The organism is Flavobacteriales bacterium (assembly GCA_025210295.1).
Taxonomy (GTDB): domain Bacteria; phylum Bacteroidota; class Bacteroidia; order Flavobacteriales_D; family Parvicellaceae; genus S010-51.
This window is the reverse complement of record JAOASC010000002.1, coordinates 1-57671: the sequence shown is the minus strand read 5'-3', so window position 1 is coordinate 57671 and position 57671 is coordinate 1. Positions and strand designations below refer to the sequence as shown.

38 protein-coding genes (1 of these 38 running past the window's edge) are annotated in these 57671 nt (G+C 34.7%); 16 read left to right on the top strand and 22 right to left on the bottom strand.

All coding sequences use genetic code 11. The features are described 5' to 3' along the window. Positions 1-2085 carry the 5' portion of a histidine kinase gene (locus N4A35_00630; GenBank protein ID MCT4579894.1) on the bottom strand. 711 nt of this gene lie to the left of the window's left edge, so the window shows 2085 of its 2796 coding nt (coding positions 1-2085); its start codon is at positions 2083-2085; its stop codon lies off the left edge, out of view. 130 nt (positions 2086-2215) lie between these two features. On the opposite strand from N4A35_00630, the gene N4A35_00625 reads away from it, so the two are divergent. From N4A35_00625 to N4A35_00615, 3 genes are all read left to right on the top strand, one after another. Beyond that, on the top strand, positions 2216-3313 hold the full coding sequence (locus tag N4A35_00625) for a hypothetical protein (GenBank protein MCT4579893.1): 1098 nt from the start codon (positions 2216-2218) through the stop codon (positions 3311-3313). Between the two features lie 21 nt (positions 3314-3334). Further along, a complete protein-coding gene (locus tag N4A35_00620; GenBank protein MCT4579892.1) occupies positions 3335-4900 on the top strand; it encodes a T9SS type A sorting domain-containing protein in 1566 nt (521 codons plus the stop codon). A gap of 90 nt (positions 4901-4990) precedes the next feature. Beyond that, positions 4991-6367, top strand: a complete 1377-nt coding sequence (locus N4A35_00615; protein MCT4579891.1) for a S41 family peptidase — start codon at positions 4991-4993, stop codon at positions 6365-6367. A 205-nt stretch (positions 6368-6572) separates the two neighbouring features. Here N4A35_00615 and queG read toward each other — a convergent pair whose 3' ends face one another. Beyond that, positions 6573-7472, bottom strand: a complete 900-nt coding sequence (gene queG, locus N4A35_00610; protein ID MCT4579890.1) for a tRNA epoxyqueuosine(34) reductase QueG — start codon at positions 7470-7472, stop codon at positions 6573-6575. Positions 7473-7723: 251 nt separating this feature from the next. Between queG and N4A35_00605 the strand changes: the two genes are divergently transcribed. Both N4A35_00605 and N4A35_00600 read left to right on the top strand, forming a co-directional pair. Further along, the gene (locus tag N4A35_00605) at positions 7724-9403 is read left to right on the top strand and encodes a 1-acyl-sn-glycerol-3-phosphate acyltransferase (protein ID MCT4579889.1); all 1680 of its coding nucleotides are present in this window, start codon (positions 7724-7726) and stop codon (positions 9401-9403) included. Positions 9404-9406: 3 nt separating this feature from the next. Then, a complete protein-coding gene (locus N4A35_00600; protein MCT4579888.1) occupies positions 9407-10435 on the top strand; it encodes an NAD(P)-dependent glycerol-3-phosphate dehydrogenase in 1029 nt (342 codons plus the stop codon). A gap of 29 nt (positions 10436-10464) precedes the next feature. On the opposite strand, the gene N4A35_00595 is transcribed toward N4A35_00600, so the two are convergent. Beyond that, positions 10465-11094, bottom strand: coding sequence for a phosphatase PAP2 family protein (locus tag N4A35_00595; GenBank protein ID MCT4579887.1), 630 nt, complete (start codon positions 11092-11094; stop codon positions 10465-10467). A gap of 165 nt (positions 11095-11259) precedes the next feature. Between N4A35_00595 and N4A35_00590 the strand changes: the two genes are divergently transcribed. From N4A35_00590 to N4A35_00560, 7 genes are all read left to right on the top strand, one after another. Further along, entirely contained in the window at positions 11260-11955 is a 696-nt protein-coding gene (locus tag N4A35_00590; protein MCT4579886.1) for a hypothetical protein, read from the top strand. A gap of 75 nt (positions 11956-12030) precedes the next feature. Next, the gene (locus tag N4A35_00585) at positions 12031-13341 is read left to right on the top strand and encodes a sterol desaturase family protein (protein ID MCT4579885.1); all 1311 of its coding nucleotides are present in this window, start codon (positions 12031-12033) and stop codon (positions 13339-13341) included. Between the two features lie 34 nt (positions 13342-13375). Next, entirely contained in the window at positions 13376-13780 is a 405-nt protein-coding gene (locus N4A35_00580) for a hypothetical protein (protein MCT4579884.1), read from the top strand. A gap of 69 nt (positions 13781-13849) precedes the next feature. Next, on the top strand, positions 13850-14194 hold the full coding sequence (locus N4A35_00575; GenBank protein MCT4579883.1) for a cation transporter: 345 nt from the start codon (positions 13850-13852) through the stop codon (positions 14192-14194). Next, positions 14194-16437, top strand: coding sequence for a TonB-dependent receptor (locus N4A35_00570; GenBank protein MCT4579882.1), 2244 nt, complete (start codon positions 14194-14196; stop codon positions 16435-16437). The genes N4A35_00575 and N4A35_00570 overlap by 1 nt, the downstream gene beginning before the upstream one ends. Before the next feature lie 72 nt (positions 16438-16509). Then, a complete protein-coding gene (locus N4A35_00565) occupies positions 16510-17223 on the top strand; it encodes a class I SAM-dependent methyltransferase (protein ID MCT4579881.1) in 714 nt (237 codons plus the stop codon). Between the two features lie 62 nt (positions 17224-17285). Next, positions 17286-19187: an ABC transporter ATP-binding protein gene (locus N4A35_00560; GenBank protein ID MCT4579880.1), complete on the top strand. Its 1902-nt coding sequence runs from the start codon at positions 17286-17288 to the stop codon at positions 19185-19187. On the opposite strand, the gene N4A35_00555 is transcribed toward N4A35_00560, so the two are convergent. Further along, positions 19180-20628 (bottom strand): hypothetical protein, encoded by a 1449-nt coding sequence (locus N4A35_00555; protein ID MCT4579879.1) that lies wholly within the window; start codon positions 20626-20628, stop codon positions 19180-19182. The two genes, N4A35_00560 and N4A35_00555, sit on opposite strands and share 8 nt — an antisense overlap. Before the next feature lie 66 nt (positions 20629-20694). Continuing rightward, positions 20695-25932 carry a gliding motility-associated C-terminal domain-containing protein gene (locus N4A35_00550; protein MCT4579878.1) on the bottom strand — a complete coding sequence of 1746 codons (5238 nt, stop codon included), beginning with the start codon at positions 25930-25932 and terminating at the stop codon, positions 20695-20697. Positions 25933-26210: 278 nt separating this feature from the next. On the opposite strand from N4A35_00550, the gene N4A35_00545 reads away from it, so the two are divergent. Then, a complete protein-coding gene (locus tag N4A35_00545; GenBank protein ID MCT4579877.1) occupies positions 26211-26738 on the top strand; it encodes a hypothetical protein in 528 nt (175 codons plus the stop codon). Positions 26739-26799: 61 nt separating this feature from the next. On the opposite strand, the gene N4A35_00540 is transcribed toward N4A35_00545, so the two are convergent. Continuing rightward, positions 26800-28302 carry a hypothetical protein gene (locus tag N4A35_00540; protein ID MCT4579876.1) on the bottom strand — a complete coding sequence of 501 codons (1503 nt, stop codon included), beginning with the start codon at positions 28300-28302 and terminating at the stop codon, positions 26800-26802. A gap of 200 nt (positions 28303-28502) precedes the next feature. Here N4A35_00540 and yiaA point away from each other — a divergent pair, with 200 nt between their 5' ends. After that, entirely contained in the window at positions 28503-28925 is a 423-nt protein-coding gene (gene yiaA, locus N4A35_00535; protein MCT4579875.1) for an inner membrane protein YiaA, read from the top strand. A gap of 33 nt (positions 28926-28958) precedes the next feature. Here yiaA and N4A35_00530 read toward each other — a convergent pair whose 3' ends face one another. From N4A35_00530 to N4A35_00520, 3 genes are all read right to left on the bottom strand, one after another. Then, positions 28959-29987: a PorP/SprF family type IX secretion system membrane protein gene (locus N4A35_00530; protein MCT4579874.1), complete on the bottom strand. Its 1029-nt coding sequence runs from the start codon at positions 29985-29987 to the stop codon at positions 28959-28961. 25 nt (positions 29988-30012) lie between these two features. Next, the gene (locus N4A35_00525) at positions 30013-36357 is read right to left on the bottom strand and encodes a PKD domain-containing protein (protein MCT4579873.1); all 6345 of its coding nucleotides are present in this window, start codon (positions 36355-36357) and stop codon (positions 30013-30015) included. A gap of 118 nt (positions 36358-36475) precedes the next feature. Then, positions 36476-37660 carry a DUF4105 domain-containing protein gene (locus tag N4A35_00520; GenBank protein ID MCT4579872.1) on the bottom strand — a complete coding sequence of 395 codons (1185 nt, stop codon included), beginning with the start codon at positions 37658-37660 and terminating at the stop codon, positions 36476-36478. 146 nt (positions 37661-37806) lie between these two features. Here N4A35_00520 and N4A35_00515 point away from each other — a divergent pair, with 146 nt between their 5' ends. After that, on the top strand, positions 37807-38964 hold the full coding sequence (locus N4A35_00515; GenBank protein MCT4579871.1) for an ArsA family ATPase: 1158 nt from the start codon (positions 37807-37809) through the stop codon (positions 38962-38964). Between the two features lie 3 nt (positions 38965-38967). Next, complete coding sequence (locus N4A35_00510) at positions 38968-39852, top strand: LytTR family transcriptional regulator (GenBank protein MCT4579870.1); 885 nt, start codon at positions 38968-38970, stop codon at positions 39850-39852. Between the two features lie 57 nt (positions 39853-39909). Here N4A35_00510 and atpG read toward each other — a convergent pair whose 3' ends face one another. The 13 genes from atpG to N4A35_00445 all read right to left on the bottom strand — a co-directional run. Further along, positions 39910-40788 carry an ATP synthase F1 subunit gamma gene (gene atpG, locus N4A35_00505; protein ID MCT4579869.1) on the bottom strand — a complete coding sequence of 293 codons (879 nt, stop codon included), beginning with the start codon at positions 40786-40788 and terminating at the stop codon, positions 39910-39912. A 90-nt stretch (positions 40789-40878) separates the two neighbouring features. Then, entirely contained in the window at positions 40879-42453 is a 1575-nt protein-coding gene (atpA, locus tag N4A35_00500; GenBank protein ID MCT4579868.1) for a F0F1 ATP synthase subunit alpha, read from the bottom strand. 11 nt (positions 42454-42464) lie between these two features. Continuing rightward, the gene (locus N4A35_00495; GenBank protein MCT4579867.1) at positions 42465-43049 is read right to left on the bottom strand and encodes a hypothetical protein; all 585 of its coding nucleotides are present in this window, start codon (positions 43047-43049) and stop codon (positions 42465-42467) included. Positions 43050-43057: 8 nt separating this feature from the next. After that, entirely contained in the window at positions 43058-43585 is a 528-nt protein-coding gene (gene atpH / locus N4A35_00490; protein MCT4579866.1) for an ATP synthase F1 subunit delta, read from the bottom strand. A 2-nt stretch (positions 43586-43587) separates the two neighbouring features. Next, positions 43588-44085: a F0F1 ATP synthase subunit B gene (gene atpF / locus N4A35_00485; protein ID MCT4579865.1), complete on the bottom strand. Its 498-nt coding sequence runs from the start codon at positions 44083-44085 to the stop codon at positions 43588-43590. Between the two features lie 96 nt (positions 44086-44181). Beyond that, positions 44182-44382, bottom strand: coding sequence for an ATP synthase F0 subunit C (atpE, locus tag N4A35_00480; GenBank protein ID MCT4579864.1), 201 nt, complete (start codon positions 44380-44382; stop codon positions 44182-44184). 33 nt (positions 44383-44415) lie between these two features. Beyond that, positions 44416-45519, bottom strand: a complete 1104-nt coding sequence (gene atpB, locus N4A35_00475) for a F0F1 ATP synthase subunit A (GenBank protein ID MCT4579863.1) — start codon at positions 45517-45519, stop codon at positions 44416-44418. 116 nt (positions 45520-45635) lie between these two features. Continuing rightward, complete coding sequence (locus N4A35_00470; protein MCT4579862.1) at positions 45636-46916, bottom strand: aspartate kinase; 1281 nt, start codon at positions 46914-46916, stop codon at positions 45636-45638. Positions 46917-46949: 33 nt separating this feature from the next. Further along, entirely contained in the window at positions 46950-50465 is a 3516-nt protein-coding gene (locus N4A35_00465; GenBank protein MCT4579861.1) for an N-acetylmuramoyl-L-alanine amidase, read from the bottom strand. A gap of 121 nt (positions 50466-50586) precedes the next feature. Further along, positions 50587-51177: a hypothetical protein gene (locus N4A35_00460; GenBank protein MCT4579860.1), complete on the bottom strand. Its 591-nt coding sequence runs from the start codon at positions 51175-51177 to the stop codon at positions 50587-50589. 39 nt (positions 51178-51216) lie between these two features. Next, entirely contained in the window at positions 51217-53301 is a 2085-nt protein-coding gene (locus N4A35_00455) for a M43 family zinc metalloprotease (GenBank protein MCT4579859.1), read from the bottom strand. Continuing rightward, a complete protein-coding gene (locus N4A35_00450; GenBank protein MCT4579858.1) occupies positions 53298-55445 on the bottom strand; it encodes a M43 family zinc metalloprotease in 2148 nt (715 codons plus the stop codon). The genes N4A35_00455 and N4A35_00450 overlap by 4 nt, the downstream gene beginning before the upstream one ends. A 163-nt stretch (positions 55446-55608) precedes the next feature. Then, a partial coding sequence (locus N4A35_00445) for a hypothetical protein (GenBank protein ID MCT4579857.1) occupies positions 55609-57671 on the bottom strand: 2063 nt, incomplete at its 5' end.

Below are 57671 nucleotides of genomic sequence, written 5' to 3'. Positions count from 1 at the left end.
TACTATTAACAAACTAAACACCAAAAAGATAAACCATATCGACTTCCAAAATGGTGCCTCTACTTCAACATGAACCTTATATTGATCTAAGAGACTATGGTTAAAATCTTCTACTTCAAAGGTTATGGCTGTCTTACCCTCTGGAACAAATTCTAATGTTAAAACATACTCCCCTTCTTGATTAGGCTCAATCCGTGTTCTAGCTCCGCCCTCTACCTGATAATACATTAAATATTCAGAAAAAAAAGATAAATCCACATTAGTACTTAGTTTAAATTGAATCCCTGTATTATCATAACTTAACACAACTTCGTCGTCAAGATTTAACGCACAATCTGTTTCTAGATGCAATTTAAAATTAGCGCTTAAATTCTTCCCTATAAAATGATCAAAATCATTAATCATAAAGATTTTTTGAGCAGTTATTACCAAGAGGTCTTTTCCAAATTTCTCAATAGAAATGATCGATTCCTCTCCAATCATTTGTGAAATAAAATGAAGCTTTATCTCTTGTCCTTTAGCGACATAAATGGCACCTGTCTTATTGTATATAACCTGTCCTCCCTCTTTCCATAAGACAACACCTCTAACACTTGGGATAGAAAGTTGAGCTAACATCTTTAATGTTGTATCATAGACACCTCCTCTTGTTCCATAAAAAAGTAGTTCCTCATTAACCTTAGCGATAGCAACAACTTTCTCCTGATTAGAACTTTTTATATTTTGAAGTACTTCAAAAGTTGCTTTATTAAGAACAACGATTCCTGATTTTGTTCCAACATAAAATCTATTCTTTAAAGTATCAACATAGATACAGGTATGCCAATACCCTTTATTGATTTTTAGTTGTTGAGAAATATTTTGAAAATCACCAGCTGTAGCGCAATAAACTTCTTCATCTACATAAATTGCCTTGGTAGAGTGTATCGCAACTGTTTCTAACACCTGTTCACGTGCAATATCAATTTTATACAGTTGATCACAGTAAACATATAAGAAATTCCCATTCAAAAACATCGCTTGTACCTCTCCATTATTTTGGAGAGGTATCAACTTTACATCATCCGAATTTAAGTCATAAACAATAACATTCCCTAAGTTAGTACCAAGAAACAATTTCCCTTGATTAAAATACGATTTAACAACTCTATCTTTTCCATTTAAAGCTGCATTAACTTTATATTCAAAAAGTGCCAACGAGGGGATTTGGACAAGTCCTTCAAATTTAGTTCCTAACCAAATATTCCCAAAGGAATCATTCAAGACAGCATGCACGGAAATTTGATCAAAATAATGCGTCCAAGTTGCACTTTTTTGATTGTACATCGAAAATCCATTATTATGACCAACCCCTATCCAATACTCTCCTATCTTTTTGACTTCAAAAATCTTCACATGAGCTAACCGCTGCGGCAAAACTGTTATTTCTTCCAGCACCTGTCGATCAGCTATCACTCTATAAACACGATGGCCTGCAATTAAAAAGTTACTACTTTCATTAAAAAAGACTTTCTCTATTTTATAATTAAAGGTAATTGCATGCGTTTCCTTGCGATTAAGGTTATAAAAAATAATTTGTTCAGCTTGCTGGGTTAGCAGAAAGTTGGCCTCTTTCCCTTTAATAAGGCCTAAGTTATACCCCTCTATGAAAACTGGATTTTTTTGAATACCATTTTTAAAGGCTGTCAACAATTTATGAGGTGTACTGGTACATATTTCTTTATTATTGACGAGGAACCCGTTAACAGTTTCTTTGACTTCAAATTTACATACCAACAACAAGCTATCACCGTTTACTTCAAATACCTCATCATTAAAACTCAACGCGTAAATACTTTCTTCGGAAAGAATTAGCTTATGAAAAACCTCTTTTTCTCTTGACTTAATTTGCTTTAAAACTTTACCTGAATAAGTAAAAACTCCTTTTTCAGAAGCAATAACAAGTTCATTTCTTCCTGTGTGCTCAATCAAATCATAGATGACGCCAAATTTTTTACCACTTAGATTCAAATGCATTAACTCTTTCCCAAAAGCTTGCCCAGCTATTGCCAAAAGAAAAACAAAAAAAACAATTCGTTTAAGCATGCTCAAAAATAGCTAAAAAACCTACCTCAGTTCTACTCCTTAGAAAGTTTATTTACCGTTCAGAAAGTATTCACCATTCCATTAAAGGCTTCTCTTTTATTTTGCATCAAAATTATAATACAATTAAAATATGCGGTCTACATTTTTAACATTGATGACATTAGCTTTCGTTAATTTTAGCTATAGCCAACTCAATAAAATTTCCAAAGGATTAAAAGACGATTTATTAAAGAAGAAAAATATTTCAGGTACTCAGAGCAAAGGCATGAAAACCGTTTCTGAGCAAGAACTGAATCAGCACCCTTACAGTGATGAAGATCGATTATTTAAAACCGAAAAAGGTCAAATGATAGTCAAGGGGAATTACAAAAAAGAAGTTGCTGACCCTATTGATTTTTCTGGTTTTTATTATTTAAACACCTACGGTTTTGTATATCCTTCAAGCCATTTTAGCAAAGACACTGCAAAAGCTTATGGAGGTTTTACAGTTGAATATTTTCCTGAAAGCTATAACATGAATATTTATTGGGAAAAGGAAAAAGTAAATAATGCTGTAATTCTTGAACAATACCACAAATCGGCAGATAAAGGAAATTTAATGTTCCAAATGGGAATGCTCGGCGGTCCAGAGGGGTTTTATAATGCCAACTGCTTATTATTAGAGCCAGGAGTATTTTTAATTGGCGCAGATGTTTACCACAAAAACGATGAAGAAGGACATTATTGGATGAACAACATCGAACCTAAAGGTTTTATTATTGCTGCCAAAGACACCACTAAATTCAAAGATTATCAATCCAACATAAAACACACTTCAAAAGTTGTTTTTGAAAAATTTGATGCATTAAGAAGAGTATGGAAACAAGGGGAAATTGAAGACGCTCGACCTTTACCTACTGAGGGAATGAAAAATGCGACATTAAAATCTGAAGCATTAGCTTTAATTAAGAAAACTGCAGCGAGTTATAACTGGAAAGAAAAGGTAGAATATGCCTACATCACTTCTACAGAATGGGACACTAGAATAAGTGCATTAACAGGTAAACTGCTTACCCGTTCTCTAAAGTGTATCGTTGTAATGAAAACACCCAATGGCAACTACAAAAGAGAAGGGTTTTATATTGGTCAAAAACACAATGGAAGTTCATGGGGAAAAACTTACATGCTATACAACGATCAATTAATTTACTATGTAAATCCAAAAGACGCCAACAAATACAAAAATTAATCATCTAAAAAATAATTAACTATGAAAAAAATTACCTTTTTTTTATCAGCAATTGCACTTTCTTTTTTAGGAAAGGAGCTGAATGCACAACAAATACCTACACAAGATTTAGTAGTAGAATATAAATTTGACAACAACAACCTTATTGAGACAAGTGGAAGTTCCTATAATGCAGGAGGCTTAACACCATCAAATACCGTGAGCTATGTTCAAGGGATAGAGGTTGGAAACAGTGCAATATCTCCTGACGGAGCATCACTTAGTAACGTAGGAAATATTACTTTTTCTGGAAATGTAAAAGAATATGTAGTTAGTTTTTGGTTTAAAGCTAATCAAGGTACCAATGATTTTACGTTGTTAGAATTAAAAGACCAGAATAACAGTAACTATGGATTAACAATTGATGTACTTTATAATACCGCTAACAACTCTTCATTAAGGGTTCAACAACCCTCTGTTGGTGTAAGCCCTAGCGGTTTTTATCATTCTTTTGCAAACTATTTAGATAATGATTGGCATCATTTAGTAGTAAAAGCGGTTTATTGGTCTGGAGGAGGAAAGTATTATTTACGTACCTACCTCGATAATTATGAGGTTATGGATAAACAATATCAAGTTAGTCTAAGTAACGTTTTCGTTTTTGGAGGACTAGACATTTATTTGCCTTCACAAACAGTAGGAAATGGATTGTCTCAAGATTTAAAAATAGACAATTTCCGTTTTTATGAAGCTCCAATTACCCAAACGGAAATAACTTCTTTGTTTAACGAAAAAAACAACTCTTCGAACTGTACAAACTTTGTAAACATACCAGATGCTAATTTTAAAGCAGCTTTATTAGCTCATGGTACAGCAATTTATACAGGTCCAGGAATAAGCGTAATTGATACAGACGGAGACGGTGAAATTTGTGAAACAGAAGCACAAGCCTATACAGGAAAGATTTATTTACCTGGTATAAGTATAAGCGACCTTACAGGAATTGAAGCTTTTACTTCTTTAACAGCATTAGATTGCCCGGCAAACCTGATAACTAACTTAGATTTATCTTCTAACACAGCTATAACTAGCTTAAACTGTCGTAATAATCAATTAACAAGTTTAGATGTAAGCACAAATACAGCATTAACAGAGTTATCTTGTCAATCTAACAACTTAACAAGTTTAAATGTAGCTAATGGTAATAATAGTAGTATTGCAGTTATGCAGTCTGAAAGTAACCCTAGTTTAACTTGTATTCAGCACGATAGTGGTTTTGATCCAACAACCAATTCTGGCTGGACTAAAGATGCTACTGCAAATTGGAGCACAAATTGCAATACTTCTGTTGGGATTGAGGCTATTGAATCTACTTTAAATAGTTCTATTTATCCTAACCCTACCAATGGTGATTTCTCAATTGATATGAATAGAAACATCGAACAATTAGAAATTCGTATTTCAGATATTTCTGGTAAAATCGTGTATACTAGAAGTTATAAAAACTGCCAAAAAGTAGACCTTAACTTGAACGAAGCTCCTGGGGTTTATTTTATAACTATTCTAGTGGATGGATTGCAAGAGAAACATAAGTTAATTAAAAAATAAAAGACTGGTGAAATACACTCTAATGTTAGCATCAATAAAAGCCAACTTATAGCTATTCCTATGTCGAAATCATCTATTAGATTTAAATGTATGAAATCACTTTTATTAGCTTGCTTATTTTTGATTGTTCTTCAAAACTCAAGCGCACAATCTTCTTATATCTCAGTAGATAAAGCCACGAATGATATAGAACAACTCATAAAAACATTTGACAGAGTTCACTACAATCCTTATTTCCATGTCACGCCTAAAGAATTAATTCGTAAAAAAATGGAATTATTAGATAATTGGGAAAAAGATTCAATCTCTTTTAAACAGTTTATGGTTACCGGAATGAAATTATCCGCTATGATGAGTGGAGGCCACTCTTATATGTACTGGCAAAATGAAAAAATAATGCCTGAAATAAAATCGCATTATTATCTTCCTTTTTCGGGTAAGTTGATCGACAACAATCAAACTTTTATTGTTACGAGATCTAAAACTTCAGCTTTTAAGGCAGGCATGCAGATAAAGACAATCAATGGAATAAGTATTGTTGAATTATTCAAAGAATGTTTGTCATACATAGGAGGTATAGAAGCATTCAAGCTTGCTTCTATTGAAAAAGCATTCCCTTTATTCCTATTTTTTAATGATACTCTAAAAGCACCCTATTCAATAGAAATAGACAATTCTAGTGAAATTATTTCGACAAAAGGATTAGACATAAGTGAACTTTCTAATTTTTTAAATTCAGCTCAAACACAAGTGGATTATTCATTTGAAGTTCTAGATGATGAGATTGGTTTAATCTCGTACAATAGTTGTAATAACTACAAGAAATTTGATCAGTTTTTAAAAAAATCTTTCAAAACTATAAAACGAGAAAATATTAATAAGCTTATCATTGACGTTCGAGAAAATGGAGGTGGAGATTCAGGCCTGAATGACCTACTTTTGTCTTACATTACAAGAAAGCCTTATCAACAATCAAGTGGGAGGTATTGGAAAGTAAGTAAAGAATCGAAAAAGGCATATTCCGAAAATAAAGTTTATTCCAGAATATTCGGTAAAGATTTTATGCTTCAATATATGAACACTCCTAATCAAGAAGTTATAGAAGATACAGACTCAACAGAACTTACTCACCCAATTAAGCCAAAATACTTTTTTCAAGGTAAATCGTGTATACTCATTGGGCCAAGTACATTTTCTAGTGCTAATTTTTTAGCTGATGCAGTTAAAACCTATAACATTACAAAATTAATAGGAACTCCAACGGGAGAGTACACAAATGACTTTGGAGAACAAATAAGCTTTACTCTACCCAACTCTCACAGTCTAGTTTTTATAAGTTCAACTTATGACATAGGAGCAAATGGGAATGCTTCTATTCTGGAGCCAGTTTATCCAGATATTTATACAGAAACCGATGCGCTCAAGTATGCTATAAATTGGATTAAAAATGATGCTAACAATAAATAATCACCATTAAAACGGGCATTTATTGAAGGCAAACGACAGCTTTCTAAACCAAGATTGAACAGCAATAACGCTAACATCAGCTTATCGAAATTCCCCCAAGGCATCTACCATTAAAAAATGGTTACCTCTGATGGTTTTGCTACAAAAAGACTTGTCAAACTTTAAGTCTATTTTAAAGCCCGCTGAAGCGGGCTTTTTTTTGATGTTATTTTAAAAATTCAATATTACGTTTTAAACCGCTAAACTTTGTCCGTTTTACAGCTGACTTTCTAAATATTTCTTGAAATAAAGGTTGCTCAATTTCCGCCCAATCAGATTTGGTTAGCTTTAATAAATCTGGGTGTGGCTCAAACCACGGTTCATTATGTTGGAGAGAAAAACGGTTCCAAGGACAAACATCTTGGCAAATATCACACCCAAACATCCAATCTTCAAACATTCCTTTTACCTCAACAGGAATAGCATCTTTTAACTCTATCGTAAAATAAGAGATACATTGACTTCCATCGACCACATAAGGTTTTATGATTGCACCTGTAGGACAAGCATCAATACATTTTGTGCAAGTTCCACAAAAATCTTTGATAGGAGTTGTATTATAATCCAACTCTAAATCCAATAACAACTCAGCTATAAAAAAGAAAGAGCCTTGTTGTTTATTAATTAAATTAGCGTTCTTACCTATCCATCCTAATCCCGATTTTTTAGCCCATGCTTTGTCTAAAACCGGAGCGGAATCTACAAAATAACGTCCGCCTACTTCACCAATCTCTTCTTGTATAAAAGCAAAAAGTTCTCTTAGTTTTGTTTTAATTAAGGTATGATAATCTTTTCCATAAGCGTATTTTGAAATCTTAGGAGCAGTAAGATCCTCCTGCGTTTCTTCAGTATAATAATTATACAACAATGAAACTACACTTTTAGTATCTTCTACCAACAAACGAGGATCTAACCGTTTATCAAAGTGATTGGCCATATAGCCCATCTCTCCATGTGCGTTCATTTTCAACCATGCTTCTAGCCTTGGGGCTTCTTCTTCTAAAAATCCAGCTTTAGAAACTCCTACAAAAGAAAAACCCAACTCAAAAGCCTTTTCTTTTATCAACTTAGTATTTTTTATGGATTGCACAATACAAATCTAATCATTCCTCGATTATTGAAGAATTCTAATTTAGATTATTATATTTATGCCTAGAAGTTATTTAAAGATCAATTGATATGCTAAAACTTAACGCTTTTTATTTCTATTGTTGCTTTATGGCCAAAGCATAGCTACTGTTATGTTTTTCAAAAATGCTCGAATAGAATACCAACCTTTATAATTTCACTTTGTAAATTAACTTCAACCAACTTCTAATGAAAGATTCTACCACACACAAAAAAATGCTTCCTTATGTGATTGAAGACATCAAAGAATGGCCAATATACACGATAAGTCAAGATAAAGACAACTATCTTAAAGCAATTATAACTAAGACTAAAAAGGAAACACTCAGTCGATTAAAAAAAGAGAAAGACCTACTCAATGAGATCAATACCATTCGTTATCAAGAAATCATTCGACTAAAACAAAATCCTTGGCAATCTGACAAACCTGAAGAACTAGAATTTTGGAAACAAAAGAAAAAGGATATTATAGAAATTTCAGGAATAGATGACCAAGAAAAGCGTAATGAAGAAATAGGGAAACAATTAGACAGTATATTGGAACTTTACGCTAATGAAATTGTTGCTAACTTTGACCCTGGAAAATACAAAATGGCAAGAAAAATTCTACCTTTTGTTTTTTCAAGGCTATTAAACACATTTCCTGGTAAACTATATAAACTATTTGCTCCAGCTAAATCCATTCACGAAAAATTACAATTGAATGGAGAAATTGAACAAATCAGAAAACTTTCTACACAAGGAACCCTTGTATTTGTGCCCACTCATTTTAGTAACTTAGATTCTCCAACAATCGGAATGGCCATTAACGGGATTGGTCTTCCTGCTGTAACTTACGGCGCTGGAATTAATCTTTTTACCATAAAGCTGCTTTCTAACTTTATGAATAATTTAGGTTCGTACAAAGTAGATAGAAGACGTAGAAATGACGTTTATTTAAACATGCTAAAAAACTACTCTACGATCGGTCTTACAAGGGGTGTTCACAGTTTATTTTTCCCTGGAGGAACACGTTCTCGTTCAGGAGCTATCGAAGACAAACTAAAATTGGGACTCTTGGGTACAGCAATTGAAGCTCAGCAATTGAACTTAATTCATCAAAAAAACACAAAAATATTTGTAGTACCTGTTGTGCTCAATTACCATTTTGTAATGGAAGCCAACAAATTAATTACCGAACACCTAAAAGCTGAAGGAAAAGAGAACTATTTAGATGAAGATGAATTCAAAAACTCATTTAAAACCACAAAATTTCTTTATAAGTTCTTTACAGCTACGCCAAAAATTATCATTTCTTTTGGAAAACCAATGGATGTACTTGGTAACGAAGTTGACTTTGACGGCAATAGCTTTAACAACATTGGTCAAAAAGTAAATATTGAAGATTTTTTTACAACTGAAGACGAGTTAACTGAGAACAAACAACGAAACAGAGTCTATACTGCTAGGCTAGCTGATAAAATAACGCAAGCATTTAAGGAAAATAACATTGTATTCACCAGCCATTTAGTAGCTTTTGTAGCTTTTGAAATCATCAAAAAACGCCACCAACAGTTGAGCATCTATGAAATCTTAAGGCTCCCCAAAGAAGAGCTTACTATTGATTATAATAGCTTTGAGAAAGGGGTTCAAAAAATGAAAGACTTATTGTTGGAATTAAAAACACAAAAAGCATTAAAGCTCTCTGAGGAAATCTATAAAGACACACGTTTTATTATCAACAACGGAATAAAATTCTTGGGGACATATCACCCAAAACCTGTTTTAAAAAAATCAAAACAAAAAACAATTCTAATCAGCGACATGAAACTTTTATATTTTTATCGCAACCGATCTTTAGGGTATGATTTAGAAAACAAACTTTTTTAATTTATGATCAAAAAAACTGTAGGAGTAATAGGTGCTGGTAGTTTTGGTACAGCAATCGCTAACTTATTAGCAGAAAATAATGATGTTATTCTATTTGCTAGAAACGAACAAGTCGTTGATAATATCAATACTAAACGTTCACACAAGAATCAAGAAATTAATCCACGCATCAAAGCGACCAATGTACCTGAAGAAATCACAAACTCCTGTGATTTAATTTTTCCAATTGTACCATCAAGTAGCTTTAAAATGATGTTGCAAACGTTTAAAAAACACTTAACGCCCAAACATATTTTAATTCACGGAACAAAAGGGTTACACATTGAAAAAGAACTGAGTAAAGACTTAGAACTCACCAAAAGTGAAATCTCTACCATGTCAGAATTAATCTTAAAAGAAACTGGCGTTGTAAGAGTTGGTTGTTTAGCAGGGCCTAATTTAGCAACTGAAATTGCTGAAAAACAAATTGCTGCGGCTGTTGTTGCCAGTGAATATGATGAAGTTATTGAATTAGGAAAAAAAGCATTAGCATGTAATCGCTTTATGGTATACGGCAGTAACAAAACCGTTGGTATTGAACTCGCGGGAATTTTAAAAAACTACATAGCTATTGCCTCTGGTCTTGCTGCTGGTTTGGGATATGGAGACAACGCCAAAGCTCTGCTGGTTACACGAGGAATGACTGAAATGATCTATATCGCTCGCTCATTGGGTTACAGCCCAGAAGCTTTTCTAGGCATAGCAGGGATTGGAGATTTAATGGCTACCTGTAGCAGTAAATTGAGTCGTAACTTTAGAGTTGGATATTTCCTAACTCAGGACAAAAATCTAGACGATATTATTGAGGAAATTGGAGAAGTAGCTGAAGGGGTAAAAACACTTCAATTAATCAAAGCTCTAAGTAAATACGGATTTAAAGCACCTATTGCCAATGTATTATACAACATCATTTTTGAGGGGATGGAAATAAAAAAAGGGGTTAACTACTTAATGAACCTTAATGTGGAAGCAGACGTAGATTTCTTAAAATAGCTCTTTGAGGCAAACTGATCGTAGGTATATCAAATATACACCTCAAAATAAGACGCTAAAAAGGGACTAAGGAATCCCAGTAAGGCTCCCATGACCACTTGCATTGGTGTATGTCTTTTTAGAATAATTCGACTTACACCAACTGTTACAGCGATTGCTAAAAACACATAAGCAAAAACAGGAATAGCTTGACCTGTAGCTATTGAAATAGCCACTAAAGAACCTACAACACTAAACACTCCTAGTGCATGAATACTTATTTTCCAAAATGCTGTTACGATATTGGCCACGAGTATTCCAACAATACAACCTACCACAACATGTATAAACTCTGGAAGCATCCCCTCAGAATTTCGAACTAAATAATACAATGTAAAATACAGCAGCAAAGCTAAAAAAGTAGGTACTACTCGCTCCTTACGAACGGTCAAATTCAAATCACTTACCCAGCCCATTTTATAAAACAATAAAAACATCATTGCTGGAAGAATTATAGTAAATAAAAAACTAATCCACATTACATACTTTCTCGTTTCAACAGGCACTTCATTATTAACCGTATCGTTTAACAACAACATCATCAATACCGCAACAAACGGCATAAATAACGGCTGAAAAGTAACAGAAAAGAAAACTGATATTTTGTTGATTAATTTCATTTTAAAAATAGGTTAAAAAACGGCTAACCAAATATAGAACTTATAGCTAATTTTAATATTATTTTAAAGTTAATTTTTATGTCATATTTTTAGTCCTTTTTCTATCGATTCATATTTTTAACCCCTATTCTACTCAGTATCTAAATTTAAAACTAACTTTGCGAAATGTTTTTTGTAGAAAATGAAGATCCAATTTTAAACCCCACATTGTGGATTGGTAACTTTGAATGGAGGGAACCTGTGACCACTTTAACTGATTTTTTAACGGCCTTAGTTTGCTTCTACGCTTTTTATCATTTCAACAACTATAAAGGGGAGCAATCTTCTAGTTTTGTGAATTATAAATTTTACTTTCTATTTTTTGCTATTGGAATGACCAGTGCGGCTTGGTTTGGTCATGGACTACAAGCTTATGTTGGTTTCGAATGGAAAATTATTGGCTGGGTGATGAGTGCTACAGCCTTACTATCTATGGAAATAGGAAGTATTAAAGAATTGAGAAACCTCATTCCCAACAAGATCATTTCATTGCTTCAGGTGCTCTTTGTCATTCAATACATCGTTATGGTCACTTTAATGGTTAGTTCCAAAAACTTTGTCATTCCACAACTGAACTCCACGATTTCGCTGATCCTCTTTGTGATTCCAATTCAGTTAATCGCCTACATCAGGACAAAACAAAAAGGGCATGCCTATATCTTTGGCGCCATCATCTATGGGGCATTACCAGGACTTATCTATAACAATCAAATCAGCATTTCAAAATGGTTTAATTATCACGATATCAGCCACGTACTAATGGCAATTTTTATGTTTATAATTTTTAAAGGTACCAGCAATATTTCTTTTTTAAAACGTTAAAACTTTACAAAAGATGCTATAAATCAGCCTTTAAAATCAAAGTTTAACTAATTTTGCACAAAATTTACACTCAAAATGTTATCAACACTTAAAATAATGTTCACCGCAGGGGTTACAATAGCCTTGCTTATTTTGGTCATCGAATTAATTGTATCGCGTATTAAGAAACAGCGTGTTTACACCTTAGCAGACACCTTAACCAACTTATCCTGTGGGATGATTGAACGTTCCTTTGATGCGTTTTGGGCGGTGATGTTATTCTTTGTTTTTAATTACATCTACCAAATGGTACCTTGGAAAATTCCATCTGGCGCTATTACATGGATTATTGCACTGTTTGTAACTGATTTTCTCGCTTATTGGCATCACCGATTAAGCCACGAAATTAACTTCCTATGGGCTGCACATATCGTACACCACCAAAGTGAAGAACTAAACACTTCTACCGTTTTTAGGGTTTCATTTTTTGCTGTTATTAACCGTTCATTCTTTTTTATTTGGATGCCCTTTTTAGGATTTGATCCATTAACTGTTGCTTCTACAGCAATATTCTTAGGTATTTACCAATTCCTTACACACTCTCGATTTGTAGGAAAACTTGGGTTTTTAGAAATTTTCATGACCACACCTTCTCACCATAGAGTTCATCATGCAAGAAACCCGAAGTACTTAGATAAAAATTACGGACACATCTTTATTATTTGGGATAAAATGTTTGGTACTTTTATGGAAGAAGAAGAGGAACCTGACTATGGAATTACAAGTGGTTTTGAAAGTTCAAACGCTTTTAGAGCACAGTTCTCTTATTGGAAAAACCTCTTCACCAGGGCCTCAAGGACTCAAGGGTTAAAAAACAAAATAGCTGTTTTTGTAAAAGGTCCAGAGTTTACACCAGAAGATGTAGAACACCTACCATCTGAATACAAAACAGATGCAAAAGGGGAACGTGTTCATTATCGCCAATTATTTGGGGTAGAAAAAAGTGCCTACATTTTAATCAATGTCATTAGTACTTTTTCTTTGTTTTTCTTGCTAACCCGATTAGTCGTTCCCAAACCAGAGGGGGAAGTTGAAATGTCTATTGCTCAAGCTTATATGCGTGAAGCCTATGATTTCTTATTCCAAGATTATGTACTTGCTTTAATTGGACTCATTTTATTTTCGATTCTTTCACACGGTTATTTTATGGACCAAAAGAAAGGATCTGGTTTATTAGATAGTATTCGACTGATTGCAACAGCACTAATTGTTCCTTTTGTATTTTCTAATATGGACAATGTTTCGCCATATTTGACAACAGGTATTATTGCAGCAACAGCAATGATGGCCTTGTGGTTGATTCGCTTAAAATGGTACGATAAAAAGTTAAGTTCTGTTAAGGGATAAACTTTTTATCTTTTTTTACGTATATTAGCTGGTAATGAGACAACTAGTCAGCATATTATTAACCTTTACAATTTTGTATACCACTATTGGTGTTCGAATTAACGAACATTATTGTGAGGTTAGTGATACAACGAGTTATTCCTATTTTGAAGTTGAAGACAGTTGTTGTCCTCAACCTGAAAACAGCTGTCCATTTCATCAAAAAAAAGATGATTGTTGTTCTGATAAAATAAGTATCGTTCATTTGGATCATGATGTTCATTTCCAACCAGAAACCATTGATGCTAAACTTTTATTCAACGATCTGGCTCTTTTGTCGACAACCTACAAAAGTACCAACGCACAAACATTCAAAACAAAGATTTTAAAAGGAAGAGCGCCTCCTTGGATTTATCAAAACCATGATAATCAAGCGCTGCTTCAAGTATACAGATTGTGATATTTAATTGTTCTACCATTTAAACTTCTTCCCCAAAGAATTAAAAGAATCAATTAAATATTAACTATTATGAAAACAACTAAAATTATATTCATTACTGTATTAATAAGTCTTCTGTCTACAGTTGGACTAGGACAAGAAAAAAAGAAAAAAACAACCGAGATCAATTTTAATGTCAATGGTATATGTGACATGTGCAAAGAGCGTATTGAAAACGCGCTTGATGTTAAAGGTGTAAAATTTTCCGAATGGGATGTTGACACCCATAACTGTACTGTTATTTATAAACCAGCCATCATTTCTGCTAAAGAAATCCATCAGTTAATTGCTGATGTTGGACATGACACCGACTCTATAAAAGCGACTGACGAAGTTTATCGTAATATTCACGGATGTTGTAAATATAGAGACTAATGCGTTTCTACTTATTTCTATTTATCGTGTTTGCAGCAAGTACGATAAATCAACTTATGGGGCAAGAAACCATAAGAGGCTATGTTTATACGTTAAGTGAGAACAATAAATTAACGGCACTTCCTGGAGTTCACATTAAACTATTGGAAGAAAACACAGGAACTGTATCTTCTACAACAGGTTACTTTTCTGTAGACACTCAACTTCCCAATCCACAAGTTACGTTTAGTTTTATTGGTTTTAAAACAGATACTTTAACCTACAGTTCTACCGACACCTTAAGAATTGTTTTACAAGAAGGCAGCATCTTAGATGATGTGGAAATTATCTTTGAAAAAGGAGACTATTACCTTTCGAAAGTAGACCCTATTAACGCACATACAATGGGACAAGGAGAGCTCAGAAAAGCTGCATGTTGTAGCTTAGCCGAAAGCTTTGAAACCAACCCGTCTATTGATGCTAATTATGCAGATGCAATTACTGGAACTAAACAAATTCGAATGCTAGGACTTTCTGGAAAGTATGTCCAAATTATGCAAGATAACATTCCCTCTGTAAGAGGTTTAACGAGTATTTATGGCCTGGATTATATTCCTGGAGCTTGGATTAACTCCATACAGGTTTCTAAAGGAGCTGGATCTGTGGTAAATGGATTTGAGAGTACAACAGGTCAAATTAATATTGAGATGAAAAAACCAGGAAACTCAGAACGCCTACATCTCAACCTATTTGGAAGTGCTCAAGGAAGATTAGAAGCGAATATTTACCTAGATCACCCCATAAAAAAACACTGGGAATCTACCTTATTATTGCATGGCAAAAATCAGCAATTTGAGTTTGATCAAAACAAGGATAACTTTTTAGACCAACCTCTCGTCAACCATTTGATTGTAAGAAACGAATGGAAGTATAGCAAAAATAACATTCGGATGACCTATGGAGTTGGTGGATTGATTACCGATAGCAGAGCGGGTACTTTATTAAATCAATCTAATATTCCTAGTTATCAGGTTAACTCCAAAGCCCAACAAATCAATTCGTACGCAAAAATTGGTTATTTATTTCCAGATAATGACTATAAAAGTTTAGCGATCCAGCTGGCTGGTAGTTATTACAATTATGAGGGAGATTTCTCTGGTCAAGAATATCTGGGGGCACAAACTTCTGGTTATATCAATACAATTTTCCAGAATAAAATCAATGAAAATCAAACCTTTAAAACTGGAATTAGTGGGAATTATGATCATTATAAGGAGACGATAGACCTAGACACTAATGAACGAGCTAACTTTTTATTAGAAGAACAAGTTCTTGGCGGATATTTTGAACATACACTTAATAAAAATAGGTTTAGTTTAATTTCTGGCTTAAGAGCTGATTACAACTTTGTGTATGGAGCTTTTTTAACCCCTCGTTTGCATGGGAGATATAACCTATCGGAAAAAACAACTGCTAAATTTGCTGTTGGAAATGGAACAAGAACCCCTAATGTTATTATGGAAAACATTGGGTTAATGGCTAGTTCTAGAAAGTGGATCATCAACAATGAAAATAACTCACCTCGTTATGGACTCCAACAAGAAAAAGCTTGGAATTTCGGATTGGGGATCAATCAAGAGTTTAAATTAAATAGAAGAAACGGATCCATTCAACTTGATGTTTACCGAACGGAATTTACCAACCAAGTGGTCATTGACCTGGAACAATCAACACAAACCGTTAATGTTTACAATTTAGATGGCCAATCTTTTGCTAATTCACTACAAGCTGAAGTCAATTATCAATTAAACAAACGTTTAGATATTCGTTTAGCATACCGATACTTAGCTGTAAAAACAACTTATCAAACAGGACTGCAAAGCCTTCCTTTTGTTGCTAAGAATAGGGCATTTACTTCGCTATCCTATTCTTCAAGAAAAAACAAAAAAGGCAGTTTATGGAAAGGCGAATTGACAGCACAATGGATTGGACAACAAAGAATTCCCGCTACCCAAAGTAACCCCATACAATATCAGCTGAGTGACAACGCACCTGATTATTTTTTAATTAACAGTCAAGTTACCAGAATCTTTAACCAACATTTTGAGGTTTATCTTGGTGGTGAAAACCTAACGAACTTCAAACAAGAAAACCCTATAGTCCAAGTAAACAACCCCAATGGAAACTACTTTGATAGCTCATTAATTTGGGGACCAATAATGGGGAGTAATTATTACATAGGATTACGATGGACTGTTCAATAGTGACTTTTATCACTCTAAATAAAAGAAGAATACTGTAACTTTAGCATACATTCAATTGCTAAAAATTTTAAAATGACAAATTCTTGCGATACTGGAGGAAGCTGCGGTTGTAACAATACAACTGCAGCACCTACAAGACCTTTGATAACCAAAACTAAAGTTAACGAAGATCTAAGAGACTATTGGGATACGATATACACTGTGGTTGATTATGAAAAAAACGGGTGGTATGAAAAAGTTCCAGAAAAAACACTGGCGCTAATTGAACAACTAAACCTTGTAAAGGACGCACATATTATGAATATTGGAGCGGGAACCACAACATTAATCGATGAGCTTTTAAACAGTGCTTTTACTAACATATCAGCGACTGACATTAGTGAAACTGCCCTAAACTTACTTAAGGAGCGACTTCAACAACAAGCAAGTGCTATTAATTGGATTGTTGACGATCTTACACGACCAACCCTCTTAAAAAGTATTGAGCCTGTTGACTTATGGATAGATCGTGCTGTATTTCACTTTTTTACCGAACCAAAAGACCAAGAGGAGTATATTCATTTACTAACTGAAAAGGTTCAAAAAGGAGGCTATGTAATCTTAGCTACTTTTAATCTTAATGGGGCTACAAAATGTAGTGGATTACCTGTAAGAAGATATAATGAGTTAATGCTAAAAGAGAAATTAAAAGACAACTTTGACTTAATAGAAAGTTTCAACTACACCTACACTATGCCATCGGGAGATACAAGACCTTACATTTACACTTTATTTAAAAGAAAATAGACTATACATCAGAAAAGTTTGTTATTTTGGAGGTTATATCTAAAAGTTGCCTAAACTTCAAAATGGAAAACACCTTATTGAATATCAAAAATCTTACTACGCAGTTTAAGACTGAAGAAGGCTATTTTACTGCTGTAAATGAGATTAGTTTTGAGTTAAAAAAAGGAGAAACCATTGGGATAGTAGGAGAATCTGGCTCTGGAAAATCTGTAACTTCGTTGAATGCTATGCGTCTTCTTCCTGAGGATGAAAAAGTAAAAAGAACTGGTGAAATTCTTTTTACCAAGGCTGGAGAAACCATAGACTTAGCTAAAATTTCGGAGGTAGAAATGCGCAAGATTCGAGGGAATGATATTGCAATGATTTTCCAAGAACCAATGACAGCTTTAAATCCTGTATACACCTGTGGTAATCAAGTGTCTGAAGCGCTATTATTACATCAACAAGATTTAACCAATATCTCAAGCGGAGCAAAAATCGCTACAAAATTGGGTTATCAATTCTTAAACCTTTTTAGAAAAATAGGCAATATAGCGACTGTAGGAAAAGCTCGTTTTTTTAATAAAAAATGGCTAACACCAAGTGAAAAGAAAGCACGCATAAAAACCATAGAACTCTTTAAAAAAGTTCAACTACCTCGACCAGAGCATCTATTCGACAGTTATCCTCATCAATTATCTGGAGGACAAAAACAACGTGTGATGATTGCAATGGCGTTATCCTGCAACCCCTCATTGCTGATAGCCGACGAGCCAACAACAGCCTTAGACGTTACAGTACAAAAGTCGATTTTAAAATTAATGAAAGACCTCCAAAAAGAGTTTAAAATGGGGATTATATTCATTACACATGACTTAGGAGTTATTGCTGAATTGGCCGATAAAGTTCTAGTGATGTATAAAGGAGCCATTGTAGAACAAGGCTCTGTTCAAGAAATTTTCACCAATGCCCAGCACCCTTACACCAAAGGTTTGTTAGCATGTAGACCACCTTTAGATATACGTCTCCGCCAACTGCCAACCAGAGATTTATTTATGACAGAAGTTGGTGATAAGATGCAAGCAACTTCTCTTTCTGTAGACGCAGTATTAGAAACTTTAAAACTCGATAAAACTGCCCTCCAAGAAAAACACGAAGTCTTATATAACCGTCCTCCATTGGTTTCTGTAAAGCACCTAAAAACCTATTTCCCAAAAGAAAAAAGCTTAATAGGAAAACCCAAAGAATGGGTCAAAGCTGTTGATGATGTCTCTTTTGATGTTTATAAAGGGGAGACCCTAGGGCTAGTTGGTGAATCTGGTTGCGGAAAAACAACATTAGGCAGAACCCTACTAAAATTGATTGAACCTACTTCTGGAGAAGTTATTTATGATGGGAAAGAAATTTCAGGATATACCAATCGACAGATGAGGAAATTACGAAATGAAATTCAAATCATCTTCCAAGACCCTTACTCTTCACTGAACCCTAAAGTAACAGTTGGAGAAGCTATAGCTGAGCCATTAATTGTTCACCAACTCTACAACAACAAAAAGGAAGTCGTTGCTGAAGTTCAATCGCTTTTAACTAAAGTAGGGCTTAAACCCGAACATTACCATCGATACCCTCACGAGTTTTCTGGAGGACAACGTCAACGAATATGTATTGCAAGGTCAATTGCCCTAAAACCGAAATTAGTCATTTGCGACGAATCTGTTTCAGCATTAGATGTTTCTGTTCAAGCTGAAGTCTTAAACCTACTCAACGAAATAAAAGAAGAGTATAAACTAACCTACTTATTCATTTCACATGATTTATCTGTAGTAAAATTTATGAGTGATCGTATTATGGTAATGAACAAAGGAAAGATTGAAGAAATTGGAGAAACTGAAACAGTTTATAGCTCACCATCTTCAGAATACACTAAAAAATTAATTGCTGCAATTCCTAAAGGACTTACTGTAGAATCGAGTATTGCTAATTAGTTTTAGCGACTCCAAACAAGTACTTTGTTTTATCAAGAGGTTCTGCTAATAGATAGATCTTATCCCCAACTTGTTGTGTAATTTTTGCATTAAAAACCAAGTCGAACGGAGCACCTTTAAAACTATCCTTTACAGGGCCAACTTTATAATTACCCTGGTTATCAATGGTTATATTTCTTGCTCCTACCGCTACATTTTCACCAAAATCATTGTCTGCCTTTTTATCAAAATACCCTACCTCATTATAAACAATAGATAAATTATTGTTTGCTGTATCGTTAAAGCAAATAAAAGAATTCCAATATCCTTTTTCTGTCCAATCATTTTGATTCATTTTTAAAGGTACATCCCAAATGAAGTTTCCTTTATGATCAAACGAACAGATAATAATTCCATCTTTTAACTCTTTATTGACACCTGTTTTAGTATTGGCTTTACTTTCGCGATGTTCTAAAATTAGCGCAATATTTTCTTTTTGTATAAGTACCGAATTGGTCTTAAAGTTAGACAACCCTAACCCATTTTTTTTCAATACTTTTTCAGTTGTAAAAGCAAGCATTGTTTCATGTCTAAAACCATATTCTTTTCTATAAACCATATTTGCATTCACATCAAACTTAGCAATATAAATGCCCTCTGCCCTCATACTATTAGGAGAGGTATAGGTTCCTCCAACAATGAGTTGTCCATTAGCATCTAAGACATATTGAGCATCTAAAATTGGTTTATAATTCAATTTAAACTCTTTAAAACTCACATTTCCTCCCGTACTATACCCTATAACATAATATTTACTTTGATTTTGAACGCGATGGCGCTTTAAGAGAAACACCTCTCCTTTGTTATTAATCATAGGAACATTTATTCTTCGTTTTTGAGAATAAATGGTATTCATTAAATAAGGTTGAGATCTCAATAACTTAAATTGCTCATTGTAGACGTTGAAGACAATAGCTTCTTTTTTTCCTTTGTTATGCGGTTTTTCAACAAGTACAAATAATTGCTTAAAATCAGGACTTATGCTCACTTTAAAATTATTATGTAGTTTTCCAACCAAAGCTTGTTCAGCAACTAACACCTCTTTAACCTCATCTGTAGCTATCAATTGTGCATACAATTCATTCTTCTTTGTTCTACCATTATAAACAGACGAAAAAATAGTTAAAGCATCGCCTACCCTATACACCCCAAGACATTTACCTTTTAAGGTCAATACCTTAGTACTTACATCTTTTTCAGCATCAATAAAATCTAATCTTATCTTTTGTTGAGACGACTTAAAGACTACCACCTTATAATCATCAAATGCTATAAGCTTTGAAATTGGCACTTCTGATTTCTCCACAGGATTCACCCAATCAAAATAGGTCAATTGAGCCATATAATTTTCTGCGATAAAAAACAGAAACAAAATGAGTATGGAGTATTTTATTTTCTTCATTACCTTAATTACAAAGTAACATATTTTTTCTTTTTATTCTCATTCATTTAGGAAGTCTTTAACAGCTTATCTAATCAAAGTGATGTTTCCTTTTTCAAAATAGGTTTCTCCCTCCCCACAAGTTACCTCTAAATAGTATACAAATACAGCTGGATCACAATCCTTACCTTTATATTTTCCATCCCATCCTTTTCCTTGCTGGGTGGTTTCAAATACTAATTCACCCCATCTATCATAAACCCTAAACAAAAGTTTTTCTATATTGTTTCCTCTTACGTACAAATTATCATTAGCATGATCACTATTAGGTGTAAACGCATTGGGAACATAGACATCTTCTTCTCCACATAGCAACTCCTTAACATAAATAGTAATCGAGTCTGATTTTGTACAACCATTCTCTTCTACTGTTAAATAATACGTTGTTGTTATTGTTGGATTAACTTGTGTTACAGCACTATTAGGACTACTCACTCCTTCTATCCAAGTATAGGTATAATTGCCCCCATTTGGACTAGCATAAAGTGTTGTACTGCCTCCTTCAACAATCGTATCGTTACTCGCTGTTGCTTGGACATTAATAAACCCTAGTTGATTGACCGTTACTGTAACTTCATCTTCTACTTCACATCCGAAAGTATTAGTTCCTTGAACAGTATACACAGTTGTTGTATCAGGCTGAACAGTGATTGTTGTTGTTCCATCTCCTGCAATTATTTGATTATCCGGAGACCAATCATAAGTTAATGGGTAATTAGGTGCTAAATTGGTAACGGTTATTGTTGTTTGATCTCCCCTACAGATTTCACCAGGAACGCTTAAAGAAATTTGACCAGAAGTTACCACTACAGATACACTATCCGTCAACACGCAACCATCTTCACTAACTTGCACATAATACATGGTAGGCTCAACAGGGCTTATAGTAATGGTGCTATCTGATAAAGGTTGATTAATCGTATCCGAAAAATTGGGATCTTGCGACCATACAAAGTTTGAACTTGTACCTCCAGTATTTGCCCACAAATCAATGATTGATGTATCAGTACATAAAACAGTATCATTACTTGTTGACAAGGTTAAATCCACCACATTAATTGTAAAACTGATAACATCTGAACATTGGCCAAAGCTTGAGGTAACAGTATAGTGTGTTGTTTGAGTTGGGTTTGTTAATATTGGTGTAAAGAAGTCTCCAGACACAATCACTGAATCTGGCTCCCAATCATGCACCATTGTATTAAACAAATAGTCATTATGTACCATTACAGATACGGTATCTCCTTTACACATTGATGGAGGAGCTACTACATGGTGGTTTCCAAACACAGAAGAGATCATAACACTATCTATCAAAATACATCCATTATTTTCAACCTTTACATAATACACATCAAAACCTGAACCTTGCACTGTAATTTGGTTGTTTACAATTGGTGCATTCAAAGTATCGGCAAAACTTGCAGTTGAAGACCATATATATTCTGATGAAGTTCCATTGGCATTAGCAACTAAATCAACAGTGAGTGTATCAAAACAAAGAACAGTATCTTCTGTTACCACCAATTCAATAGGCGTTATCGTAAGAACATGCTGTAAAGTATCAAAACAACCACCATTTTCTGCATACAAACGATATACAGTATTCGCTTGTGGACTAACGACAACAGAAGCCGTTCCATCTCCACTGATAATTGTACCATCAGGTTCCCAATCATAATTTACATTATTGGTTGATGCTGTATTGGTTGCTTGTAAGGTGATTAAATCTCCCTGGCATCCAGCTACAGGTCCTATAATTCCTGTTTGACCAAAAACTACATCTACAGAAACACTATCCACAACCGAACAACCATTGCTCTCTGCCAAAATATACAATGTAGTATCATTTTGAGGTAAAACTGCTAAACTTCCATTGGAAGCATTTCCATTAATGGTATCGGTAATCTGAGCATTAGTTGACCAAACAAAACTGGTATTTCCTAACGATGAAGTTGCATTAAAATTCACTCCTAAATTAGCATTACAAACTATCGTATCATTAGGAATAAAAACATCTACAGCCGTAACGTGAACCAAATGTTCTAAGGTATCTAAACAACCATCTGCATTGATGGCCAAAGCATAAGTAGTTGTCACTAACGGACTCACTTGAATAGTTGGAGAACCGTCTCCACTATTAATACTGGCATCTGGAGACCAATCATAAGTAAGGTTGACTCCTCCAGAAAAAGTGGTACTTGCAGAAATACTAAGTGCATCCCCAGCACAAATGGCATTGCTCCCTGAAACCGTAACATCCCCATAAATAGTTGTTACTGCCACACTATCTATAATTTCACATCCATTATTATTCGCCTTGATATAAAACTGGGCAGTATTGGCAGGCATTAACGACAAGACACTGTCATTAATATTTCCATTTAATGTATCTTGAAATAAGTTGGAAGAAGACCAAACAAACGCATCACTTGTTCCTGAAGAATTGGCAACTAAATTTACATTACCAGCAACAAAACAAAGTGTGGTATCGTCAGAAACCGATAGCAAAGGGGTATTGACTTGGACCGTTTGTCGAACAGTATCGGTACAAGTTCCATTCGAGACTAGCAAGATATAGTTTGTTGTAATAGTTGGATTAGCAAAAGGATTAGAAACTGTTGTACTGCTCAAACCTGTAGCAGGAGACCATTGGTAAGTAATTGATGGATCAGGATTGGGCAACAATCCTATTTGAGCCGTTTCTGAAGGGCAAATATTTACCGTTTGTAAACTACTTGATGTATTCCCCAGCACAATAATTTCCTGTTCAATTGTATCTGCTAAATTACAAGATGCAGCGTCTGATACAATAAGCTGAATAGTATAAGTACCTGGTTGAGTATAGCTATTGGTTGGATTCGCGACACTACTGGTATTACCATCTCCAAAATCCCAGCTATATGTTGTATTGGGTTGTACTAAACTGGTGTTCTCAAACGTATAAGTATAAGGGGCGCAACCTAAAGGAGGAGCTACAAAATCGGCTATAATCGATGGGATTTCAAAATCCATTTTAAACACCCCAAGATTACAACTATTATTATTGGTGCTAGATACTGCATTAGCTGGCAGAATTGGCATATTAGAATCTCCTCCACACCCTGCGCACATGGCTTGATAAATTTTTCCTTTTCGATCAAATCGGCTGGTTCCTCCATCTACATGTTCAGTAGCCGAAGCGCTTCCAAAATACGATCCATACACTAAACTGGTCGCATCATCTTGCATCACCATTACATAAAAGTCACTTCCATCTGTTGTACTTTGAAAAGCATCAAAAGTAATCGGCATATTGTTGGTTGTTCCGGCATTGTTGGCAAGTGACCCTAAACTATTAACACTTCCTCCCCATCCAGAGAGGTATATTTTATCACAAACATCAACTAAAAAAGCTGTTGGCGAGATATTAATCCCATTCCCAGCTCCAAAAACAGTTGAATATATTCTTGTATTTAACTGTGGGCTTAACTTACTAATAAACTGTCCACTCCCAGGGACATTCCATGTTGCGTTTTGAATAAAATCTGTCCCGGAATGTTCCGTTTGTCCAAACAGATAAACAGCATTATCATTATCCAATTCTACAAAATAACTTTGATCATAAGTTGAAGAACCATAATAACTAGAATTGACGATTGATTGTCCATCTTGACTTATTTTGGTAATAAAACCATCACTTCTTCCACCTTGTAATGTAGTTTGATAAGCTCCTGTGGTTGTTGGAAAAGAAACAGAGGCCGTACCACCTGTCACATACAAATCATCTTGACTGTCTAATGCTAAGGAATAACCTGCATCATGGTTCTCACCTCCTAGAAAAGAACTCCAAATTACATTTTGCAAAGCATTATCCATTTTGGTCACACAAGCATCTAAACTTCCTCCTCCATAGGTTGTTTGAAAAGCATTAGCAGTTACAGGATAATCTGAACTTCTAGTACAACTGATAATATAAATATTGTTGTTTTGGTCAATATCCAACTCCCCCCTTACTTCATCAGCATAATTATAACGTAAGATGTTTAAGTTTGCATTGGTAGAAGTAGAATTTAACCCATCGTTTTGGCTCCCTCCTAAATAAGTAGAGCCTAATAAATTAGCACCATTTGCACTAAGGTGTGAGACAATTAAATCGGATCCATTCACATAATTTACACCTAGACCATTTTGTAAGTTGTTCGGGGTTCCTCCATTAAAAGTAGCGTCATAACATCCTACTGTTGTTGGAAAGTTATTCGAACTTGTTGTTCCTAAAACAAACAACTCATCTAAACTATTAACGATTAAACTATGTGGTAATTCATCACTACTTCCTCCTAAATAAGTTGAATACAGCAAAAAGGTTCCAGTGGTGTCGAACTTAGAAATAGCAATATCAACGATTCCTCCACTAAAAGAGGTATTATAAGCCCCTAAGGTTGTAGGGTATTGATTTCCGAAAGCAGAACTTCCAGAATATAAAAAACCTTTAGAATCGAATGTTGCGGTATAACCAAAATTATTAGAAAACGACCCAGAATATGTTGAAAATTTTAAAGTTGGATCAATAACTAAATCATAAGATGGATGGTATCCTTCTGGCAAATCAAAAGTTAACACATTTCCATCTAAACGATAAGCACAAGGAACTTCTACCACCTTTCCTTCTATAATTTGATAAGCAAAGGGCTTATCTTCTACAATATGGTTAACTGTTGTAAAGATATGTAGCCTTTCGTTTCGTATTTCCACTTTATCAGCACCTTGATATGCTATAGCTATCGCATTGGGATTTGCTCCTTTTCTAACAATTAAATCGTATTTTAAGTCAAACAATTTTGTATAAACTCTAGCGTCTATTCCTTCATAAATTCCTTTATAATTAATCGTATGATAAGCCTTGACATTTCCAGCCCATTTAGAGGCATCATCTCCAACAAAAAAATTATAATACTCTGGAGTTTGATCACTTCCTTCTAACTCAACATTAGGACTTGAATTTTTGAACTGAACTTTATAAGCGTGCCAATCTAGTGTTTTAAAATCTCGATTGATGGTCTTGTCATAATGCGATTTGATATAGGCATTTGCTTTTTTAACATCCATTAAATTGAATAAAAAGCCATCATTTTCTAGATAGAAAAAACCACTTTGTACATCTGCTTTATATTGAACATTCTGATGCCATTGATTTTTATTTTCGATAAAAGTATAGCCGCCTTTATGCTCTTGGGAAAAACCCCAAAAAGTTAGAAAGAGAAATACTACGATTAAACGAATCATAATGCAATATACGACGAAAAATATTGATACAAAAAAAGGAGTATAGCAAACAACTATTTTCAACTAAAACTAACTCAAGAAATCTTGAATGGAGTTCCCTTTTCTACCTATTCCTTAAATCCCAAACAGCGTTAATCTCCTTTAATCGTACAAAAAGCAGCTCTACCCTCTAAAACTTACAGAATTATCTTAAAATAAATGAGTGAAATATTTTTTTTTGCATCGGATAGCATTATACTTGCAAAAAAAATTTAATTCATTAAAAAACAAAGATTTATATGAAACGTATTATTATTTCGGCTGTATTAATTTCTATTGCATTATTCTTAAACTCTTGTGGTGGAGCAAGCTTAGAAGGAACATGGAAAGTAGATCCTTCTAGTTTGGATTTAGTATTAGGCGAAGGTTTTCCTGAAGAAATGAAACAAGGGGTTGAAGAAGCAAAAAAAGAAGCAACTTCTGCTGAAGCTAAAGATGAGGCTAACAAAGTTACTTTAGAATTATTGGCTGATGGTAAAGCTTTATTAAAACATGCTGATCACGCTGATGAAACTCAGGAGTTTAACTGGAAACAATCTGGAAAAGTATTAAACTTAAACGGTGAGATTGATGGAGAAAAATTCAACATTAATTTAGATATCATTTCTTCTTCAGCTAATGAAGTAACAATCGGTTTTACTGGAGAGTCTTTATTGGAACAAGTAAAAGCTGAAAGACCTGATTTAATTGAGCAAGTTCCTGCTATGATTGATTTAGATAAAATGGTTAAAGGTGCTAAAGTTTCTGTAAAAATGAACAAAGCTTAATCATTTGCAAAACAAATTAAAAAAAGGAGTTGAATATTCAACTCCTTTTTTTTGTGCTCATTTATTCTAAACTGGTTTTATTGACTAGCTTTAAGGTTGTAGTATAGAGAGGTTCTTGTTCCATTTTTGCCTTAAGCCAAGCATAGAAACTAATTTCAAAAATATCTTCTCTGATTGGTATTTTCCAATTAAACCCCAGTTCAATCAACTCCTTAAATTCTGGTGAACTAGGATTTTCCTCTTTTAAATAAACGGTTTTTATCACATTAAAAAACTGTACTACTCTATCCTTATTAGTCTCCTTTAAATATGGGATATACTTTCTTTCAAAATGCTTTACTTTTGATGTTACATAATCATAATCGTCCAGTTCTATAAACGTCAAAATTTCGATCAAATTCCGTTTTATTACCCACTCAATATCAGCCTGTTTAATGTACCATGAGTCGGTATGATAAAACCGAGCTAAACGTTTCTTTGCTTCTTTAAAGTTTTCTTGTTGAAATTCATAAACGACCAAACATAAATAAACATCCAACATTGCAAAGGTTTCATAGCTTACTTTTTGACTTATTAACGCTAACAATATGTTTTTAGCTTCCTCATGCTTTCCTTGATAATTTAAATTCAGTGAATACAAACAACTCCATAAAGGTCTAAAATGCTGCTCTAACTTGTGCGTTTTTTTTAAGATCACATGAAGCTCATCTAAAGTTGCAAGACTTTGATCAAATGACTTTTTCCTAAAATAAATATTGGCTATGATATATAATATTTGAAGCTTATAATATTGCTCATTAAGCGTCTTGGGGGCAGTTGACTTAATTTGATTGTAGTTATTAATTACAAAACGCTCAATAGATAAATAATCTTTGGTAGCAATTGCAAACGCATGAGCCATTTGAGCTAATTGGTACACAATCCGATAACTGTATCTAATGTCATCTGAAACTTCATATTTAGCAAAAAGTTCTGCCTGAAGCTCATCAAAAGATTGATACGCAGGCTGTGAAGCATCTTTGTAATAATTTTTTATTAATGCATATATTTTATTCAGCTTCTCTTCATTAATCAATAGGTGTAGATTTTTTTCCGACTTATCCATGATTTCTCCCAGCTCAGTATTGGTGAAACTATTGTACTCGATCATTACATGATATACTTCATTTAATAAAAGATAGCTACCTAGCTCTTCTGCCTTAATCTCTGCTTTCCTAAGCAACTCATCTCCTTGATTGTATAATTGCTGCTGAAATAAACCTCTTGCTACTACCAACAATTTAGTTACCTCTAGTTCTTCTGAGATTTCTTTTGAAATTAACTCTTTAGATTTAAACTGAATAAATGAATCCAATAATCGCTTTCTCAGGGCATGATATGCATTTTTATTATCCTTACCATAAAGCAATTCTGGTATTTGCTTTAGGTTAACTTTTGCATCTTTCAGCAGGCCAAACAATTCAACGTTTTTTTGATCAGGCCGTTTGCTTTGTTCCTTTAAAAACAATTTAAACTTCTTCGTTTCCTCATTAGAAAACCGTAAAAACACCGCTCTTAAATCCATTTTATATCGTAATTATAAAAAAACATAAAAAACTGTTTATCAGCAAAATAAATAACTTCCAATGCGTTTAAAACATAAATATATCATAATTTTTAATTTTCAACAACATTTAATTCAGCTCATCTTTGTGGTATCAAATTAAAAAATCAATTGTTATGGAAAATTTAACTAACGAATTAGAAATTAAAGAAAGTAAAGTAATGAAGCACAATAAAGCGAACAAAGACCTTAATAAGCCTACAGGGGCATTTGTTGGAGCATCTTGGACAGTTCTTTTAACTGGAATGACCGCTTACTGTATAGGACTTTGGAATGCTGCTATGGCCTTAAACGAAAAAGGATACTACTTTGTCATTTTATTATTTGGCTTATTTGCTGCTGTATCTGTTCAAAAAAGTGTTCGAGATCGTTTAGAAGACATTAAAGTTACAGATATATACTATGGTATTAGTTGGTTTGGAACAATAGCTTCTATACTGTTACTGATTATTGGTTTATGGAATGCAGATTTAACTGCTAGTGAAAAAGGATTTTATGGCATGTCTTTCACTTTAAGTTTGTTTGCTGCTATTACGGTTCAAAAAAACACAAGAGACCTGGCATTATACAACAATAAGAAATAAAAAAGGGAGGTTAAAACCTCCCTTTTTTTATAATTAAAACTTTTTACGTCCACGTTTTCTATAGCCATTCTTTGGTTGGAACACCATCGAAAATTCTATAGCTCCTCTTCCATCATTTACACTATTCAGTGTAGAAGTTGTAATATCATAGCTAATTTTATAACGGAGGTAATCATATTGTAAACCTAATATAATTCCTATCGCGTCTTTATGTCTATAATTAGATCCAAAGAAGAACTCTAAATTTTGCTCTTTAATACTATATGAACCTACACTTTGGCCTTTCATTCTGTATGAACCTAACAAGCCAAATGCTAACTCTCGAGCGGTTCCTTGCATCATGTATAATGCTTGTACATTAACATCAAACTCTTTAGTGATATTAAACTTAGATCCTCCATTAAACGAAAATCTTCTAGGAAGTTTAGAATCAACCGACTCCATTAAAATAGATTCTTTAGGAGAGGTAATATGGAAAACACTAATACCAGCAAATGGATGATACCTCTTTTTATCATCTGTATACTCATAATAAATTCCATAGTTAAACTCTGGCATTGTTTTATTAAACCTTACAAACGACTCTTCACTTGGCAGTTGATTATTAAATGTTCCTTTGTAATATTGATTATCAAAAACTAAATCCAAGTTATTGGTGTTTTTATAAATCACTCCAGCTTGAAGTCCAGTCGTCAACAAATGCTTATTGTCTTTTGGATTGGTAATACGGTACGCACCAGAAACAACAAAGTTAAAAGCATTATAAATTTTAGCCCCATCGTAATTGGTCAAATATGCACCCACTCCCCATCTTTCATTTACAGGCATATCGTACGCCAAAGAGAACGTTGTAAAAGGTTTAGTAGCTACTGACCTCCATTGATTCCTAAACTGAGTTGCAGCTCTATATTTATACTCCTTAAACATCCCCGTTCTAGCTGGGTTGAACATTGGCTCAATTTCATCAAACTGTGTATAGTGATAGTCTTGAGCAAAAGCTTCTGTATTCATCATAAAAAACAAAGTAGAAGCTAACGAAATATATTTTAATACTGTTTTCATATTCTTAATGTTTTGTTCTAATTTGTTATCTAATAATTGATACACTTCCTTTCTTAATATACTCTTTTCCATCCAGTCCAATTACAATTGCACTATATACGTAATCGCCTTTTGGTTGGTCTTTTCCATTATGAGTTCCATCCCATCCAACGTTTACATCATTTGACTCAAAGATAAGGTTACCCCAGTTATTATAAACTCTCAAAATAACCGAATCAAAAGGTCCACCTCTTACATACAACACATCATTTTCCCCATCTCCATTTGGAGAGAAACCAGATGGAACAACTGGAGGATAATAAGGCTCTTCTTCTGGCAATACTGTTAGCGTTAACAAGGCTGTATCAGAACATCCGAAAGCATTGGTAACAGTTTGTAAGACATTATAATCACCTTCAGTAGCGTATGTATAAGTTGGATTTTGGTCTGTTGAGTTTCCAAAACCATCTCCAAATGTCCAATACCAAGATACTCCTCCTACTGATAAATCAGAATACCCGACTTCCTGTCCTACAATCACATCCCCTGTTGGCAATGAGAAATTCGCAATAGGCGAACCTTGAACAACAACAGATTGAGTTAAAGTATATTCACACCCTAAATTGGATACTACTTCTAAGACAACATCATAAGCCCCAGAGTTTGTATAAAGGTGGATTGGATTAGGTGATTGCGATGTACCTCCATCTCCAAAATCCCAATTCCATTCAGAAATAGAACCAAAATGAACAATTGTACTATCGTAAAAACTCATAAAATTATTTTCACAACCATCAGAATTAGCAAAATCTACGGTCAATGGATCAGCAAACTCGATGGTTATAGAATCCATATCACTTCCACATATTTGAGATCCTATTGTCGTTAAATAAACTTGAATTGTTCCACTACCTAAATCAGCAATACTAGGAACATAAACCGCATTCAATGTCGTATCATTTGGATGGAATGTACCTGTTCCACCTGTTGACCATTGTCCTCCTGAAACGTTAGAAACAGATCCCGATAATGGAATTGAATCAGATGTTGTACAAGCTTGGATATTCACACCTGCATTAGCAGATGGAACAGCTTCGATTGTTACCATAACAGTATCAACACCTTCTAGACACGAACCATGGTCTGTAGTTGTTAACACTAGTTCAAAGAATCCATTTGCAAAATCAGTAACACTTGGTGTATATACAGCATTAAAATCTGTTAAACTAGAGAAACTTCCTGTCCCTAAAGTAGACCACTGTCCTTGTGTTGCCCCACCTGAAACATAACCATTTAATGGTGCTGTGCTTGGCTCTGACCCACACATAAAGAAGTCATTTCCAGCAGAAGCATAGGCATTACTTCCAAAGTTAATCGTCATGGTATCTGTTTCAGCGATACAACTTCCATTATTGGTAGATGTTAAGACTAAATCGACACTTCCATTAACTAAATCTCCTGCTCCAAAGTGATATTCGGTAGTCAATGATGTAGTACTTGGTGTAAACGTTCCTGACCCAAGCGTACTCCACACTCCAGTTGTTGATCCATTCGATACCACACCTTGTAATACGGTAAAAGAAGATGTCGAACATACTGTTTGATCTACTCCTGCATTTACATTAATTCCTGTTGTAATGGTTAATCTCATAGAATCAACTACTGCGTTACAATCGCCATTACCAATAGAAGTTAAATAAATCCAAACTCCTCCATTAGCTACATCTTGGCTACTTGCACTATATATAGCATTTAATGATTGAATATTAGGACTAAATACCCCTGTTCCATTTGTACTCCATTCTCCTCCAACTGCTCCAATAATATTTCCGCTTAACGCAATTACTGCATTCGTTCCACATACCGAAGTGTCAGCTCCTGCATTAACCGTTGGAGCTGGTGTATACGTTACTCCTATTACATCTGAAGCATTGTTACAACTGTTTGTTGCCGATAAACTAATATTTACAGATCCCAAAATTAAATCTGCTGCACTTGGCACATAAACAGCATTCATATCATTAATATTTGGTACAAAAGTTCCTGATCCGCTGGAGTTCCACTCCCCAATTGTGGCACCACCACCAATAACTCCAGTTAACTGAACATTTCCGTTATTTTCACAAAGCACTTGGTCTGCTCCTCCATCTGCTGTACCAGTTGGAAAGATGTTAATGACCATAGTATCTGTTTCTGGTGCACATTGACCAATGCTAGTTGCCGAAAGCACCAAAGTTATGGTTTGATTAAGTGAATCTTGAGAACTAGCAATATAACTGGCATTCAAATCAGTATTCGATGGATTAAATGTCCCTGTACCACTAGTTGTCCACACTCCTGTTGTTGTAGCACCTGATACACTTCCGTTTAATGGGATGGTTAAACTATTAGCACATACTGTTACATCTTGTCCAGCTGCAACAATTGGAGCTGGGGTAATGGTTACGGTTATATTATCGGTATCAGCATCACAACTATTAGCAGTTAGTGTTAGTGTCACAGAACCTAAAGCTGCATCAGCAGGGCTTGGAATATAGTTTGCATTCAATGTTTGATTATCTGGTACAAACACTCCTGTTCCATTTGTTGTCCAAACACCTGTACTTGCTCCACCACTCACGCTTCCTGCTAAGTTTATGGTAGAGTTGTTTGCACATACAGTTACATCTGACCCTGCATTGGCAATACCAGCAGGTAAAATTGTTACCAACATACTATCAGAAACTGGTGTACAAGCGACATTATTGGTAGATGTTAAGGTCAGCATTACACTTCCCGCTATTGAATCAGCAGCACTTGGAACATAGTTCGCATTGAGTGCTGTGGAGTTTGGCACAAAGAATCCTGAACCTGAAGTAGTCCAGTTTCCTGTATTGGTAATTCCTGAAACAGAACCCGAAAGTACAACGTTCAAGTTATTCACACATATTGTCTGATCTACACCAGCAGCAACTACTGGAGATGGATCTATAGTAATGACAACACTATCACTTTCCATATTACAATTGGCATTTCCAGTCGATTGTAGAATCAGTAGAGCTGTTCCATTGGTAATTTCAGAAGTTGATGGTGTATAAGTTGCGCTTAAATCAGTATTCGATGGAGTAAAACTTCCTGTTCCTCCAATCCATTGTCCTCCTGTTGCTATTGTAACGTTTCCATTTAACGTCACTTGAGGGTTATTTTCACATGAAGTAATATCTAAACCAGCATCTACTGTTGGCGCTGGAGTAAAGGTTATTAACATATTATCTGACTCTGCATTACAGACTCCATTCCCTGTTGTTGTTAAGGTTATCGTTGCGCTTCCGTTTGCCAATTCTGTAGCATTAGGTGTATAAGTGGCATTTAAAGCATTATTACTCGGAGAAAAAGCTCCTAAACCACCCGACCATTGTCCACCACTAGCTCCATTTACAGAACCAACAAGGTTAATCGATGCATTATTAGAACAAGCTGTTTGATCTAATCCAGCGTCAGCAACTGGAGCTGGTATAATCGTAATTAAAATATCATCTGTGATTGCCGGACAGTTACCATTTCCAGTAGAAGTTAGAGTTAAGTTGACACTTCCTGCTGTAACTTCTGCATTTGATGGTGTATAAACTGCATTTATATCTGTATTAGACGAAACGAAGTTACCTGTTCCTCCACTCCAAATTCCTCCTGTCGCAGTTGTGATTACTCCTCCTAAATTAACCGCTGAGTTGTTGGCACATGAAGTTTGGTTTGGTCCTGCATTTACTGTTGGTGTTGGTGTTATTGTAATCATAACACTATCAGATACTGGATTACAGTTACCATTTCCTGTGGTTGTTAGCATTAATTGAACAGAGCCTGTTGTAATTTCAGCTGCCGATGGTGTATAAGTAGCATTCAAATCTGCTGCGTTTGGAGAAAATGTTCCTGCTCCTCCCGACCAGAAACCTCCAGTTGCAACGGTTACAGAACCTCCTAAAGTTACCGCTGGGCTACTACTACAAACTGTCTGCGCAGCACCTGCCTCAACTGTTGGAGAAGGGGTAAAGTTAATGGTCATGTTATCTGTTTCTGCATTACAATTTCCATTTCCTGTTGTCGTTAGCGTTAAGTTTAAACTCCCATTGGCAATCTCAGCACTTGTTGGGTTATAGGTTGCATTTAGCGTATTATTATTTGGAAGAAAAACTCCTAATCCTCCTGTCCATTGCCCCCCTGTAGCCACCGTCGTGGAACCATTTAAGGTAACTGCCGAATTATTCGAACAAACGGTTTGATCTGTACTGGCATTTACTGTAGGTGATGGTGTAAAATTAAGTGTTACAACATCCGATACTGCATTACAGTTTCCATTCCCTGTGGTTGTTAAGGTCAAGACTGTGTTTCCTGATAATATTTCTGCTGCTGATGGTGTATAATTAGGGTTTAATGCGTTAACATTCGGAGAAAATGTTCCAGCTCCGCTCCAAATCACTCCTGTAGCCAATGTACGAGACCCAGCTAAGTTGACTTGTGCATTATTAGAACACACTGTTTGATTAACTCCGGCATCAACTGTAGGTGATGGTGTAAATGTTACAATGACATTATCTGTTTCTGCATTACAAACACCATTTCCTGTTGTTGTCAAGGTCATTACTAATGTTCCTGCATTAATTTCTGCAGCTGTTGGGGTATATGAGGTTGTTAAACTAGAACTATTTGGGCTATATGTTCCTGCTCCTCCACTCCAAACACCACTTGCTGCTATGGTTACACTACCATTTAAAGAAACGGCTGGATTATTTTCACAAACAGAAACATCACTTCCTGCATTAGCGACTGGTGCAGGAGAAAAAGACAATTGCATTTGATCATCTACTGGTGTACAATTCCCTGTAGAAGTCAACGTTAAAATAATAGTACCTAGCGAGATATCAGCTGGACTTGGTACATAAGTCGCGTTCAATGCTGTTGCGCTAGGCAAGAACTGCCCTGAACCTCCTGTCCAAATTCCTGTGGTAGAACCTCCTGCCACAGATCCATTCAATGTTGCACTATCATTGGCACATACTGTCTGGTCTACACCTGCACTAATATCAATTTTAGCGGCAAACTCAGAGAAATAACCAAATCGACAACCTGAAGATGCTCCTCCATTGATAATACCAACAGCAAAAGCGTCTGAAGTATTCGTAATAAGCATATTGGTATTGATCGGAATATCTGTTGTATTATATGAAATTTGGGCTTCCATCCAAGCTCCTCCTGTACCTGGAACTGGCGAGAATGCTCCTGCTGGTATAAGTGTTGTATTTCCATTCAAAGCAAAATTTCCTTGAGAACCTGTAGGAACTAAGATATTTAGGCCAAAAAACTCAGTTGTAGAACGTACGAAGTTTACTTGATCAGACCCAGCACAATTTAATGGAGGTAATAAGGCTCCACCAACTTCACAACCAAATCCAGAAATATGAAAACAATATGCTGGTTCGGAGCAATTGATATACGTTGCTTGAGCTGTAATAGGCACTTCGTAAGTCTCTCCTGCAAAAAGGGTTGTAACGTAAGTTCCAGCCACAGTTACAATACAATTATTTCTTGTCGCTGTAATAAATGCACTTTCAGGAACTGTTAATCCACCTCTTTGAACAATGTAGTCTGTTCCTACAATATTTGTTGGGACTAATTGATCTCCTACTAAATCTCTACAACCTGCTGGCTGCGGCCATACAGAATCATCTTTTGTTGAAACTGCAATAGGTTTATCAGAAACTATAGCTGTTCCTGCAGGATTATCTATACCAGATGTACTCGTTACAGAACCAGAATAGGTTTGACCACGATTCAACGTTATGGTATATGATGTTAACGCTGGGTGTCCTCCATCTAAAGGAACTCTTGGGTAAATTAATATTGTTGTATTATTTTGTGTTGCTACGATATCAAAAGACGTGTATGGCGTTGGAGAATAATTTCCATTTCGCCATTTTGATTGAAAAGGTGTATAAAATTCAGTTCCCAATCCATTATCTCCTTTAAGCGCATATATATCTGGGTTAAAACCAGTATTTATTTCATAGTAACAAGTAATTTTTTGTGTCGAACTAATATGCAACCCCGTATTGAGCACAGTATTGGATGGCCTTGTCTCAAGGTTATTTAACTCTGCTGATAAATCGACTGTAGTTGCTGCATTTGCAGCCATTGTTAAGACGATAGGAGTTCCTCCATTAAACCCTGGATTTGCAGGCTGAGAAATTGTTACTGTTGCCGGATTTGCTCCAGTCGCAATCCTCAGCATTACAGGATTATCTGTTACGTGACCTGATGTTACCTCTGGTGGAGCTAACCAAAAATCAGTTCCTGATTGTGCTTTTAACACATAAGAAATCGAAAACAAACATAAAAATATTAGTATTTTTTTAAACATAACACACCTAATTTATTAATTATGCAATGCTACAAAAAAATACAGTATTATGGTAGTCTTTTTATCTAAATCAGCGATAAAAGCTGATAATCATGTGATAATTAATATTTTCTTAACCTTATTCACTATCAAGGGATAGCGCTTTAGTACTTGAATATAAATAATAATAAATCAACACTTGAATGAGGATTAATGGTCTAACAGCCTCATTAAATTCTTGCGGTAAAGCAATCCAAAACAAAATGATTGCAAAAGAATAAAAAGCCATAAATAAAGCATACTTATTTAGTAACTTTTTCTTAAAAAGCAACAACACTATTGTAACAAGGTGAATAGGGTTGGCCCATAACAAATTAAAATTAGATTTTGTAGGTTCATGATCAGTCCCCAACCATAAAAAAAGAACTACTCCCCCTAATATTCCAAATAATAACAACATCATTACATCCAAAGAAAGTGACAACACTCGTTTATTGATCAAATGGATAACCAATACCAAAAAGAATACCCCCCAAGTAATTGTAGAAGGAGCCCACCCGTCATAAGTGCTGCTCACTCTGCTTTTCCCAACTAACAATACCTTTTCTCTGGCAACTAGATTTTGCTCTCCTGTAGTAGTTTGGATCTTAGATAAAGCCAAAAACTGTTCTAAATACTTGGGTAAGAACTGCATTTCTTCACTCGTCGTAATCTTATCTATTTTCTTACCTAAAGCTAAGTCTATACCGAAATCTGACCAGGGTTGAGAAGTGTGTACTTGTTTATCTATTAATTGGCGATATGTATATCGATTGGCCTCGGGTAATTCTGAAGAGTTTAAACTTTCACCTAAAGCATTTTTTAACAACTCCCCTATTCTTGTTGAACAATTATCGAAGAAAAAATCATATCTATAATAACGGTTTTCTGGTTTATAGTTCTCCTGTATTGCATTCCACAATTGTATTTTTTGTTTGTATGTTAGGTTTAGAATTTGTTCTCTAACCGTTCTTTCTTCTAGTTGATAGGTGTACATAAAATTTTCAAACAACTCTTCAGCCATATAGTATTTTAGCTTTCCTTTGGCAAAGCGATATTGAAAATCGAGTTCATCACTTCCAAATTCAAACATCCCCCAATTGTATACAAAATCGATATGGTTTCTTACGTCTTTAACTCTCAGAGCACTATGTCCGAACAGCGAATAAATTTCATCTCCTTCATCACAGGTAATCACACTTATCACTGTTCCTTGAGAAAGTCTTTGGCTATAATTTATTTGAAAAAGAAAAAATAGACCAATCGATAATAAGATATACTTCATGAAAAACAACTTAAAAATGCAATTCAAAATTAAGAAAATAACGTTAATCCTGAGAATGCAGGATGAGAAATCAACGAAATATCGAATGAAATAAATATCTTAGCACCTTAAACTATGAGGAAGCTTGCTTCTTTACGAGAAGAACTATGAGGATTATACTATTTACAGGAAAAGGAGGGGTTGGAAAAACAACTACAGCAGCTGCTACAGCATTAAAGTCTGCTCAGCAAGGAAAAAAAACATTAATCATCTCAACTGATCCAGCTCATAGTCTAAGCGATGCCTTAAATCAAAAACTTGAGCCTGAACCAACTGAAATAGCTGAAAACCTATGGTGTATGGAGTTTGACGTTTATTATTCCATGAAAAAATACTGGGGTAATATGCGTGAAATGATGAAAGCTATTTTTAAGTTTCAGGGGGTGAAAAATGTGGTAGCAGAAGAGCTTTCTGTATTACCAGGAATGGAAGAAGGTGCTGCTTTTCTTTGGATTGAAAAGTTTTACAGAGAAAACACTTTTGATGTTATTGTAATAGATAGTGCTCCTACCGGAGAAACATTAACGCTTTTGAGCTTACCTCAAGTAACTAAATCTTGGTTAACCAAAGCTTTTCCTGGGCAACAGTTTGCTGTGAGAACACTGGGGAAAGTGGTAAGAAAAACCACAGGTATACCTGTTGATAAAGGTTATGATGAGATGCAGCAATTGTTTGACAAATTAGAAACCATTCAAAAGGCATTTTTAGATCCCACAATCTGTTCTATACGTATTGTAGCCAATCCTGAGCGAATGGTTGTTCAAGAGTCGAAAAGAGCTTATTCTTATTTACAACTTTATGGTTATAATGTAGATGCAGTTGTTGTCAATAGAATATTACCAGAGTCTGAAACGGCACTATTTGGTCACTATATCAAGAAGCAAAAAGAATATCTTGAAGAAATTGAGGAAAGTTTTGCTCCATTACCCATTCTTAAAGTTCCTCATCAAGGAAAAGAAGTTTTTGGCACCGAATTACTCAATGAAATTGGTAACACTATTTATAATGGCGAGGATCCAACACAGGTCTTTCACTTAGAAAAGCCATTAGAAGTCAAAGACATTGAAGACGGTTATCGTGTAAAGCTAAAAATACCTTTTATTGAAGAAAAGGATTTTGAGTTAAAAAAGTTTGGTGATGAACTAATCATTGATTTACAAAATAGACGTAAGAATGTTTTTTTACCAAAATTTGCCAACTATATGAAAATGGAGCATTACACCTATGATGCACCTTGGTTAACCATTGATTTAAAGCGTGATTAAACAATGTTAAAAGAGGTCTTAAACAAACCTTATCCTAGGGATTGGAACATCTCTTTCCTGCATATAGTTAAAGTTAACGCGGCTATTTTCGTATTTGTTACTTTCTTTTTATACTTTTTTAAGCCTAGTTCTATCATTGGTGTGGATGTTGATTTTACATTAAGTCAATGTGCTGTATATGGTTTTATTAGCTTCCTAGTTCCGTTAGTCTTATTTTTTATTATACCCATTGTTAGCCCATCTTTTTGCATTGAAGAAAAGTGGTCTGTAAAAAAAGAACTAACCCTCAATGTTCTCATTCTTTTTTCGATTGCATTTTTTATCATCATATATGGGTTATTGGTCTTGGGTGTTGAATTTCAATTTGGAATTTTGTTTCGCGTAATTTGGCTGACCATTCTAATTGGTATTTTTCCAATCTTTGGGATTATACTATACAACCAAAATCGATTGCTTAAAAAATACATTCAATCTTCAGAGGAGATTAACAAAAAAATCGATACTAAAGCAATTAAAGTAAAGTTAACACCTGATACTCCAAGGCTTATTACTGTTATTGGAGAGGGTAAAAACGAAACCTTTTCAATCAACCCAGAGCACATTTTATACATAAATTCTCAATCCAATTACTGTGAAATAGTGTATACGGAAAACAGGAAGGCCGAAAAGCTTCTAATACGTGTTAGTTTAGCTAATATTTTCAACCAGATAAAACCATCATTAGATTCACTTGAAAAGGTTCATCGAAGCTATTTGGTAAATTTAACTAGTGTAAAAAATGTATCTGGAAACGCTCAAGGATACAAACTTCATTTCGATGCTACAGGCACAATTGTTCCAGTATCTAGAAGTCTCTCTAAGGCCATTAAAAGTAAAATTATACAATAAAAAAGGCCTAACCTTACGGTTAAGCCTTCAATGTTATTTATAGGACTATAATTTTCCTTAATTATTTAAAGCTTCTGCTCCACCTACGATTTCAAGTATTTCATTGGTAATTGCAGCTTGTCTAGCTTTATTATAAGTTAACTGTAGCTCTTTCTTTAATTCTGTAGCATTATCTGTAGCTTGATGCATTGCTGTCATTCTAGCTCCATGCTCAGAAGCGTGTGAATCTAATAAAGCTTTGTACAGTTGTATTTTTAAAGAGTTAGGTATTAAATCTCTCACTATTTCCTTTTTAGAGGGATCAAACACATAATCAGCTGCATTTGAAGATTCATCTTCTTCAGGAGCAATAATTGGCAAGAATTGCTCATTTTTAACAATTTGTACAGCAGCGTTTTTAAAAGAGTTATAAACTAAAACGATTTTATCGTAACGTTCAGCTTTGTAAGCATCCATAATTGTTACGGCCATTTCGCTTACATTTTTGAATGTCAAATCATTCCAAATTTCTTCTGGGTTTTGGTATAACTCAGCATCTTTATTTACCCAATCAGTATATTTAATTGCGTCCATCATTTTTTTACCTACTGGTAAAACAGATAAGTTACAATCTTTATATTCTGAAGCAGCTAAAGCTTTAATCTTTTTGGTGATGTTGTTGTTAAACCCTCCACAAAGACCTCTATTTGATGTAATTCCTATAATTAAAACATCTTTTACTTCTCTTTCCTGCGCATACTCATTTTCTGATGTATCCAAAGAAGAAGATAAGTTACTTAATATTTCTTGTAATTTTTCTGCATAAGGTCTCATCTGAGTAATTGCATCTTGCGCTCTTTTTAATTTAGCAGCAGATACCATTTTCATTGCAGATGTAATCTGCATTGTTGAGTTTACAGAAGTAATTCTATTTCTTATTTCTTTTAAGTTTGCCATGTACTGTAAGAATTAAGATTTTAAGACTCAAGATTCAAGATGAATGAATACATCTTGAATCTTTTAATCTTGAATCTTTATAAGTCTAAATTAATATTTAGAAGCAATATCTTTTGCTACTTTTTCTAAAGTGTCTGTCACTTCATCAGTCAATTTACCAGCTTTTAAAGTTGATAAAACATCTTGATGTTTGTTTCTTAAGAACGATAAGAATTCTTCTTCAAATTCTTTAACTTTCTTCACTGGAACATTTCCGATTAACCCTTTAGTTCCACAGTAAATGATTGAGATTTGCTCTTCTACTGGTAATGGAGACCCTTCATTTTGTTTTAAGATTTCCACGTTACGCGCTCCTTTCTCAATTACTGATTTAGTAGCAGCATCTAGATCTGAACCAAATTTAGCAAATGCCTCTAACTCTCTATATTGAGCTTGATCTAGTTTCAATGTACCAGATACTTTTTTCATTGACTTAATCTGAGCAGAACCACCTACACGCGATACAGAAATACCTACGTTAATTGCTGGTCTTACACCTGAGTTAAACAAGTTAGCCTCTAAGAATATTTGACCATCTGTAATCGAAATTACATTTGTAGGAATATATGCAGAAACGTCACCTGCTTGAGTCTCAATAATAGGTAAAGCTGTTAAAGAACCTCCACCTTTTACGATTCCTTTTAAAGACTCTGGTAAATCATTCATATTTGCAGCAATCTCATCAGATGCATTTACTTTTGCAGCTCTCTCTAGTAATCTTGAGTGTAAGAAGAATACATCTCCTGGATAAGCCTCACGACCTGGAGGACGTCTTAATAATAATGACACCTCACGGTAAGCAACAGCTTGCTTTGATAAATCATCATAAGTAATTAAAGCTGGTCTACCTGTATCTCTGAAGAACTCTCCAATAGCTGCTCCTGTAAATGGTGCATAAAACTGCATTGGAGCTGGATCAGATGCGTTAGACGCAACAACAACTGTATAAGCCATTGCTCCTGCTTCTTCTAATTTTTTAACGATTCCTGCAACTGTAGATCCTTTTTGACCAACTGCTACATAAATACAATAAACTGTTTCTCCTCTATCGTAAAACTCTTTTTGGTTGATGATTGTATCGATTGCTACAGTTGTTTTTCCTGTACCTCTATCTCCAATAATCAACTCTCTTTGTCCTCTTCCAATTGGAATCATGGCATCAACCGCTTTAATTCCTGTTTGTAAAGGCTCATCTACAGGTTGTCTGTAAATTACACCTGGAGCTTTACGCTCGATTGGCATTTCATACAATTCTCCTGTAATAGGTCCTTTTCCATCAATAGGATTTCCCATTGTGTCAACAACACGACCTAACATTCCTTCACCAACTTTTACCGAAGCAATTCTTTTTGTTCTTTTTACAGTATCTCCTTCTTTTACTTTATTAGAAGATCCTAATAATACAGCTCCTACATTATCTTCTTCAAGATTTAATGCAATACCTTGTAATCCATTGTCAAATTGAATCAACTCACCATATTGAACACTTGAAAGTCCATAGATACGAGCAATACCATCTCCTACTTGTAAAACGGTACCTACTTCTTCTAATTCTGCTTCTGTTTTTAATCCTGAAAGTTGCTCTTTCAAAATTGCTGAAACTTCTGCTGGGTTTATTCCTGCCATTTTATTTTGATTTAATTTCCAATATTAACTTTTACGTTTCCTTTTTTTATTGTAACTCCATCTCCTTCTTGATTTGAAGGTGCTGAATTTTCATTTATTATAATTACTTTGTTGCCACTAATTTCTTCTCTTCTACGCGTTTCTTCTTTCCCTATTCTCTCGATAAAAGCTTTAGCATTTTCTAAGTCAACAACACCAGTTTTCGAATCTGCTAGCTTATTCTTAATCACAAACTTAGCAACTCCTTTATTGGTTGGGAAGACATAACCAGACTCACAAAAATCTTCTAAGCCTACAAAAGAAATTTCATAATATGAAACTGTGGCTCCTCTTGTCGTAGTTTTTACTTTAGTCCTTGGATCTGTTTTGGTTACTAATTTGTCGGGATCATAATAATCTTTCATTACAAAGTTTATTAAATCATTCTCCTTCAAATCTTTAACAACAAAATCTATATTCCCTGCTAACTTAATTTTTTCAACGAATAATAGCTCGACACCATCAACATATATCTGTCCTTTTTTTTCCTTTATCTTCTGAGCGAAAGTCACTCCAAAAGTTAAAGTCATTAGTATTATAGTAAATAGTGCTTTCATCACAATTATTAGTTTAACGCTTGTCTTAAGTTACTAATTTCTCTTACTACACTCGCGTCGATTTGCCTATCATCAACTCTTACAATAAAACCTCCAATAATTGATGGATCAATTTTCTCTACCATTTCTATAGTAGCATCAGTCTTTAATAGGTTGATGATGTTTTGTTTTTGCGCATCATCTAACTTCACTGCCGAAGTTACTTCTGCAACAACAATATTTTTTTCTTTTTTGTATAAGTTTACAAAAGAAAAAGCAATTGCTTCCAATAAAGCTTCTCTTTTTCTTGTCGAAATTAATTGTAAAAACTTTGTAGTCAGCTCAGTTATCTTAGCTCCAAACACAGCTGCTAAAACGCTATGTTTTTTATCGGTCTTTACAACTGGACTATTTAATAAAACAGATAAATCTTTACTCTCTTTAATTGTTGATCCAATTAATAACATATCGTTATATACCGCATCTAACTGGCTTTGTTCTTTGGCCAAGTCAATCAATGATTGAGCATATCTGTTTCCTGCTAATGAGTTCACCATAATTAGTTTAAGTTTACATCCTCAACTAAATTATCTACTAATGCTTTTTGTTTATCATCAGAAGACAATTTTTCTTTTACTAATTTTTCTGCAATATCAATTGATAAAGTAGCTACTTGTGCTTTTATTTCACTAACTGCTGCTGCTTTTTCTTGAGCAATTGTTTCTCTAGCTGTAGTCAACATAGACTCTGCTTCTGAACCTGCTTTAGTTTTAGCTTCAGCAATAATTTGAGCTTTCATCTCTCTAGCCTCTTTCATTAAAGCATCTCTTTCTGCTAAAGCAACCTTTCTCATTTCGTCGTTTTTAGCATTCAGTTCTGCCATCTCCTCTTTTGCTTTTTCAGCAGCAGCTAAAGCTCCTTCAATTTTAGTTTCTCTTTCGTTGATTGCTCCTAAAATTGGTTTCCAAGCAAACTTCTTCAATAATACCATCAAAATTCCAAAAGTGATCAACATCCATATTGTTAATCCGAATCCTGGTGTAACTAATCCTAACATATATATTATTTTGTTATAATTCTAATTTAATCAAACATAATTAAAAACCATCACAATCAGCCAACCGCTAATTGTGATGGTTTAGATTCTTGAATCTTAAGCCCAGAAAGTAGACGCAATTGCGAATAATCCAGCACCCTCGATAAGAGCCGCAGCAACAATCATTGCTGTTTGAATTTTGTCAGCAGCTTCTGGCTGTCTAGCAATACCTTCCATTGCTGATCCACCGATTCTACCAATACCAAGTCCTACTCCTAATACTGCAAGACCTGCTCCTAAAACTCCCATTCCACTCATAATTTATGTTTTGTTTTGGTTAATAATTACTTGTTAATGATGTGCTTCTGCTGTTGACGTCCCAATAAATAGAGCCGCTAACATGGTGAACACAAATGCTTGTAAGAAAGCTACCAATATTTCTAATACCGAAATAAACAAAGCTAAAGGAACTGCCATTAATGACCCTCCAACACTTTGAAATATAAAGATAATTCCGATCAAACTTAAAACTACGATATGTCCTGCTGTAATGTTTGCAAACAAACGTATCATTAAGGCAAACGGTTTAGCAACAACCCCTACTAATTCGATTGGTGCTAATAATATTTTTACAGGAACTGGAACTCCTGGCATCCATAACATGTGCCCCCAATATCCTTTATTACCATTTAAGTTTATCATTAACATTGTAATTAATGCTAATACAAACGTTACAGAAATATTCCCTGTTAAGTTGGCTCCAAATGGAGGAAATGGAATTAACCCCATCATATTAGAGAACCAAATAAAGAAGAAAATACTCAATAAAAACGGCATAAACTTTTTCATTTGTTTATCATCAAAATTTGGTCTAGCGATATCGTCTCTTACAAACAACACAATTGGCTCTAAAAACTTCGCTACTCCACTAGGAACTAAACCTTTCTTGTAACTTTTTGCCATTCTAGGAAACACCAACAATAAGATAATCGAAACAAGGATCAATGTTGCAACATTTTTAGTAATAGACACATCAAAGAATACATCTTCAGTGCTTAAATTACCTTTAACAACATCAAACATATCTGCTTTTTTCTTACCTGACAATGACACGACATCTCCATGATGCATTGTATACCCTTCATACTCGTGACCATGAGCTACTTTTGAAGACATAAAAAACTTTAAACCTTCGTTATCGTAAATGATAACTGGTAAAGGAATACTTACGTGATTTGGATGTGCAGAATTTTCATCTGTTGTAATTACATGCCATTCATTAGCATCTTTAATATGGTCCATAATTGTTTTAACTGGATCATATTTCTTAGGAGCTGCATGCTCATCGTGATGCCCGTGTCCTTCCCCTTCAGGGTGACTAGCGTAAAAATTAATTGACATTAGCAAAGACAGCCCTGCTAACACGATTGTTTTAATACTATTTGTTTGTTTCATTTTGATTTTTAAAAATGACACTGTTTTTCCAAAAATTTCCGCAAAGGTAGATATTGTTTTTTATCTCACAACTATTTTCTTGTGTTAATTTTAATAGAAAAGTCATTTTTTATTTTTTAAATTTCTTTTTTCATCACAAATCGAGCTGTTTGCCTAGACTTTTGTTGTACCAAAACCACTCTACTTTCCGTTAATTTCTGAACTACATCTTCATTATAATGTCTAATTGTCAACAATTCCAACTCACTATTATACCTTACTTTAAACTCATTTTTAAAAGTCTCTAAAATCAACGTTTTTACCTCCTCACTATCATCTATGCAAATTGAAAAACTAATTGCTGAGTTTTGCATTAGGTTAATTTTAATATTATGCATGGTAAAAAATGAAAAAAATGCTGTTAGCCCTTTTTCATCCACAAAAGAAAAATCCCTAGGAACAAAAGAAATTAATGTTTGGTTTCCTTTAAAGATATAAGAAGGAACTTTAGCATCTAACTCTCCAGACTCTTGAATCATCGTTCCTGCTTCATTTGGAGCAACAAAAGACTTGACATAAAGTGGAATGTTTTTATTCTGAAGTGGCTTTATTGTTTTGGGGTGAATTACCGAAGCTCCGTAGTAACTCAACTCTATAGCTTCTTTAAACGAAATTTGATCTAACTTAACACAGTTATTAAAAAATTTAGGATCTGCATTTAACATTCCTGGAACATCTTTCCAAATCGTCACATCCTCTGCATTCAAGCTCCAAGCTAATATCGCAGCTGAAAAATCTGAACCTTCTCTTCCTAAAGTCGTTGTCTGATGTGTTTCAGTATGCCCTATAAAACCTTGAGTAACGGCTATTTTCTTTTCATCATCAGCGATTAAATAAGGCTTAATTTTTTCGCTAATAAGCTGTTCTGTCTTTGGCCAATTAACTTTTGCAGACCTAAATGCTGAATCCGTTCTTACAATTTTACGAGCATCGAACCAACAATTTTCTATTCCAATAAAATTCAAGAACCCTGAAATAATTGTTGTTGAAATAATTTCTCCAAAACTTACAATTTGATCATATTCATAAGCATAATTCTCTGAGAGATCATTATTGATTTTTTGTTCTAACTCATCAAACTTATACTCAAAAAGCGTAATAAAATCTTCATCTTCGATTAACCCTAACGCTACAACGATGTTGTAGTGCTGCTCATAAACTTCTTGATACAGTTCTTCTATTAATTGCACTTCTTTTTCGTAGCACGCTTTAACCAACCGCTCCATTAAATTAGTTGTTTTCCCCATCGCTGAGACAACAACTATCAAATCTTCTGTGTATAGATTAATTATTTCGGCTACATTCAAAACAGAAGAAGCGTCCTTAACAGACGCTCCTCCAAACTTAAATACTTTCATTGCTACTGTTTTACACTAACAAAGCTACTATTTTTATCGAATCACTAATGGTTTAACAGCCTTAAATTCTTCTCCTTGAACCACTAAGTGATAATTACCTGATGCTAATGCTTTCACATCAAATTGTAACACATGATTTCCTGCCACATTTCCTCCATTAAACAAATCCAACACCTTTCTTCCTGTAAGATCATATAGCACAATACTGTATTCTGAATCAGCACCTAAATGATACATTAAAGTTACATGATCTAATGCTGGGTTAGGATACAACAGTAGACTTAATCCTTGTTCCTCTTTTATATCAGAACAATCATCAACGGTAACACTTAACTGTAACACATCGTTTGGACAAGTTCCATTGATTGCAGTTAACGTTACATTAAATACTCCTGGACCATCATAAGCATGCCATGGATTGGCATCTGTAGATGTTGAACCATCTCCAAAGCTCCACAAATAGCCATTTGCATTCTGCGACTGATTGGTAAAAGTAACCATAGGGTTATCTGTACACACCATCGTATCACTTTGCGAAGCCATAGCTACTGGAGCAGAATCAACCACTACAGTTATTGTTTGAGATGATGTATCGGCTCCACCTGGGCCTGTAGCCACTAAAGACACCGTATAGCTCCCCGAGGTTGCAAAAGAAACATAAGGGCTAGAACTCGTTGGTGCATTAATCGTTCCGCCATTAGCACTCCAAAGATAAGAAGTTGCATTTGTTGAATTATTTACCAACGCGATAGAATCATTAGAACAAACATAAGTATTAGGCACAGTAAAATTAGATACAGGAGTCCCTGTTGGGTTTCCTATTATCTGTCCATCTGTACTCACTACATTCGACAACAAACCTGCTCCATTTTCTGCTCTAACTGACACATAGTAAGTCGTTCCTTGTGTTAGTGAAAGTCCAGTAGCTGTTACACTTGTATTAAACCAGTTATCTGTCCAGTTCACAACATCTGTACCTCCTGAAGTAGTACCTATAGCATACCAATATCTCGCCACTCCTGAATGTTGATCAGAAGACGCCGTCCAATTCGCCGACAACTGAGTATTATTAGAAGTACTACTAATATCTGCACCTGTACCATCAAACAAATTGGTTACATCTAATGGCGCTGTCCAATCGACATTAATATTCTTCGATGACACGGTTGAAATATTATGCTGGTTGTCAACTACCAAAGACTTAACTTTGCCAGAAAACGTTGAAGGGTCTGGGTTTTGATACCTGATATCATTAGTATTTGCAGCTCCAATTGTAACCACCTCATTGGAAGCTCTGTTATGGTAGACATTTAAATTATCAACTTTATAAATACAGTTTCCATTTCTCAAAGAGAAATAATCTCCCCCAATAATAGGGTTAGGATCTGTCCAACTTGTTGCAAAAACATTATCCAACCACACATCTATCTCTCCTGTTGTTTTATCGTACGTGATTTTTATATCATGCCATTGATTAGCATTTACAGTATAGGGAACATCATGTTCTAAACTGATTACATCATTGGTGACTTTATATATTTGGATTTTATCATCATCAGCTCTAAAATAAACGAAGTAGGAATTTTTTCTATTTGTAAACCCTCCATCATCTGACATGAAATGAGCCCCAGCTCTTTTATTCGTTCCTGTTCCCTCAATTCGAGCAGACCAATGGTATAAAAACTTATCGTGTATATTTTGATCTAGTAAAGCATACAAGTTAGAGTTAGACTCTGTTTCATCTGTTTGTTGTAGTGCATTATTACTAATACTCCATGTACCTACCTGTTGTGCCCAATCACCATTAATCGCAGTTTCAAAATTATCTTTCAAAAAGCCATTACCATCATTTGCTCTCCATTCTGTTCCATTGTAATTAATCACTTGATAATATTTCTCTCCTACTCCACTTCCTCCAGAATTATCTGTATCGGTAAAAGAAGCCACAAAATCAGCTGTTTCCCATACATTTGGAGAGGTAACTACAGAGCTTGGAGGCACTAAATCTTGAGACCCTCCTGTTCCATTAGAACTCCAAGAGAGTGCCCATCCAGCATTACTTGTTGCACAATCTGACCTAAACTCTATTAACAAACTTCCCCCTGTTGAAGTAATTGAAGATGGGATACTCGAACCTGTCAATGTTGCTAATAACGGTGCACTAGTTGTTGCCCCATCATATACAAACAGGTAATCCCAGTTGTTTTCCAAATCAAATGCGCTAAAATTAATGGTTACTGTGCTTGCGCCAGTTGGCTGAATTAAATACAACGTACGTTCATCATCAGTATAATTTCCATTTGCCCCACCTGAATCAAAATAATTCCCTGAAGCAGCTGTTGCTGTTGTTGGATTTGTTGTATTGTTAATTAGGTTATAATATTTTTTCCAATTCCAATTAATTCCCGGATCAGTATGTGTTTGGTTAGGAAAATGTTGATGTCCTTTGATTTGAGTACAAGCTCCTAATGTGTTTAAACCAGCAGAAGATGCGCCATAATACGTTCTAATTGGCAAAATACCATATCCACTTTGTGTAATATCTCTTGATAAGTTAGCTGAACTTGTATACATTGCATTGGTATACCATGAAGCATCAGAAACATACCCCTCGTGTTCTATACCAATAGCATAAGGGTTTGCTGAACTAACATGCCATGCTTTTTCTGCCTCTAACACCATTTGTGTTACCTGACCATCAGAAGAACGGACAACATAATGATAAGATACGTTTGAACTACAGTTTTGCGACCATGAAATAGCACCTGCATAAGAACCTTGAATCGTATGAACTGTAACAGCTGATATTGCTGTTCCACTTCTTGAACTTTTATTACAACTAGGCGCGGCTACCCATAAAGCTGGACCATACTCACTTGACTTTAATTGAGTAGGCACATAACTTGTTCCTGAACTAGAATTGACCGCACCTCCTTGAAGATTTACGGTTCCACTACTTAATACTCTTAAGTTATTGGCTCCAAAAATAGCAACCAAATCTACATTAGGAGAGGCTGCTACATTTAATTCTTTTAGGAGACTAAACACGCCATAAAGTCTTGAATTCATAGCAAAATCGTTGGCAACATTATGATCTCTTGGAATTTCAGATAGTTCAATAATGATACGATCGTGCTCATTAATAGCTGTTGGTGAAATCCCCATATCAATCATTAACTGATTATATGCTGCTGCATAAGCCAATATATTAATTTGCGGAGACGCCTTTATATCAGAGACAGTATACCCAGACAATTGAGCAACTAAATTTAAATTACTTCTAAAGTATCCCTCTCCATTTTCCGTCAATCCCATAACTCCATAGACTCTTGGAAGACCAAAACAACTTTGAGGCATCGTTTCATCGATATGGCTAAAATGGGTCATTTTATAAGACACAGCCTCCAACATCCCTCTAGGAATATTTGGGTATTGTTGATATGCAACATTCATTTCCTGTTGGTAAGTATTAAAAACCGGAGTTGTTTGAGCAAACATTCCTCCACTTATCAACAAAAATATGCTGATTAGAAAATAAAGTTTTTTCATATTCTTTTTTGATTAATGTAACTGAAACTAATTTGAACACACTCAAATTGATGACGAAATTTATATAAAAAAAGTTGCAAAGTCAAACAACCTCTATAAATAACACATTACATAATCAAAATTAAAAACCTAATGAAAAGCCAATCCTATAGATTACAGGGACACCATTTGGTCCGAAAATATAATTATAACGATAAGGGGAATTAGGATCATCTATCACATCATACAACAAAAACAACTGTACATTTAAGTTATTGGCTATCTCATTACTATACCCTGCTCCCAACAGAAAAACATTACTAAATGTTCGTTCACCATAAGAACCACTATTCGGATTTAAATCTTGAACATTTAATAATTCATATTCAGCTGAAGCCAAAATAGACGGAGAAATTCTATAACGACCAAAAAGTCCTCCTCCATAGTATTTATAGGAAAGAAAAGGGGAGTTACTATTGGTAGGTCCCCAATACAAATATTTACCTGAAATTCCGGTAGAAAAGTTATCACTAACTTTGTATCCTAAGATGGGAGCCAACTCTAAATACATTAGGCCGTTACTAATGTTAAATCCAAAATTACCACCTGTAAACAACTTATCTTTAAAAGCCACTTTAGAAGTGTTTCCATCATAAGTATATCCATCATTATCTTGAGCATTTATATTTAATGAAAGAACAGCTAAAACGACAAATAAAACAATACTCTTCATAACGTAACATTTAAAAGCAATAACGGCTTGACAACAAAATTATTTTACCATAAACTTATGAACTTCTTTTCTACTATCTTTTGTCACAACGATAAAATATACTCCTGAAGAAAAGTTTTGAGTATCCACAACATAACGATGTTGACCATCTCCAAATTGTCCATTATCCAAACTCATGACTTTTTTACCAACAACATCCAAAACATCTATATTATCAACTTTATTATTTGCTTTAAAACTGATTATTGCTTCATCTTCTACTGGATTTGGATAAATTAAAAACGCTTCTAACAATGCACTTTCTTCTACTGATACAGGACCACTGATATTAATATTATCGATATAAATATTATTCCCTCCATCACTTTCAAATATAAACTTCATTCTAAAATCACTTTCTAAGTAATTCACCAAACTACCTGAACTTACTGTTGCTGTTTTCCATTGTGTTGAATTTGGGACAAAACTTGACCATGTAGTTGGAGCTGTTTCCAATATACTCCCTGAAAGAATCTTCTTCGTCACCCAAGTTTCCCCACAGTCCTTTGATACTTTAAGTAGCAATCGATCATTGTTTTCAGTTGCTCGTTTTGCATAGGCATAATCAAAAGAAATTGAAGCAGACAAATTCAAATCCAGGGTAATTGTTGTACTTTCTAATTCATCTATATTTCCTGCATTGTTTGCGTCATTTTGAATCATGACACACTGACTTCCTAAAGCAGCAGCTCCATTCGTCAACTCCCAAGTAATCGCATTGTCAGGATTTTCAACAAACCAGTGATCAGAAGGGATCGCATTAACATATTCAAAACTCTCTTGTATTGGTGCTATACCTGTTTCTGACACCACCTTTATCAATTGCGTTTTAACTTCAGTTAGTGCGTTTACCGAGTTTGAAGCAGTAAGCGAAACAGGGTAAATTCCTGGTGTACTATATGTAACTGTAGGATTTTGACTGGTTGAAGATGCTGGAATCCCTCCTTGAAATGTCCAATTCCAAGCTGTTGGACTATTATAAGTATTATCAGTAAACTCAACTGTTCCCCCCACACAAACAACTTTAGTATTGGTAGAAAAATCAACAACACAAATTTCTGGATTACCAAGCGCCCCTGTTTCCTGTAGATTAGAGGTCTGCCATAAATTATTCCTTCCTGCAATGGAAGACTGTAACGCCGCTCGCATCCTACTTTTTTGTCCAAGCGTAAACATCTTTCTACAATATGAATAATCCATATAATTCTCTACATTGGCTAACACTCCACAAGTAGACTCTGGTAAATTACAAGATCGCACTCCAATTGTATTAGGTGTATCAGACACACCATCGTCTGTACTACAGTTTGAACTTAAACCAGGTTCATTTGTTGATCCCCATGTATGTGCCAAATTTAACCAATGCCCACATTCATGGGTTAATGTTCGACTTGTGATTGGTGAACTTGTCCCAATTTCACCGATATACCCTGAACGCATAAAAATCCCATTTCCATACATATCTCCATGATAAAAACTACTAGGGTAATTGGTATACCCAGCTGCATTATAAGGCAAAAATTTACAAATGAATATATTGAGGTACTTTGACGGGTCCCAATAGCCTTGATAGACATCATTTCCATTAACAACAGCATTTATTTGATCATCAGCATCATGCGCATCGTCATCTGTGTCGACAGTGTACACTGTTTTAGTACGAGTAATCCCTCCAAAACAATCTCCATTTGGGGCTTTAGTTGCTAAAACAAACTCTATTTCAACATCAGCTATTAAGTGTTGAAATGCTGAAACGACAGAGTTAGCATCAGCATTTAACTTCCTAAAGTCCCGATTTAGTACTCTTAGGCCATCAAGAATTTGTGCTCTACTAATATTTTCAGAACCTCCATTATGGAGTACATGGAAAACAACTGGAATTTTATATACTGTTCCAGCTTTTGCTAAACTTTCATCTTGTTTTAGTTTGATCTGATCTCTTTGATAGCTCATTGCAAACGAACTATCCTCCATATTCTTCTTTAGTATTTTGTGCGAACCACATTGATGTGTATGAGACTGAGCAGCAACTCCTACACTAGAAAAAAAAAGAATCAGTATAATCAGATATCGTCTTTTTATCATTCAATAATCAGTTTGCTTAACTTTGTATTTTCTCCATCGTTAAACGATAAGATATACATACCAGCTGCATATTTTTTGGTATTGACTTGAAATTGATGCTCACCTAACTGTAAACCACCTTCGTAAACGCTTTCTAATACTTTACCTGTAAGATCTAACAATTCTATACGTATTGCTCTTTGATTATTTTCTACAGAAAATGTAACGTTCACCTCATCTTTTGCTGGGTTTGGATAAATGGATAATTCTTTAAACGACTCATTTTCATCTATAGAAACTGGTCCACTTATATTAATGTTATCAATATAAATGTTATTCCCTCCTCCATGTTCAAAGATAAACTTCATTCTAAAATCGCTATCCAAGTAATTGACTAAACTACTTGAGTTAATTGTTGCTGTTTTCCATTGTGTAGCGTCTGGCACAAAATTACCCGAAGTATTTGGAGCTGTTTCTAATACTCCTCCTGAAACGGTCTTTTTCGTATTCCAAGTTTGACCACAATTGTTAGAGACCTTAACCAATAGACGATCACTATTCGAGCTATTTTTCTTAGCAAAAGCATAATCAAAAGAAATAGTTGCCGATAAATTTAAATCTAAAGTAATGGTAGTACTTTCTAATTCGTCAATGCTTCCCTCATTATTTTGCGAGTTATTGATCATCACACAATTACTTCCTGATGCGGCAGCAACATTTGTTAACTCCCAAGTTACTCCATTATCAAGATTCTCTACAAACCAATTATTCGATGGTATTGTATTCGTAAATTCAAACCCTTCTTGTATAGGAGGAATTCCTGTTTCAGAAACCACTTTTATATATTGAGTTTTTGTTTCAGATGCAGATCCTGTTGAACCATTTACTGTCAATGAAACAGGATAAATCCCTGGGGTATTATAAGTAATTGATGGATTTTGAGTTGAAGAAGAAGAAGGTGTTCCTCCTTGGAATGTCCAACTCCAACTTGTTGGGTTATGGTATGAATCGTCTGTAAAATCAATAGTAGTCCCTACACATACCACTTTCGTTTCAACAGAAAAGTCAGCTTTACATATCCCTGCATTACCATTCGCTCCAGTGGCATTCAAATTAGAGGTCTTCCACAGGTTACTTCTTCCAGCAACTGAAGAGGTAATTGCTGCTCTCATTCTTGTTCTTTGACCCGCTGTAAACATTTTAGAACAGTATGAATAATCCATATAGTTCTCAACATTTGCCAATACACCACAACTAGATTCAGACAAATTACAAGAAGTAACTCCTTTGGTATTTGGCGTATCAGAAACCCCGTCATCAATACTACAATTAGATGCTAACCCTGGGTTATTTGAATTTCCCCAAGGGTGAATTAGATTTAACCAATGCCCACACTCATGTGTTAATGTTCTACTGGTTGATGCTGAACTAGTCCCTATTGATCCTACATAATTATGCAAAACAAAAATACCATTCCAAACCATATCCCCCGAGTTCCAATTAGATGGATAAGTTGTATACCCTGCTGCTCCTCCTATAGATTTACATATATATATATTTAAGTACTTTGACGGATCCCAAATTCCTTGATAAACATCATTCCCGTTAACAATAGCATTTACCTGGTCTTCACCATCATAATTGTCTGTTTCAGTATCTTCAGTTCTTGGAGACATTGTTCTTGTTATCCCACTAAAGCATTGTCCATTTGGAGCTATAGTAGCCAATACAAACTCTATTTCGATATCAGTAGGCATTCCTTGAAATGCACTTACCACATTGTTTGCATCTGCATTCTGCAACCTATAATCTCTATTTAATATTCTTAAAGCATCCATAATTTGTGCTCTACTAATATTTTCAGAACCTCCATTGTGTAAGACATGAAACACTATTGGTATTTTATAGACTGTACCCGCTTTATTTAAATTCTCTTGTTCAATTACTTGTTCTTGCTGAGCTAACGCTTGTTGGTCTAGAATATTTTGTTGTACAAAATCAGCATTCCCCATCATTTTAGCATAAAACTTATGCGTTTTACAATACTCAACATGTTCACCTTCCCTCATATTTGAATGATCTAAATGAGACGAATGGTCATGAGTCTGAGAGAAAAGCAAAATAGAAGAGAAAAAAACTATACTTGTAGAAACTATTTTAAACATGTGTGTATTTTTATTTGGTTCGGATTCCGACAATATACGAAAAATCATTATATCTTGAATGAACATTTATTCTTATCTGTATCCATTTTATATATTTCCTTACAAAAAAAAGCGCCTTATTATTTCTAATAAGACGCTTTAGCTATAAATAGACTAATTTAAATTATGGTTTCTCAATTGGCTTGGTTGTCCACTTGTTTACTCCTTTTTGCTCCACTGAAGGTTTAACAACCGGTTTTGTTTCTGCTGGTTTTGTTTCTACTTTAGAAGCATTTGGCTTAACAGTTGGTTTTGTTATTGGCTTAGTGGCAGGTTTTGTTATCGGTTTTACAACTGGTTTTGCGACCTCCTTTTGTGCTTTAAGCTTTTTTGAAATCTCAGCCAGCCTTTGTTTTGGCAAACTCGCTTTCGGATTAGCTTGAGCCGCCTTTTGATAATATACCTTAGCTTGATTAAGTTCTCCTTTTCTATAATAGCTATCTGCTTTTGAAATATAGTTTTTATACGTTTGGGTTGATGAACTTCCTACATTACCTGTACTAGGATTTGTTGATATGCTCTGAATCATATACACTAGATGTCCTTTTTTAGCATGCTGCCCAGCACTATTTGAAGCTCGCACCTCCACCTCAACTCTTCGTTGAGTTCCTTGTCCTTGAAGAGGAAAAGCAACTGGTATAGAGAAAACACCTGTACTTGCATTATAACTATAGTTCGACAATCTATTCCCATTCATGTAAACGTTAAGTGTTACATTTTGATGATTAACAACTCTTCCTTGAACAGTATAGCTTCTCTGAGGAGAAACAAATGGACTTCTATAAGAGTTTCCATTACCAAGGTTTGTGTATTGTACAATTGGTGCTTTTATTTGAGGACCAGTTCTTACCAGATCAAAGACTTCCATATCATTACCATAATTATTTTGAGCCCTTACCCTAACCTGATGTGAACCTACTGTTAAATTCGTAACGATTGTCAACACCTTGGTTGCTGTATTGTATGTAAACGGAATATTAGTTCCATCCATGGTAACCTGTACATTATTTTGACTAGAAACATGGTCTATTTTTCCAACAACTGTTACACTTGCTGCTGCTGTTGTATGTGGGAAACTCGTCGGCGTTTGAATTGTAATTACTGGAGGAACTAACTTCGAAGTGTTTCCTTTATACATAACATCCAACACCTTTTCAGCTTTTCCACATTCGTTTTCCACTTTAACAATTAATTTGTTGGCTCCCACTTTTAATGGAACAGTCCCCCAGATATTACCATTTGTCTGCTCTAGATTAACATGGACATTATAACCGTTGTTCGTAACACTAATCTGACTCACAGAAGTGATATTTGCTGAACTAAATGTAAATGCCATATTTCCATCTCTTCCTACATGATTGTGTGGACTTTGTAATGGAATTTGATATGCCAAAACTGGAGCTACACATGGCTTCTTTCGAATTAATGTTTTGCTTTTACTATCTGTTCCTGATGAATTACTTGCAGCTACTGAAAGAGTATTACTCCCCATATTTAAGGCTGCATTATAGGTTACCATCTTCGTTGATGAGTTATAACTAAAATTACTCGTTTGCACTCCATTATATGTTAATGAAATTTGAGATTGTGAGTTCACATTATCTACTCTAGCTGTCACCACTTCATTTGCATTTGTAGTATTATATGGATTTCCTTGTGGCGTTATAAATGTAACTACAGGAGGTAAAAGAGTGACTAACTTTCTATAGATAATCGTTGTTGATTTGGTATCTACACCTGCACTATTCGTTCCTGTTACTACAAACACATTATTGCCTGCTACCAACGTCTTATTAATAACAACTTCTTTTGTATTAGTATTAAAGTTAAAGACTGGTATCGCTGTTCCATTATGTGTTACTGTAATTTGATTTGCTGAGGTCACATTTAACACTTTCGCATTTACAGTAAAACTACTCATATTAACAGTATAAGGCGAAACCGTAGGATTAATAAAACTAACTACTGGTGGCAGCATTGCTACTGGCTTTTTATACACAATAGTTGTTGACTTAGTATCTACTCCTGCATTGTTAGTTCCTGTTACTACGAATACATTATTCCCACTAATCAATGGTTGATTTATACTGACCTCTTTAGTCGAATTGTTAAAGCTAGCTGGTATAACAGTTCCATTATGTGTTACTGTAATTTGATTAGCAGATGTTACATTCAACACTTTAGCTT

Bases quoted from the DNA above. Each gene is read 5' to 3' on its own strand.
- atpH (MCT4579866.1), bottom strand. From the start codon at position 43,585: ATGGTGAACTCATTAGCAGGAAACAGATATGCTCAATCATTGATTGAC.
- atpA (MCT4579868.1), bottom strand. From the start codon at position 42,453: ATGGCAGGAATAAACCCAGCAGAAGTTTCAGCAATTTTGAAAGAGCAA.
- N4A35_00575 (MCT4579883.1), top strand. From the start codon at position 13,850: ATGAAAACAACTAAAATTATATTCATTACTGTATTAATAAGTCTTCTG.
- N4A35_00495 (MCT4579867.1), bottom strand. From the start codon at position 43,049: ATGAAAGCACTATTTACTATAATACTAATGACTTTAACTTTTGGAGTG.
- N4A35_00530 (MCT4579874.1), bottom strand. From the start codon at position 29,987: ATGAAAACAGTATTAAAATATATTTCGTTAGCTTCTACTTTGTTTTTT.
- N4A35_00540 (MCT4579876.1), bottom strand. From the start codon at position 28,302: ATGGATTTAAGAGCGGTGTTTTTACGGTTTTCTAATGAGGAAACGAAG.
- N4A35_00510 (MCT4579870.1), top strand. From the start codon at position 38,968: ATGTTAAAAGAGGTCTTAAACAAACCTTATCCTAGGGATTGGAACATC.
- N4A35_00525 (MCT4579873.1), bottom strand. From the start codon at position 36,357: ATGTTTAAAAAAATACTAATATTTTTATGTTTGTTTTCGATTTCTTAT.
- N4A35_00455 (MCT4579859.1), bottom strand. From the start codon at position 53,301: ATGATAAAAAGACGATATCTGATTATACTGATTCTTTTTTTTTCTAGT.
- N4A35_00595 (MCT4579887.1), bottom strand. From the start codon at position 11,094: ATGAAATTAATCAACAAAATATCAGTTTTCTTTTCTGTTACTTTTCAG.
- N4A35_00550 (MCT4579878.1), bottom strand. From the start codon at position 25,932: ATGATTCGTTTAATCGTAGTATTTCTCTTTCTAACTTTTTGGGGTTTT.
- N4A35_00585 (MCT4579885.1), top strand. From the start codon at position 12,031: ATGTTATCAACACTTAAAATAATGTTCACCGCAGGGGTTACAATAGCC.
- N4A35_00600 (MCT4579888.1), top strand. From the start codon at position 9,407: ATGATCAAAAAAACTGTAGGAGTAATAGGTGCTGGTAGTTTTGGTACA.
- N4A35_00520 (MCT4579872.1), bottom strand. From the start codon at position 37,660: ATGAAGTATATCTTATTATCGATTGGTCTATTTTTTCTTTTTCAAATA.
- N4A35_00465 (MCT4579861.1), bottom strand. From the start codon at position 50,465: ATGAAAAAACTTTATTTTCTAATCAGCATATTTTTGTTGATAAGTGGA.
- N4A35_00580 (MCT4579884.1), top strand. From the start codon at position 13,376: ATGAGACAACTAGTCAGCATATTATTAACCTTTACAATTTTGTATACC.
- atpG (MCT4579869.1), bottom strand. From the start codon at position 40,788: ATGGCAAACTTAAAAGAAATAAGAAATAGAATTACTTCTGTAAACTCA.
- N4A35_00590 (MCT4579886.1), top strand. From the start codon at position 11,260: ATGTTTTTTGTAGAAAATGAAGATCCAATTTTAAACCCCACATTGTGG.
- N4A35_00460 (MCT4579860.1), bottom strand. From the start codon at position 51,177: ATGAAGAGTATTGTTTTATTTGTCGTTTTAGCTGTTCTTTCATTAAAT.
- N4A35_00515 (MCT4579871.1), top strand. From the start codon at position 37,807: ATGAGGATTATACTATTTACAGGAAAAGGAGGGGTTGGAAAAACAACT.
- N4A35_00545 (MCT4579877.1), top strand. From the start codon at position 26,211: ATGAAACGTATTATTATTTCGGCTGTATTAATTTCTATTGCATTATTC.
- atpF (MCT4579865.1), bottom strand. From the start codon at position 44,085: ATGTTAGGATTAGTTACACCAGGATTCGGATTAACAATATGGATGTTG.
- N4A35_00470 (MCT4579862.1), bottom strand. From the start codon at position 46,916: ATGAAAGTATTTAAGTTTGGAGGAGCGTCTGTTAAGGACGCTTCTTCT.
- N4A35_00565 (MCT4579881.1), top strand. From the start codon at position 16,510: ATGACAAATTCTTGCGATACTGGAGGAAGCTGCGGTTGTAACAATACA.
- yiaA (MCT4579875.1), top strand. From the start codon at position 28,503: ATGAAGCACAATAAAGCGAACAAAGACCTTAATAAGCCTACAGGGGCA.
- N4A35_00570 (MCT4579882.1), top strand. From the start codon at position 14,194: ATGCGTTTCTACTTATTTCTATTTATCGTGTTTGCAGCAAGTACGATA.
- N4A35_00615 (MCT4579891.1), top strand. From the start codon at position 4,991: ATGAAATCACTTTTATTAGCTTGCTTATTTTTGATTGTTCTTCAAAAC.
- N4A35_00555 (MCT4579879.1), bottom strand. From the start codon at position 20,628: ATGAAGAAAATAAAATACTCCATACTCATTTTGTTTCTGTTTTTTATC.
- atpB (MCT4579863.1), bottom strand. From the start codon at position 45,519: ATGAAACAAACAAATAGTATTAAAACAATCGTGTTAGCAGGGCTGTCT.
- N4A35_00625 (MCT4579893.1), top strand. From the start codon at position 2,216: ATGCGGTCTACATTTTTAACATTGATGACATTAGCTTTCGTTAATTTT.
- N4A35_00560 (MCT4579880.1), top strand. From the start codon at position 17,286: ATGGAAAACACCTTATTGAATATCAAAAATCTTACTACGCAGTTTAAG.
- N4A35_00620 (MCT4579892.1), top strand. From the start codon at position 3,335: ATGAAAAAAATTACCTTTTTTTTATCAGCAATTGCACTTTCTTTTTTA.
- atpE (MCT4579864.1), bottom strand. From the start codon at position 44,382: ATGAGTGGAATGGGAGTTTTAGGAGCAGGTCTTGCAGTATTAGGAGTA.
- N4A35_00450 (MCT4579858.1), bottom strand. From the start codon at position 55,445: ATGTTTAAAATAGTTTCTACAAGTATAGTTTTTTTCTCTTCTATTTTG.
- N4A35_00605 (MCT4579889.1), top strand. From the start codon at position 7,724: ATGAAAGATTCTACCACACACAAAAAAATGCTTCCTTATGTGATTGAA.